Origin of the sequence: Streptomyces sp. NPDC057900 (assembly GCF_042887885.1) — a bacterium.
GTDB lineage: Bacteria > Actinomycetota > Actinomycetes > Streptomycetales > Streptomycetaceae > Streptomyces.
The window spans coordinates 1,000,765-1,046,131 of sequence record NZ_JBHVOI010000002.1 but is presented as its reverse complement, the minus strand read 5'-3'; the positions used below and the strand labels follow the sequence as shown (position 1 = coordinate 1,046,131).

The 45,367-nt window shown below is 69.8% G+C and carries 37 protein-coding genes and 1 pseudogene (1 of these 38 cut by a window edge); 15 read left to right on the top strand and 23 right to left on the bottom strand.

The window, feature by feature from the left end; genetic code table 11:
* The 3 genes and pseudogenes from ACFVQ0_RS12045 to thrS all read left to right on the top strand — a co-directional run.
* Window positions 1-254: pseudogene (locus ACFVQ0_RS12045) on the top strand (hypothetical protein); the annotation flags it as partial.
* Window positions 255-398: 144 nt separating this feature from the next.
* Entirely contained in the window at window positions 399-1,106 is a 708-nt protein-coding gene (locus ACFVQ0_RS12040; RefSeq protein WP_390086997.1) for a class F sortase, read from the top strand.
* A gap of 174 nt (window positions 1,107-1,280) precedes the next feature.
* Window positions 1,281-2,549 carry a threonine--tRNA ligase gene (gene thrS / locus ACFVQ0_RS12035; protein WP_390086996.1) on the top strand — a complete coding sequence of 423 codons (1,269 nt, stop codon included), beginning with the start codon at window positions 1,281-1,283 and terminating at the stop codon, window positions 2,547-2,549.
* Here thrS and ACFVQ0_RS12030 read toward each other — a convergent pair.
* Complete coding sequence (locus tag ACFVQ0_RS12030) at window positions 2,539-3,744, bottom strand: MFS transporter (protein ID WP_390086994.1); 1,206 nt, start codon at window positions 3,742-3,744, stop codon at window positions 2,539-2,541. The genes thrS and ACFVQ0_RS12030 overlap by 11 nt on opposite strands.
* Window positions 3,745-3,835: 91 nt before the next feature.
* Between ACFVQ0_RS12030 and ACFVQ0_RS12025 the strand changes: the two genes are divergently transcribed.
* From ACFVQ0_RS12025 to ACFVQ0_RS12015, 3 genes are all read left to right on the top strand, one after another.
* Window positions 3,836-4,414 carry a sugar O-acetyltransferase gene (locus ACFVQ0_RS12025; RefSeq protein ID WP_390086992.1) on the top strand — a complete coding sequence of 193 codons (579 nt, stop codon included), beginning with the start codon at window positions 3,836-3,838 and terminating at the stop codon, window positions 4,412-4,414.
* A gap of 31 nt (window positions 4,415-4,445) precedes the next feature.
* Entirely contained in the window at window positions 4,446-5,003 is a 558-nt protein-coding gene (locus ACFVQ0_RS12020) for a TetR/AcrR family transcriptional regulator (protein WP_390086990.1), read from the top strand.
* A gap of 334 nt (window positions 5,004-5,337) precedes the next feature.
* Window positions 5,338-7,137 carry a coagulation factor 5/8 type domain-containing protein gene (locus tag ACFVQ0_RS12015; protein WP_390086988.1) on the top strand — a complete coding sequence of 600 codons (1,800 nt, stop codon included), beginning with the start codon at window positions 5,338-5,340 and terminating at the stop codon, window positions 7,135-7,137.
* A 135-nt stretch (window positions 7,138-7,272) separates the two neighbouring features.
* On the opposite strand, the gene rph is transcribed toward ACFVQ0_RS12015, so the two are convergent.
* A complete protein-coding gene (gene rph, locus ACFVQ0_RS12010; RefSeq protein WP_390086986.1) occupies window positions 7,273-9,888 on the bottom strand; it encodes a rifamycin-inactivating phosphotransferase in 2,616 nt (871 codons plus the stop codon).
* Between the two features lie 406 nt (window positions 9,889-10,294).
* Here rph and ACFVQ0_RS12005 point away from each other — a divergent pair, with 406 nt between their 5' ends.
* Entirely contained in the window at window positions 10,295-11,293 is a 999-nt protein-coding gene (locus ACFVQ0_RS12005; protein WP_390087787.1) for an Ig-like domain-containing protein, read from the top strand.
* Between the two features lie 94 nt (window positions 11,294-11,387).
* Here the strand turns inward: ACFVQ0_RS12005 and ACFVQ0_RS12000 are convergent, their stop codons facing one another.
* The 3 genes from ACFVQ0_RS12000 to ACFVQ0_RS11990 form a co-directional block, all read right to left on the bottom strand.
* Window positions 11,388-12,764, bottom strand: a complete 1,377-nt coding sequence (locus ACFVQ0_RS12000; protein WP_390086984.1) for an alpha-amylase family protein — start codon at window positions 12,762-12,764, stop codon at window positions 11,388-11,390.
* A gap of 239 nt (window positions 12,765-13,003) precedes the next feature.
* On the bottom strand, window positions 13,004-13,858 hold the full coding sequence (locus tag ACFVQ0_RS11995) for an ABC transporter permease (protein WP_390086983.1): 855 nt from the start codon (window positions 13,856-13,858) through the stop codon (window positions 13,004-13,006).
* Window positions 13,855-14,763, bottom strand: a complete 909-nt coding sequence (locus ACFVQ0_RS11990) for an ABC transporter ATP-binding protein (RefSeq protein WP_390086981.1) — start codon at window positions 14,761-14,763, stop codon at window positions 13,855-13,857. The genes ACFVQ0_RS11995 and ACFVQ0_RS11990 overlap by 4 nt, the downstream gene beginning before the upstream one ends.
* Before the next feature lie 134 nt (window positions 14,764-14,897).
* On the opposite strand from ACFVQ0_RS11990, the gene ACFVQ0_RS11985 reads away from it, so the two are divergent.
* Window positions 14,898-16,115 carry a sensor histidine kinase gene (locus ACFVQ0_RS11985; protein ID WP_390086979.1) on the top strand — a complete coding sequence of 406 codons (1,218 nt, stop codon included), beginning with the start codon at window positions 14,898-14,900 and terminating at the stop codon, window positions 16,113-16,115.
* Window positions 16,112-16,873 carry a response regulator gene (locus tag ACFVQ0_RS11980; protein ID WP_390086977.1) on the top strand — a complete coding sequence of 254 codons (762 nt, stop codon included), beginning with the start codon at window positions 16,112-16,114 and terminating at the stop codon, window positions 16,871-16,873. Before ACFVQ0_RS11985 ends, ACFVQ0_RS11980 begins: the two co-directional genes overlap by 4 nt.
* 117 nt (window positions 16,874-16,990) lie before the next feature.
* Here ACFVQ0_RS11980 and ACFVQ0_RS11975 read toward each other — a convergent pair whose 3' ends face one another.
* From ACFVQ0_RS11975 to ACFVQ0_RS11940, 8 genes are all read right to left on the bottom strand, one after another.
* Window positions 16,991-17,602, bottom strand: coding sequence for a response regulator (locus ACFVQ0_RS11975; RefSeq protein WP_390086975.1), 612 nt, complete (start codon window positions 17,600-17,602; stop codon window positions 16,991-16,993).
* Complete coding sequence (locus tag ACFVQ0_RS11970) at window positions 17,599-18,762, bottom strand: sensor histidine kinase (RefSeq protein WP_390087786.1); 1,164 nt, start codon at window positions 18,760-18,762, stop codon at window positions 17,599-17,601. The genes ACFVQ0_RS11975 and ACFVQ0_RS11970 overlap by 4 nt, the downstream gene beginning before the upstream one ends.
* Before the next feature lie 14 nt (window positions 18,763-18,776).
* On the bottom strand, window positions 18,777-19,517 hold the full coding sequence (locus ACFVQ0_RS11965; protein ID WP_390086973.1) for an ABC transporter permease: 741 nt from the start codon (window positions 19,515-19,517) through the stop codon (window positions 18,777-18,779).
* Window positions 19,514-20,449 carry an ABC transporter ATP-binding protein gene (locus ACFVQ0_RS11960; RefSeq protein ID WP_390086971.1) on the bottom strand — a complete coding sequence of 312 codons (936 nt, stop codon included), beginning with the start codon at window positions 20,447-20,449 and terminating at the stop codon, window positions 19,514-19,516. Before ACFVQ0_RS11960 ends, ACFVQ0_RS11965 begins: the two co-directional genes overlap by 4 nt.
* A gap of 184 nt (window positions 20,450-20,633) precedes the next feature.
* Complete coding sequence (locus ACFVQ0_RS11955; RefSeq protein ID WP_390086969.1) at window positions 20,634-22,664, bottom strand: hypothetical protein; 2,031 nt, start codon at window positions 22,662-22,664, stop codon at window positions 20,634-20,636.
* A 476-nt stretch (window positions 22,665-23,140) separates the two neighbouring features.
* A complete protein-coding gene (locus ACFVQ0_RS11950; protein ID WP_390086967.1) occupies window positions 23,141-23,587 on the bottom strand; it encodes a DUF6113 family protein in 447 nt (148 codons plus the stop codon).
* Window positions 23,584-24,483: an N-acetyl-1-D-myo-inositol-2-amino-2-deoxy-alpha-D-glucopyranoside deacetylase gene (mshB, locus tag ACFVQ0_RS11945; protein WP_390086965.1), complete on the bottom strand. Its 900-nt coding sequence runs from the start codon at window positions 24,481-24,483 to the stop codon at window positions 23,584-23,586. Before mshB ends, ACFVQ0_RS11950 begins: the two co-directional genes overlap by 4 nt.
* A 123-nt stretch (window positions 24,484-24,606) precedes the next feature.
* On the bottom strand, window positions 24,607-24,801 hold the full coding sequence (locus ACFVQ0_RS11940) for a hypothetical protein (protein ID WP_073736631.1): 195 nt from the start codon (window positions 24,799-24,801) through the stop codon (window positions 24,607-24,609).
* A gap of 209 nt (window positions 24,802-25,010) precedes the next feature.
* Here ACFVQ0_RS11940 and ACFVQ0_RS11935 point away from each other — a divergent pair, with 209 nt between their 5' ends.
* Window positions 25,011-27,098: a prolyl oligopeptidase family serine peptidase gene (locus tag ACFVQ0_RS11935; RefSeq protein WP_390087784.1), complete on the top strand. Its 2,088-nt coding sequence runs from the start codon at window positions 25,011-25,013 to the stop codon at window positions 27,096-27,098.
* A 10-nt stretch (window positions 27,099-27,108) separates the two neighbouring features.
* Here ACFVQ0_RS11935 and ACFVQ0_RS11930 read toward each other — a convergent pair whose 3' ends face one another.
* The 6 genes from ACFVQ0_RS11930 to ACFVQ0_RS11905 form a co-directional block, all read right to left on the bottom strand.
* Complete coding sequence (locus ACFVQ0_RS11930; protein WP_390086963.1) at window positions 27,109-28,242, bottom strand: hypothetical protein; 1,134 nt, start codon at window positions 28,240-28,242, stop codon at window positions 27,109-27,111.
* Window positions 28,243-28,439: 197 nt separating this feature from the next.
* Window positions 28,440-29,786, bottom strand: a complete 1,347-nt coding sequence (locus ACFVQ0_RS11925) for an ABC transporter ATP-binding protein (protein WP_390086961.1) — start codon at window positions 29,784-29,786, stop codon at window positions 28,440-28,442.
* Complete coding sequence (locus tag ACFVQ0_RS11920) at window positions 29,776-30,753, bottom strand: ABC transporter ATP-binding protein (protein WP_390086959.1); 978 nt, start codon at window positions 30,751-30,753, stop codon at window positions 29,776-29,778. The genes ACFVQ0_RS11925 and ACFVQ0_RS11920 overlap by 11 nt, the downstream gene beginning before the upstream one ends.
* A 13-nt stretch (window positions 30,754-30,766) precedes the next feature.
* The gene (locus tag ACFVQ0_RS11915) at window positions 30,767-31,747 is read right to left on the bottom strand and encodes an ABC transporter permease (protein WP_390086957.1); all 981 of its coding nucleotides are present in this window, start codon (window positions 31,745-31,747) and stop codon (window positions 30,767-30,769) included.
* Window positions 31,740-32,663: an ABC transporter permease gene (locus ACFVQ0_RS11910; protein WP_390086955.1), complete on the bottom strand. Its 924-nt coding sequence runs from the start codon at window positions 32,661-32,663 to the stop codon at window positions 31,740-31,742. The genes ACFVQ0_RS11915 and ACFVQ0_RS11910 overlap by 8 nt, the downstream gene beginning before the upstream one ends.
* A 272-nt stretch (window positions 32,664-32,935) precedes the next feature.
* Window positions 32,936-34,570 (bottom strand): ABC transporter substrate-binding protein, encoded by a 1,635-nt coding sequence (locus ACFVQ0_RS11905; RefSeq protein ID WP_390086953.1) that lies wholly within the window; start codon window positions 34,568-34,570, stop codon window positions 32,936-32,938.
* Window positions 34,571-35,074: 504 nt separating this feature from the next.
* Between ACFVQ0_RS11905 and ACFVQ0_RS11900 the strand changes: the two genes are divergently transcribed.
* The 5 genes from ACFVQ0_RS11900 to ACFVQ0_RS11880 all read left to right on the top strand — a co-directional run bounded on the left by ACFVQ0_RS11900 (window position 35,075) and on the right by ACFVQ0_RS11880 (window position 41,216).
* Window positions 35,075-36,103, top strand: coding sequence for an ABC transporter permease (locus tag ACFVQ0_RS11900; RefSeq protein WP_390086951.1), 1,029 nt, complete (start codon window positions 35,075-35,077; stop codon window positions 36,101-36,103).
* Window positions 36,104-36,186: 83 nt separating this feature from the next.
* Window positions 36,187-37,974: an ABC transporter substrate-binding protein gene (locus ACFVQ0_RS11895; protein ID WP_390086949.1), complete on the top strand. Its 1,788-nt coding sequence runs from the start codon at window positions 36,187-36,189 to the stop codon at window positions 37,972-37,974.
* Window positions 37,975-38,065: 91 nt separating this feature from the next.
* The gene (locus ACFVQ0_RS11890) at window positions 38,066-39,046 is read left to right on the top strand and encodes an ABC transporter permease (protein WP_311303443.1); all 981 of its coding nucleotides are present in this window, start codon (window positions 38,066-38,068) and stop codon (window positions 39,044-39,046) included.
* Window positions 39,047-39,117: 71 nt separating this feature from the next.
* Window positions 39,118-40,083, top strand: a complete 966-nt coding sequence (locus ACFVQ0_RS11885) for an ABC transporter ATP-binding protein (RefSeq protein ID WP_390087782.1) — start codon at window positions 39,118-39,120, stop codon at window positions 40,081-40,083.
* Between the two features lie 26 nt (window positions 40,084-40,109).
* Window positions 40,110-41,216: an ABC transporter ATP-binding protein gene (locus ACFVQ0_RS11880; RefSeq protein ID WP_390086947.1), complete on the top strand. Its 1,107-nt coding sequence runs from the start codon at window positions 40,110-40,112 to the stop codon at window positions 41,214-41,216.
* Between the two features lie 209 nt (window positions 41,217-41,425).
* On the opposite strand, the gene ACFVQ0_RS11875 is transcribed toward ACFVQ0_RS11880, so the two are convergent.
* The 4 genes in view from ACFVQ0_RS11875 to ACFVQ0_RS11860 are tightly spaced (at most 11 nt apart) and all read right to left on the bottom strand, a layout consistent with a single transcriptional unit that may run on beyond the window.
* A complete protein-coding gene (locus tag ACFVQ0_RS11875; RefSeq protein ID WP_390086945.1) occupies window positions 41,426-42,574 on the bottom strand; it encodes an ABC transporter ATP-binding protein in 1,149 nt (382 codons plus the stop codon).
* The gene (locus ACFVQ0_RS11870) at window positions 42,567-43,625 is read right to left on the bottom strand and encodes an ABC transporter ATP-binding protein (RefSeq protein WP_311303446.1); all 1,059 of its coding nucleotides are present in this window, start codon (window positions 43,623-43,625) and stop codon (window positions 42,567-42,569) included. Before ACFVQ0_RS11870 ends, ACFVQ0_RS11875 begins: the two co-directional genes overlap by 8 nt.
* 11 nt (window positions 43,626-43,636) lie before the next feature.
* On the bottom strand, window positions 43,637-44,587 hold the full coding sequence (locus tag ACFVQ0_RS11865; RefSeq protein ID WP_390086942.1) for an ABC transporter permease: 951 nt from the start codon (window positions 44,585-44,587) through the stop codon (window positions 43,637-43,639).
* A protein-coding gene (locus ACFVQ0_RS11860; protein WP_390087780.1) for an ABC transporter permease crosses the window boundary here: on the bottom strand, window positions 44,580-45,367 show its 3' portion. Its footprint extends 145 nt past the window's final position; only the last 788 of its 933 coding nucleotides appear in the window; the start codon falls outside the window, past its right edge; its stop codon occupies window positions 44,580-44,582. The genes ACFVQ0_RS11865 and ACFVQ0_RS11860 overlap by 8 nt, the downstream gene beginning before the upstream one ends.

Below are 45,367 nucleotides of genomic sequence, written 5' to 3'. Positions count from 1 at the left end.
GCGCCCTGTCGATGACGGTCGCCAAGGAGTGGCAGCCGGGCAACGACGAGGGCGGCAAGTCCGACGAGCGCGGCAAGTCGGACGACGAGGGCTGGAAGAAGGACAAGCCCAGCGGCGGCATGCACACCGGTGGTGGCGCGATGGCGATGACCGGCAGTGGTCTCGCGGCCGGTTCGCTGCTGCTGCTCGGTGGCGTCGGCGTCGGCGCCTACAAGCTGCGTCGCCGCCAGGCGACGGGCGGTGCGATGGCCTGACCCGACCGCACTGCCGGCCGGTAGCTCCACTGTCGCGGCCGTCGTCCCTCAGGGCGGCGGCCGCGGCGCCTTCGTTTCCCGCTCCCCCCGCGCCTCGCCTCCTCCCCCATCACCCTTGTCCCGCGCAGACGAAAGGCTCGTTCCATGGCCGCCCCGCAGTCGCCCGGTTCACCCTCCTCCCGGACTGCCTCCGACACCACCACCCTCGGCCGCGCCCTGCTCTGGCCCGCCGCGGCGGCCGGTCTCGGCATGCTGCTCATCTACAACTCGGTCGGCTCCGCGGCCGACGACAAACCGCCCGCCCCACCCGCGGCCGCCGCGCCCGCCGCCCCCGCGCCCGCGTCGGCCTCCGCCGCCCCGAAGACGGCCGCCCCAGGACCGTCCCTGCCCCGCTCAGTACCGACGCGGCTGCGGATCCCGGCCATCGCGGTGGACGCCCCGTTCACCCCCCTGTCGATCGGCTCCTCCGGCCGGCTCGACGCGCCTCCCCCGAACGACAAGAACCTGGCCGGCTGGTTCAAGGACGGCGTGACGCCGGGCGAGCGCGGGGCCGCGATCGTGGCGGGTCACGTGGACACGACGACCGGGCCCGCGATCTTCCTGCAGCTGCGGTTCCTGCAGGCCGGCTCCACGGTCGACATCACGCGCGCGGACGGCACGGTGGCCACGTTCAAGGTCGACACCGTCGAGACGTTCAGCAAGGCGAAGTTCCCCGACAAGCGGGTGTACGCCGACACCCCGGACGCCCAGCTGCGCCTGATCACCTGCGGCGGCAACTACAACAGGACCGTCAAGGACTACGAGGACAACGTGGTCGTGTTCGCCCACCTCGACTCGTCCAAGAAGGGCTGACCGCCGTGCTCGCGCGCCCCGCGCGGAAAACCCCGCGCGGGGCGCCCGGGGTCCCTGCTAGCGTCCCCCGCATGAAGCGTGCCGCTGTGACGACGACGCCGGAGAGTGTCCCGGCGCGCTGACTGCTGACCAGTCCGAAGCCCCGGGGCGAGTGCCCCGGGGCTTCTGCTTGCGGTGACTCGCCCCTCCGTACGCGAGGAGACCGCCATGCACGACCACCGCAGGCTCGGCCGCGAGCTGGAGCTGTTCGACACCGACCCGCTGATCGGCGCGGGACTCCCGTACTGGCTGCCCGACGGCGCGGCGCTGCGGCACACCCTGGAGGAGTACATCCGCGCCGAGGAACGGCTGGCGGGCTACCGGCACGTGTACTCGCCGGTGCTCGGCAAGCGGGAGCTGTACGAGATCTCGGGGCACTGGTCGCACTACAGCGACGACATGTTCCCGCCGATGGACCTGGGCGGCGAGCAGGTGGTGCTGCGGCCGAGCCTGTGCCCGCACCACGCGGTGATCTACCGCTCCCGCTCGCACAGTTACCGGGAACTTCCGCTGCGGATGGCCGAGCTGGGCGGCATGTACCGTTCCGAGCTCTCCGGAGTGCTGGGCGGGCTGACCCGGGTGCGGTCCATCCAGCTGAACGACGCGCACATCTTCTGCACCCTGGACCAGGTCGCGGAGGAGGCACGGTCCGCGCTCGGCATGATCCGCCGGGCGTACGAGGCGCTCTCCATCCGGCCGGCCCGCTTCCGGCTCTCGCTGCCGGGGCCGGGCGGGAAGTACGTCGCCGCGCCCGAGATGTGGCGGCGCTCCACCGCCCTGCTGACCGAGGTCCTCGACTCGTCCGGACTGCCCTACGAGTCGGCCGAGGGCGAGGCCGCGTTCTACGGGCCCAAGATCGACGTCCAGGTCGCCGATCCGGCGGGCCGCGAGTCGACCCTGTCCACCGTCCAGATCGACTTCCACCAGCCGGAGCGGTTCGATCTGCACTACATCGGGGCCGACGGGGCGAAACACCGGCCGGTCATGGTGCACCGCAGCATCATCGGCAGTGTCGAACGGGCCGTCGCCCACCTCATCGAGCAGCACGGCGGCGCGTTCCCCGGCTGGCTCTCCCCCACCCAGATCGTGATCCTGCCGGTCTCCGACGCCGAGCTCCCGAACGCCGAGGCGCTCGCCGCCCGTTGCACCGCGCTCGGGCTGCGCGCCGAGGTCAGCGGCCGGGAGCGCGGCAGCCTGGGCGCCCGCGTCCGGGAGGCCCGCCTCGTCCCGTACCAGGCGGTCATCGGCGCGGCGGAGGCCGCGGACGACCGCGTCGCGCTGCGCCTGCGCGACGGGCGGCGGCTCGGCCCCGGGCCGGCCGGGGAGGCGCTCGCCCGGATCGGCGCGCTGGTCGCGGCGCACAGCACCGCGCTGTGGGACGAGGAGCCGGGCCCTATGGGGTGACCGGGGCCGGTTCCCCGGCGGCGCGCCGGTCGGAGCCGAGCGCACCGGCCAGCGTAGCGGCGACGATCAGGAAGGCGAGGACGACGGTCATGGCGAGCCGGAGTCCGATGTGATCGGCGAGGAAACCGAGTCCGGGCGGGCCGACGAGGAAGGCGAGATAGCCCGCGGTGGACACGGCGCCGACCCGTGCCGCCGCGTCGTGCGGGTGGTCGCCCGCCACGGACACGGTGACCGGAAACCCGAGCGAGGCGCCCAGCCCCCACAGCACCGTGGCGGCGCCCGCCATCGCCGGGCTCGGCGAGACGATCACCACCGCCAGGCCCAGCGCGGCGACGACCGCGCTGATCCGGACGGTCTGTGCCCGGCCGAAGCGCTCCAGGAGGGGGCCGCCCGCGAAGCGGCCGAGGGTCATCGAGGAGGCGAAGACCAGGAAGGTCAGGGAGCCGGCGGTGGCGCTCACCTCGTAGCCGTCCACCATCAGCAGCGGCAGCCAGTCGTTCGCGGCGCCCTCCGCGAAGGCCATGGCCAGCACGATCACCCCGATCAGGACGAGGCGCCGGTCCCGCCACACCGCCAGCTGGCCGCGCAGCCCGCCCGGTCCCGCGGTCTCGGCCGCCTCCTCCTTGCCCGTGCCGGGCGGGATCGCGAGGACGGCCCGGACCGCGGCGGCCGCTATCAGCACCGCGACGACGGTGAGGTGCCAGCCGACGGGGAACGCGGCCGCGGTCAGCCCCATGCCGAGCAGCGCCCCGACCACGGTGCCGAGGCTGAAGCAGCCGTGCAGCACGGGCAGTACGGCCCGGCCGATGACGCCCTCGACGGCCGCGCCCTCGATGTTGAACGCGACCTCGGCCAGCCCCATCCCGCCGCCGAACAGGGCGAGCCCGCCGAAGACCCCGGCCGCCAGCGACAGACCCGTGCCCGCCGCGACGACCAGGAGCCCGGTGACGATCAGCGACGCCCCGACACTGATCGCCGCCCGGCCGCCGTACCGGCGTACCAGCGGGCCGGAGGAGGTGACACCGGCCATCGAGCCGACGGACAGCCCGAACAGCACCAGGCCCATCGAGCCGGTGGAGACATCGAGCCCGTCCCGGACGGCCGGGGTGCGGGCCACCCAGGACGCCATTCCGACACCCGCGGCGAGCATGAAGAGGAACAGGGCGGTACGCCAGCGGCGCGTAGCGGCATCCATGGCAGTGGGGCCTCAGCAGACGGATCGAGGAAGCAGAAAAGGGCGACAGCAGGAGCGTACGATCGTACGCCTTGAGTGTACGATCGTACGCATGAAGGATCACTTCGCGGGAGACCCCCGTACCAACCATGAGCGGATGCTGGCCGGAGACCTCTACATCTCCGATGATCCGGACATCGCGAAGGCCCAGCAGCGAGCCGTGCGCCTCGCCGCCCGGTACCTCGCGGCGTACACGGAGGACGCCGACGCCGCGCAGCCCGTCCTCGCCGAACTCCTCGGCGGTGTCGGCGCGGGTGCGCACATCCGGCCGCCGCTGTACGTCGACTACGGCACGTACATCACGGTCGGCGAGGACACGTTCATCAACTACAACCTCACCGCCCTGGACGTGGCCCCGATCACCATCGGCCGGGACTGCCAGATCGGGCCGAACGTACAGTTGCTCACCCCGACCCACCCGGTGGAGCCCGAGCCGCGCCGCGACAAGCTGGAAGCGGCCAAGCCGATCACGATCGGGGACAATGTCTGGCTCGGCGGCGGAGCGATCGTGCTCGCCGGGGTGACCATCGGGGACAACAGCGTCATCGGCGCCGGAGCCGTCGTGACGAAGGACGTCCCGGCCAACGTGGTCGCCGTGGGCAACCCGGCCCGGGTGATCCGTTCGATCTAGCCCAGAAATCCAGCCCAGCAGAGGAAGCACCGTGGCGACCGGCAGGAACGACCCCGAGCGGCGGGAGCGCATCATCACCGCCGCGCTCGACCTGATCGCGGAAGAGGGGGTCGCCGGGACGTCGCACCGCAAGGTCGCCGCCCGTGCCGGGGTGCCGCTCGGGTCGATGACGTACCACTTCGGCGGCATGGACGAGCTGCTGCGGGAGGCGTTCATCCGCTTCTCCAGCAGCATCATCGCCGTGTTCGAGGAGCGGCTCGGCGCCGCGGAGACGCCCGACGAGGCCCGGGAGGCGGTGGCCGGTCTCGTTCACCACTTGTCGAGCGGGAATCAGCGCGAACTGGTCCTCACCCACGAGCTCTACACGCTCGCGGCCCGGAAACCCGCCTACCGCGAACTGACCAGGGAGTGGATGCGCAGGAGCCGGCGCGCGCTGGAGTGGCACTTCGATCCGGCGACGGCCCGGCAGCTGGACGCGCTGATCGAGGGCCTGTCCATCCACCGCGCCCTGGAGACCGAACCGCACGACCGCGCCCTGACCGTCGAGGCCATCGCCCGCATCACGCGGGGCACGGGCGGGAGTTCCTGACCCCGCACCCCCAGATCCCCTGGCCGGCACCCCACCTGACCAAGGTGCCGGCCAGGTCCGCGTCCGGAACCCGGATCACGGCCGCCCCGATCCACGCCGACCAACATCAACTCCTAAAGTCAACCGCACCCGGAACTGATCCCAGAACGGGTCAATTGCCTTTCTGCCGCCGTTAATTGTTGCGCACAGGCGGTTCGGCTGAGGCTCTTGATGCACACCTCTTGACGTTTCCCAGGTGACAGCGGAAGCATCAACTCCCGTCGGAGAGCGCTCTCACGGGCTCTCCGGGAAGCTCGTCGTGTCACCCGTACCACGACTCAGGAGACGTACGTCTATGCATGCTCCCCCCACGGAGACGCCCATCGCTCCCCCCACCGCACCCCGCCGCAGGCGACGTACCCGCACGTTCGGGTTCGCCGCGTTCGCCGTCTCGCTCCTCATGGCCGTCCCCACCGCGCAGAACGCCTTCGGGGCGGACGCGAAGGCCATCGAGGGCGGCGGCGACCTCGGTCCCAACGTGATGGTGTTCGACCCGTCGACGCCTGACATCCAGGCCAAGGTCGACGAGGTGTTCAAGAAGCAGGAGTCGGCGCAGTTCGGTGACGGCCGCTACGCGCTGATGTTCAAGCCGGGCACGTACAACAACCTCAACGCGCAGATCGGTTTCTACACCTCGATCGCGGGTCTCGGGCTGAACCCCGACGACACCACCTTCAACGGTGACGTGACCGTGGACGCGGGCTGGTTCAACGGCAACGCCACCCAGAACTTCTGGCGTTCGGCGGAGAACCTGGCGCTCAACCCGGTCAGCGGCACCGACCGCTGGGCCGTCTCGCAGGCCGCCCCGTTCCGCCGGATGCACGTCAAGGGCGGGCTGAACCTGGCACCCGACGGCTACGGCTGGGCCAGTGGCGGGTACATCGCCGACAGCAAGATCGACGGCCAGGTCGGCCCGTACTCGCAGCAGCAGTGGTACACCCGCGACAGCTCGATCGGCGGCTGGGGCAACGGCGTCTGGAACATGACGTTCTCCGGTGTCGAGGGCGCCCCCGCCCAGAGCTTCCCGGAGCCGCCGTACACCACGCTGGAGAACACCCCGGTCTCCCGCGAGAAGCCGTTCCTGTACCTGGACGGCGACGACTACAAGGTGTTCGTCCCCGAGAAGCGCACCAACGCGCGCGGTGTCTCGTGGGCGAACGGCGCGCCCAAGGGCGAGTCGATACCGCTGGACCAGTTCTACGTGGTGAAGCCCGGCGCGACCGCCGAGACGATCAACGCGGCCGTCGAGCAGGGTCTGCACCTGCTGTTCACGCCCGGTGTCTACCACGTCGACCAGACCATCAACATCGACCGCGCCAACACCGTGGCGCTCGGTCTGGGTATGGCCACGATCGTCCCGGACAACGGGGTCACCGCCATCAAGGTCGGTGACGTGGACGGGGTGAAGCTCGCCGGTCTGCTCATCGACGCCGGTACCACCAACTCGAAGTCGCTGATCGAGGTCGGTACCGAGGGTTCGACCACGAGCCACGCGGACAACCCGACGTCCCTCCAGGACGTGTTCGCCCGGGTCGGCGGCGCGGGGGCGGGCAAGGCCACCACCGCCATGGTGATCAACAGCAACGACACGATCATCGACCACACCTGGCTGTGGCGCGCCGACCACGGCGAGGGCGTCGGCTGGGAGACCAACCGCTCCGACTACGGCCTCCAGGTCAACGGTGACAACGTGCTGGCCACCGGACTGTTCGTCGAGCACTTCAACAAGTACGACGTGCGCTGGTCCGGTGAGAACGGCAAGACGATCTTCTTCCAGAACGAGAAGTCGTACGACGCCCCCAACCAGGCGGCCGTCCAGAACGGTGACACCAAGGGATTCGCGGCCTACAAGGTCGACGACTCCGTCACCACCCACGAAGGGTGGGGCCTGGGCAGCTACTGCTACTACAACGTGGACCCGACGATCATCCAGGGCCACGGCTTCGAGGCCCCGGTGAAGCCCGGGGTCAAGTTCCACGACCTGCTCGTCGTCTCGCTCGGCGGCCAGGGCCAGTACGACCACGTCATCAACGACACGGGTTCGCCCACGTCGGGCACGGACACCGTCCCGTCGCAGGTGGTGTCCTTCCCGTAGGAAGGCACCCGACACAGCCCTGACAGCGGTGTGCCCCGTCGTGTGTATCGGCGGGGCACACCGCTGTCGGGCGTCCGGGCTGCTGGGGGTGCCGGGGCGGGCGGGGCTGTCGGGGCGGGCGGGGCTGTCGGGCGGTCAGGGCAGGAGTTCGACGTATCCGTCGGCTCCGTGCACACGGATCCGCTGGCCGTCCCTGATCAGCCGGGTGGCCCCCGACACGCCTACGACGGCGGGCAGACCGTACTCCCGGGCGATCACCGCGCCGTGCGTCATCAGTCCGCCGACCTCCGTCACCAGGCCCGCGATGCCGACGAACAGCGTCGACCAGCTGGGGTCCGTGAAGGCCGTGACCAGGATGTCGCCCGCTTCGAGATCGGCCCGCGCCATGTCGAGGACGACGCGGGCCCGGCCCTCGACGGTCCCGGCGGACACCGGCAGACCCGCCAGGGCACCGTCCGGCACGTCGTCGCGCCGGTACGCCCCGCTGACCGCCTCGCCGTCCGACGTGAGCACCCGGGGCGGGGTGAGCGCCAGATACGAGCGGTACGCGTCCTCGCGCTCCCCGATGAGCCGGTGATCGGCCTCGTCGGAGCGCACGACGTCGCGGAGTTCCTGGAACGTGAGGTAGAAGACGTCCTCCCTCTCGGCGAGCACACCGGCCCGCACGAGGCGCTCGGCCTCCGCCATCAGGGCCTGCTTGTAGACGAAATAGCGGCTGACGATGTCGTACTTCGGGTACTCCCGGTACCCGATGAAGGCCCTGACCCGGTCGATCATCCGCTTGGTCTCGTCGGCCTTCCGGTCCCCGTCGGGCAGGGCCCGCAGCCGGGTCAGCACGTCCCGCTCCTTGTGCAGCGCCTTCTGCCGCCCCTGCTCGAAGCGCTGTTCGGCGGCGCCCGGCGCGAAGTTCCGGACGTTGTCGAGGATCGCCGGTGCGAGGGTGGTGGGGCACTCGCTCCACCTCGGCCGCGTGATGTCGATCTCGCCGGCGCAGCGCATCCCGTACCGGCCGAGGTAACCCTCGATGGCCTCGCGCGCCTCGGGGCCACCGGGGACCTTCGCGAGCTCGTCCAGGAAGACCGCGTCGTCGACGGACTCCGCGTCCCGCAGGAACGCCACGACCTCCGGCCGGGGGCGGACCACGTCCGCGACGTCGAGCAGCGCCAGACCCATCTCCGAGGTGATGTTGCCGGGAGCGGACAGGGTCAGGGTGTCCGCCGCGTTCTTCTCGCCCAGCCACTCCAGCAGCTGGTCGTTGAGCCACCAGGTGGCCTCCATCCCCGCCATGATCGCCCGGAAGTTCAACCGGTCCCCAAGGACTCGTCGGTGCTCCTCGAAGGCCTCCAGCAGGAAGTCGAACAGAGCCGGTCCGCTCTTCGTCCGGATGTCGCGCTCCAGGGCGGCGATGGATTCCCGGCTGCGCTCGATCAGCTCGGGAACGATGTCCGGCTCCGGGCCGTCCGGGACGGCGTCCCCGCGCGCCGACGGGCCGGCGGGGGCGGCGGGGCCGGCGTCCGGGGTCGGCGGGAGCAGGCCGTCGCGGGCGAGGAGGGTCTCCAGCGCGTCCCTGACCAGCGGGTCGCCCTTTCCCATGACGTCCAGCAGGGCGGCGCGGCTCGCGGGTGCGGCGAGGCGCTGGGTGACGTCGACGAACAGCCTCCCGCCCGCCTCGTACATCGCCACCATGGCCGTCAGCTGCCACATGGAGTACCCGAGGGGCTTCATCGGGTCGGTCATCATCTGCTGATGGCCGACGGAGACGTAGACGTGGTCCTCCTGGTCACCGGCCTCGGGGATGGGGAACAGCGTCGTGATCGGCCGGCTCTGGACGATCTGGAAGCCGTCGTCGGCCAGGCACCATTCGATGTCCTGCGGGCGGCCGAAGTGCGCTTCGATCCGGCGTCCGAGGTCCACGAGCCGCACGGCCTGCTCGTCCGTCAGCGCGGGCCGCTCCTGCTGCCGGGGGTCGATCTCCACTTCTCGCGTACCGCCACCGGGCAGGGCGTGGACGGCGCGGTGTTTGGCGGCGATCGTCCTGGCGACGACCTCGCCGTGCCGGACCGTGAAGACGTCCGGGTTCACCAGGCCGGAGACCAGGGCCTCACCGAGGCCGAAGCCGGCGTCCACGGTGGCCGTCTTCCGGTTGCCGGTGACCGGGTCGGCCGTGAACAGGATGCCGGACGCCTCCGGGAGGACCATCCGCTGCACGACCACGGCCATCTGGACCGTGCGGTGGTCGATGCCGTTGCGCCGGCGGTAGATGACGGCCCGCTCGGTGAACAGCGAGGCCCAGCACCGGCTGACGTGCCGGATGACCTCCGCCGCGCCCACGACGTTCAGATACGTGTCCTGCTGGCCGGCGAACGAGGCCGTCGGGAGGTCCTCCGCCGTGGCGCTGGACCGGACGGCACAGGCGGCCCCCGCGCCGAGCCTGCCGAGCGCGCGGGTGATCTCCGCGGCGAGAGCGTCCGGGACGGGGGTCTCCTCGATGGTGCGGCGGATCTCCGCGCTGAGGGTGCGGACCGCCTCCCGGTCGTCCGGGTCCAGCCGCGACAGCTGGTCGAGCCGGGCGTCGACCGACGGTGCCGCCGTGATGATGCGCCGGAAGGCGTCCGTCGTCACGCAGAAACCGTCCGGCACCCGGATGCCCTCGATCCGCGACAGCGCGCCCAGATGGGCGCCCTTGCCGCCGACGGCCTCGGCCCGCGTCTCATCGACGTCTTGAAGATCCAGCACACAACTATCGGTCATCGCCACCATTCCTGCCTGTATTTCCCTCCGACGAGCCGGGCGCCGCGCACTCCTGCGACCGCGCTGCCGGTCCCACCCATGATTCGACGTCACCGTGTCCCGCCCACGTCGGCAGCAACACACGCACGCCCGCCGATTTCCGCAGGTTGCGGCAACGAGGGACGATTCTGCGCCCTGGACCGGGCCTTGCCGCAAGCCCCCCTGTGCGCTATAAGTTGAGAGTGGCAAGGAGAGTCTCTTCTCCTTGCCTTTGTCGTTTCGCGCCGCCGCCCGGTGGCGGACTCGGTACGTCCGCCCGGTGGCGGACTTGGTACGCGCTTTACACACCACCCGCAACCGCGCCGGTCCACTTCCATGTCTCTATAAATGTTGAATCCTTGAAGTAGTGACGCGAGCGGAGCAGGACATGCGGCGGGGCAAGGGCGTTATAGGGATCGCGTTGCTGGTGAGCGCGGTACTGGCGGGGACGAGCGCTTGCGGTGGCAAGGGATCGGCCTCGGCCGACTCCCAGAACGGGAAGGGCGGCTCCTCCGGCGGGGCGTCCGCGAGCGCGCACCCGTCGCCGTCGCACACGCATCCCTCGGGTCCGCCGATGCTCCTGGAGACGATCGCACCGCTGGACAAGGCGACGGTCGGTGTCGCTATGCCGGTCTCGGTGGTCTTCACCAACCCGGTGGTGAAATCGGCCCGTTCGAACATCGAGAAGCACCTCAAGATCTCCGCGTCCGTCCCCACGACCGGTGCCTGGCACTGGATGGGCGACAAGCGGGTCGACTGGCGTCCGAAGGACTACTGGAAGTCCGGCACCAAGGTGCGCATCGACGCCGACCTGAAGGACGTCTCCAACGGCAGCGGCCGCTACGGCACGCACGGCTACACCCACTCCTTCACCATCGGCGACGACGTCCGGGCCGACGCCTCCGTCACCGGTCACACCATGAAGGTCACCCGCAACGGCGCCACGGTGCGCACGCTCTCCATCAACGCGGGCAGCGCCCAGTACCCCACCTGGAACGGCACGATGGCGGTGATCGACAAGCAGGAGAAGGTCCACATGACGTCCTGCAGCGTCGGCATCAGCTGCAACAAGGGCGACGCGAACTACTACGACCTGACCCTCCCCTGGGACATCCACCTCACCCAGTCGGGCACCTACGTCCACTTCTCCACCGGTGACACCAACCCGGGCAGCGGCAGCGCCCTCGGCTCGCACGGCTGCGTGCACCTCTCGCTGGCCGATGCGAAGTGGTTCTACGGCCAGGTGAAGCAGGGCGACCCCGTCACGGTCACCGGCTCCCCGCGCGCCAAGGCGTCCGCCGACAACGGCTACGCCTCCTTCAACCTCTCGTGGCCGCAGTGGCTGGACGGAAGCGCGAGCGGCGCGAAGACCACGGCCGCGCTGTAGCGAGACCCGGTCTGTCCGGCTGAACGACCCGCCCGGTGGCTGGGGTTCCTGGACCCCACCCGCCGGGCGGCCGCATGTGTGCCGCGGGAGCGTCTCAGGCGTGCAGAGCCAGCGCGCCCTTCGCCGGGACGGACGCGGTCACGGTGCCGTCGTCACCGACCTCCACGGTGTTGCCGTCGCAGGCGTCCGGGGAGGCCTGCGCCACGTCGCAGTAGGTGCCGGCCGGAAGCGACGTGCTGAACGACTGCTCAAGGGCGTCGTCACCGTTGTTGATGGCCACGAAGCCCTTGTCGCCGCGGCCGAAGGCGATGGCCGACGAGCCGTTGTCCCACCAGTCGGTCAGCTGGGCGCCCTCGGTGGCGTTGTGGAAGCCGACCATTCCGGTGATGGCGGTCCGGGCGTGCGTACAGGTCCAGCCGTCGCCACCGCAGGCCGCCGCGCCACCGTTGGGCGGGCCGGCGTCCTTGTCCGACCACTCGTAGCCGGAGAAGACGTTCGGGGAACCGTAGGGCGAGGCGAGCATGAAGACGTTGGCCAGGGTGTAGGCCGCGCCGTCCTTGTACGTCAGCGTGGAGCCGTTGCGCTCGGTGTCCCAGTTGTCGACGAACGTACGGGCGTTCGCGCTCGGCAGCTTGCCGTCGGCTATGTCCTTCAGGCCGGTGATGCCACCGCCCTGGAAGGCGCTCTTGAGGTGCCCGCCGTAGCGGAACTCGTCGACGTCGCCCACGCCCGTGTACTCGTCGGGCTGCACGGCCTCGCCGCCGCCGTAGATGACCTCGGTGACCCAGAAGCCGGGGTCGGCCATCTTGCCCTTGATGGCGTCGATGTCATCGGCCGCCATGTGCTTGGCGGCGTCGATACGGAAGCCGTCGACGCCCATGCCGCGCAGGTCGGAGAGGTAGCCGGCGATCGTCGTACGGACGGCGTCGCTGCCGGTGTCGAGGTCGGCCAGACCGACCAGTTCGCAGTTCTGGACGTCGTCGCGGTCTCCGTAGTTGCTGATGTCCTTGCGGCAGGCGTGGAAATCCTGGTCCTGGAAGTACCCGGGGTATTCGTACTTCGTGTACGCCGTCCCGCCGGTCCCGGTACCGGAGCCGGACGACATGTGGTTGATGACGGCGTCCGCGACGACCTTCACCCCGGCCGAATGGCAGCTCTCCACCATCGACGCGAAGGCGTCGCGATCACCGAGGCGACCGGCGATCCGGTAACTGACCGGCTGGTACGAGGTCCACCACTGGTCACCCTGGATGTGCTCGGAAGCGGGCGAGACCTCGACGTAGCCGTAACCGGCCGGACCGAGCGAGTCGGTACAGGCACGGGCCACCGCGTCGTACTTCCACTCGAACAGGGTGGCGGTGACGGTCTTTTCGCCCGGTGGGGTCGCCTGGGAGGTCCAGGGGGCGAGGGCGGTGATACCGGCGGCTGCGAGCAGTCCGGCCAGTGTCGCGCGAGCGGCGCGGGAACTCATCTGCGGCTCCTTCGGTCACGGGTACGGGCAGAGCCCGCACCCGGCGTGGGCAGCCACGCGCCTGGCCACCGTGGGGGGAGTTCGGAGCCTGCCGTTCCAGTGATGGACACGTCAAGAGGTGACGCAAGAGTTTCCAGCATGTTTCTGAAATAGCTTGCAGGGACGGTGGATTGAGGCAGCCGGAGGGAGTGGGGGTGGGCCTCCCCGGCGGTCTCCGCATCTTTGGTCATCACTCGGCATCACTGGTCCCGGCGGTTTACCGCGACCACCGTCAGCACGCCTGCCTCCAGTGCCCAGAGAGCGTAGACGGTCCAGGCTCCGCCGGTCCCCCACGGGAAGAGTTCGTTGGAGCGCTGCATCCGCGTGCTCGTCAAACGCTCCCACGCGCTGAAGGGCAGGGTGTGCTGGAGCACCGCTGTCAGGTGGCGGCGGGAACTCAGGACCATCGGCAGGAGGAGCAGCACCACCACACCGCCGACGACGGCGCCCCCGGTGTGCCGGATCAGCGAGCCGATCGCCAGTCCGGTGAGCGCGGCCACCGGCGCGAGCAACGCGGAGGCCACGATGACGCGCAGCGCGTCAGGATGACCGAGGGACACCGAGGCGTCGCGGCCGGAGAGGATCGCCTGGGTCGAGGCGAACGAGGCGGCGGCGACGAGCGCGCCGAAGACAGTGGTGACCGCGGCGAGGACGAGCACCTTGGCGGCCATCACCGAACGCCGGGCGGGGACGGCGGTGAACGTGGTGCGGATCAGTCCGGTGCCGTACTCGCCGGTGACCGACACGGCACCGATCGCGGTCAGGGCCAGGACCAGCACCATGGCGGAGTTAGCGGTGAAGGCGTCGACGAGCGGTATGCCGTTGGCGACGAACGAGGTACGGCTCTGTCCGTCGTACTGGTACCAGTACTTGTAGTGGTCGTACGCCGTACCGGCGTTGAACGCGATGACGGCCAGTGCGGTGACCACGTACAGCCAGGGGGTCGAGCGCAGCGACCACATCTTGAGCCACTCGGCGGCCAGCAGATCGGTGAAGCGGGCACGGGGCTCGTCGCGTGCCAGGCAGCCGGCGGGTGCGGTCGTCACCGTGGTCATCGGGGGGCTCCTGCGAGGTAGTCGACGCGGTGGGCGGTGAGCTCCATGAATGCCTCCTCCAACGAAGCTCCGGACGTGGTGAGTTCGTGCAGCATCACGCGGTGCCGGAAGGCCAGCTCACCTATCCGGGCAGCGGTCAGGCCGGTCACCGTGAGCCGGTCGCCGTCCCGTTCCACCGAGGCGCCCTCGGCGGTGAGCAGCGGGGTGAGGGCGGCTATGTCGGGCGTGCCCACGGTCACGCTCAGCCGGGTGCCCCGGGCGGCGAACGCGGAGAGACTCTCGGCAGCGATGAGTTCGCCGCGTCCGATGACGACGAGCCGGTCGGCGGTGTGCTCCATCTCGGTCATCAGGTGGCTGGAGACGAACACCGTACGGCCCTCTGCGGCCAGCCGCCGGAAGAGCCCGCGCACCCAGAGAACACCTTCCGGGTCGAGGCCGTTGAGCGGTTCGTCGAAGAGCAGCACCGGCGGGTCGCCGAGCAGCGCGGTGGCGATGCCGAGCCGCTGGCGCATCCCGAGCGAGAAGCCGCTTATGCGTCGGCGGGCGGCCCCGGCGAGGCCCACTTCCTGGAGCAGCCCGTCCACCCGGGCTCGCGGGATGGCGTTGCTCCGGGCCAGCATGGCGAGATGGGCGTGGGCGGTACGGCCGCCGTGGACGTCGCCCGCGTCGAGCAGGGCGCCGACGTGGCGCAGGCCGCGTAAGTGGTCGCGGAACGGCCGGCCCCGGAGGGTGGCCGTTCCGGCGGTGGGCTCGACGAGGCCCAGGAGCATGCGCAGGGTGGTGGTCTTGCCGGCCCCGTTCGGTCCGAGGAAGCCGGTGACCTCGCCCGGCCGTACGGTGAAGGTGAGGTCCTTGACGGCGGTTGCCTTGCCGTATCGCTTGGTCAGTCCGTTGACTTCGATCACGGTCCCAACGGTGCCGCCCGCCACCCACGTTCGTCATCGGACCGCCGGTGACACCTGCCGGGGCGGGGTGTCAGCCAGGGGTGTACAACCGTGGTCCGATGCCGGGCCGGGACGACGCTGGTTACGATCGGCGCATGTCGCCCTCACTCTCCGTTCCCATCCTCAAGCGCGTACCGCCGGGCTGGTGGGTGGGCATGGCCTGGTACGCGGGTGTGCTGCTCACGTTCCTCGTGCGGGTGCAACTGCCCGGGGAGCTAGAACCTTCGGTCCGGCCCGGGATGCTGCTCTACCGGTGGGACGGGCTGCTGACCCAGCTGCTCGCCACGGCCCTGGCCGCGGCCGGCTGCCTGGTGATGGAGCGGCGCCCGCTGACGGGCCTGGCGCTGGTGCTGGGTGGCGCCACGACCGCCACGTTCTCGCTGAGCGTGGGAGAGATACCGCTCGCCCAGTTCCTCGCCGCCGATGTGGCGCTGTACTTCATCACCGCTTCCCGGTCGCGCCGGACCGGGCTCGTCGCCCTGCTGATGGCGCTCGGCGTCCTCGTCGGGTTCCTGGCCTTCCGGCTGCTCGCCGGGTGGCACGTCGGTACGTCGGCGGAGCTGGTCGTCGCGCTCACCACAGTCGTCGCCTGGCTGGTGGGCGGCTCGGCGTACGAGACCCGGCGGCACGGCGAGAAGCTGGCCGCGCGGGCCGCCGACCAGGCGGTCATAGCGGAACGGCTGCGCATCGCCCGCGAGATGCACGACATGGTCGCGCACAGCGTCGGCATCATCGCCCTCCAGGCGGGAGCGGCGGCCCGGGTCGTGCACACCCAGCCGGACGCCGCCCGCGAGGCGATGCACGCGGTGGAGACAGCCGGCCGGGAGACGCTGTCGGGGCTGCGCCGGATGCTCGGTGCGCTGCGGCAGGACGTGTCGGCGCCCGAGGAGCCGGGGCGTGAGGCGGCGCCGCTGCACCCCACGGAGGGGCTCGCGGACGTCGACCGGCTGGCGAGGGCCACCACCGCGGCCGGGGTCCGGGTCGATGTCCGGTGGCAGGGCGCGCGGCGGCCGTTGCCCCCGGACATCGACCTGTCGGCGTTCCGCATCATCCAGGAATCGGTGACCAACGTCGTCCGGCACGCGGCCACCGGCTCCTGCCGGGTGTCCGTCGAGTACGGCCGCGAGGAGCTCGCCATCGAGGTCGCGGACGGCGGCCGGGGCCCCGGCAAGGTGACGGACGGCGGGTTCGGGCTGATCGGCATGCGGGAGCGGGTCGCCCTGCTGCAGGGGGAGTTCACCGCCGCCCCGCGTCCGGAGGGCGGCTTCCGGGTGACGGCCCGGCTGCCGGTGCCCGAGGAGTACGCGGCGTGAACGACCAGGACGCGATGACCCCGGCCCCGACACCCACCCCGGCCCCGGCCCCGGCTCCGGTCCCGGCCCCGGCCCCGGTCCTTGTCCCGGCTCCGACCCCGGCTCCGGTCCGGGTGCTGCTCGCCGACGATCAGCCACTGGTCCGGGCCGCCCTGCGCATGGTGATCGCCGACCTCCCGGACATCGAGGTGGCGGGCGAGGCGGGCACCGGCGACGAGGCGGTGCTGCTGACCGAACAGCTGGCCCCGGACGTCGTCGTGATGGACATCCGCATGCCGGGGCTCAACGGCATTGAGGCCACGGAGCGGATCACGGCGGGATCCGGCGGCACGCATGTGCTGGTCCTGACGACGTTCGACGACGACGACTACGTCTATGGGGCGCTGCGCGCCGGGGCGGCGGGGTTCCTGGTCAAGGACATGGCGCTGGACGACATCCTGGCGGCGGTCCGGGTGGTGGCGGCCGGCGATGCCCTGATCGCGCCGAGCGTGACCCGGCGGCTGATCAAGGAGTTCGTGGGCCGTCCCGCCTCCGCGTCGCCGCCGCGGCCGCTCACCGCGATCACCGACCGGGAGCGCGAGGTGCTGGTGCTGGTCGGCAGCGGGCTGTCGAACGCGGAGATCGCGGAGCGGCTGTTCATCAGTGTCGCCACCGCCAAGACCTATCTGACCCGGCTGCTCGCCAAGCTCGACGCGCGGGACCGGGTGCAGTTGGTCATCATCGCGTACGAGGCGGGGCTGGTGTCACCGGGCCGGTGAGGTCGCGGGCCGAGGCTGTGACCGCGACTGCGCCTGCGCCTGCGCCTGCGCCTGCGCCTGCGACCGAGGCTGCGACTGCTTCTGCTTCTGCTTCTGCTTCTGACACCAGTCTCCCGGTCAGAGCCAGCCCTTCTCCTGTGCCAGCCGGACCGCCTCCGCACGGTTGCGCGCCGCCAGCTTCTGGATCGCTGTCGAGAGGTAGTTGCGGACCGTGCCCTGGGACAGGTGCAGCACCGCGGCGATCTCCCCGTTGGTGGAGCCGTCCGCCGCCGTGCGCAGCACCTCGCGCTCCCGCTCGGTCAGCGGGCTGGCCCCGTCCGCGAGGGCGGCGGCCGCGAGGGTCGGGTCGATGACGCGCTCGCCGGCGAGCACCTTGCGTACCGCTTCCGCGAGCTGGGACGCCGGGGCGTCCTTCACCAGGAACGCGTCGGCGCCCGACTCCATCGCGCGGCGGAGGTAGCCGGGGCGGCCGAAGGTGGTGACGACGACGACCTTCACACCGGGGAGTTCGCGGTGCAGCTGGGCCGCCGCCTCGATGCCCGTCATTCCGGGCATCTCGATGTCCAGGAGGGCCACTTCGACCCGGTGTTCGCGGGCCGCGGCCAGTACCTCGTCACCGCGGGCGACCTGCGCGACGACCTCGATGTCGGGTTCCAGGCCGAGGAGCGCGGCCAAGGCTTCGCGCACCATTGACTGGTCCTCGGCGAGGAGGAGTCTGATCATGCTCATTCCGGGAATCCTAGGTGGGATTCGACCGGCACGCTGAGGGTGATGGTGAAGCCCTTCCCCGAACGGGGGTTGGTGACCCGGGTGGCCAGCGTTCCGTCGACGGTGGCGAGGCGCTCCGCTATGCCGGTGAGGCCGTTGCCGGGTGCCGTACCGGAGGCACCGCGACCGTCGTCGGAGACGGTGAGTTCGAGAACCCGCCCGTCCAGGGTCTGGCGTGGAGCGAGGGTCACCTCACAGCTGTGGGCACCGCTGTGGCGTACCACGTTGGTGACGGCCTCCCGCAGGGCCCAGGCAAGCACCTCCTCCGATTTCTCGGGGAGGTCCTCGGGTGGCTCGGCCGGAATGGCGGCGGTGATCCCGGCGGCGGCGAGCGCGGTCCGGGCACCGGCCAGTTCTCCGGGGAGGGTCGGGCGGCGGTAGCCGGTGACCGCGCTGCGCACGTCCACCAGGGCCTGCCGGCTGACCTGTTCGATGTCCGCGACCTGAGCGGCCGCCTGTTCCGGGTGGCCGGGGAGCATCCGCCCGGCCAGCTCGCTCTTGAGGGTGATCAGCGAGAGGGAGTGGCCGAGCAGGTCGTGCAGATCCCTGGCGAGCCGCAGCCGTTCCTCGTTCGCGGCGAGCTGGGCGACGGTGGCGCGGGCCTCGCGCAGCTGGATCGTGGTGCGGATCATCTGCCGGACGCCCGACATCGCGAAGCCGCCGAGAAGGGCGGGGAAGGCCAGGGCCGTGACGATCTCGCGGGAGTTCTCCTGGGTGGCGCCGATGGCCACCAGCACGGCGGTGACGGCGGGGATCAGCCAACGCGCCGCCCGCAGCGGCAGGGTGGCGCCGACGGAGACGGAGACGTACACGAACAGGACCAGCCAGGGCACCCCGAGCGTCAGGGACAGCAGGACCGCGAGGGCCCAGAGGAAGGCGAGAGCCGCACGGACCCGGAACGGGTCGAGCGCCTTCGAGGTGTGGCGGAAGACGAGGACCAGATAGGCGCCGACGAAGACCACCAGCCCGAGGGCACCGAGCCCGGTCGCCCACGAGGTGTGCTCGCCGTCCACCAGGTCCTTGACCGGAGCGCTCATGAACGCGAGCCAGATCCCGATCCAGAGGAACTTGGTCCCGGCCTGCCTCGCGTTCGTGGGCGGGCGCCCCATGCCCACGGACATCTCGTCGTCCTCGTTCACGCCTTCAGGGTGTCCTTCCGGTAGAGCCAGGCCGCTCCGCCCGCGAAGAGCAGGAAGTAGACGCAGAGGATGGCGATGTCCTTGGCATGCGGCGCGCCGCCCATCTCGACGGACTGGCCGAGTGCAGCGTACGCGTGCGTGGGCAGCCACTCGGAGATGTTCTGGACCCAGTGCGGGAAGGTCGAGGAAGGCATCCACAGGCCGCCGAGGATCGACAGCACAAAGTAGATGATCATGGTGATCGGGCGGACCGCGTCACCGCTGGCGATGTAGCCGATGGCCACTCCGAGAGCGGCGAAGACGAGCGAACCGGCCCAGATGAGCCCGGTCAGGGCCAGCCACTGCCAGAGGTCGAACCGTACGTGCTTGGCGGAGGCGGCGACCAGGAAGACGACCACGATGCAGGGCAGGGTGACCATCGCGGCGCTGGCGATCTTGGCCAGGACGTACCCCCGGCTGGGCAGCGCGGTCAGTCGGAGCTGACGGACCCAGCCCTTCTCGCGCTCCTTGGCGATGCGCTCGCTGTTGCCCATCAGCACGGCGGTCAGCGCGCCGAAGGAGGCCATCGAGACCATGAAGAAGGACTGCAGGGTCAGATCGGTGTGCGGCACCTTGTCGGTGGTGTTCTGGGTGCTGGAGATCAGCACGTAGAGCACCGACGGGTAGATGATCGAGAAGAACATGAACTTCTTGTTCCGCAGGGTGCGGGTCACTTCGAGCTTGATCAGCGTGTTCATCGGGTCCTGGCCTCCTCGGCCTCTGTGATGGCGACGAAGGCCTGCTCCAGTCCGAGACCCGCGACTTCGAGCTCGCGCGGGTAGAGGCCGAGGCCGTAGACGGCATGCACGGTCGCGTCGGCGTTGTGCGACTGGATACGGACCCGGCGGCCGGTGACGTCGAGTGCGGAGAGGAACGGCAGGGCGCGCAGGGCCTCTTCGTCGACCGGGCCCTCCAGCTCGAAGGAGATCCGGCGGGCACCGGCCCTGGCCTTGATCTCGGCGGCGGTGCCGTCGGCGAGGATCCGGCCCTTGTGCAGGACCAGCACGCGGTCCGCGATGGCGTCGGCCTCTTCGAGGTAGTGGGTGGCGAACAGGACGGTCCGGCCCTGGTCGGCCTGCTCGCGCATGGTGGCCCAGAAGGCGCCCCGGGAGGTGACATCCATCCCGGTGGTCGGCTCGTCGAGCACGATCAGGTCGTTGGCCCCGGCGGTGGCGAGCGCGAACCGTACGCGCTGCTCCTGGCCGCCGGAGAGCTTGTTGACCATGCGGCCGGCGATCGAGGCGATACCGGCCCGCGCCAGCACCTCTGCCACCGGGTAGGGCCTGGGGTGCAGATCGCAGACGAGTCCGACCAGCTCCCCGACCGTGACCTCCTCCATCAGGCCGCCGGACTGGAGCATCGCGCCGACCCGGCCGGCCGCGATGGCCGCCTGCGGGGTCGTGCCGAAGAGCCGGACCGTACCGGAGTCGGCGGTGCGCAGGCCGAGGAGGAGGTCGAGCGCGGAGGACTTGCCCGCGCCGTTCGGCCCGAGGAGCGCCACCGTCTCGCCGGGGTGCAGGTCGAGCGTGAGCCCGTCCACGGCACGTACGTCGCCGTACGCCTTGCTGACCTGGTCGAAGCTGACCACGGCGGTCTTCGCCTCGGTGGCTTCGGGAGCTTTCGTTGTCATGGGTCCAGCCTGGCCGAGCGGGGTACGCGCGCGGCAGGGTCACGGGTCGTGAATCCGGGATGACAGATGTCATGCCGTCCGTGTGACGGGGCCCGCGCGGTGCCGGGCGCCGTGCGGGCAGACGGCGCCGCCCCCGGCCGGGGTCCGGTCGGGGGCGGCGCCTGTGATGTGGTGCGGGCCCGGGTCAGCCGTTGCCGTTCAGGTCGATCGTGACGGTGCGCTCGGCGAGGGTCTTGCCGACCAGCGCGCCCTTCATGGCGAGGGCCACGTCGTCCGCGCTGAGCTGATGCTTCGAACCGTCGCTCTTGGTGATCATGATGCCGTCGAAGACGCCTTCACAGAGGGTGTCGATGGCCTTCTTGTCGTAGTGGTCGACGAGCTTGCCGTCGACCGGAACCATCGAAAGGATCTTCGGCAGCGACCTGTCCGGGCCGAACTGGATCACCTTGGGACCGGCCTTGATGGTGATCAGGCCGGACATCGCGGGCTCCGCGAACTCCTTCATGGCCCGGTCCAGCTCGGCCTGGCTGATGGTGGGCTGGCGGGTGGTGACGGGCAGCTCGACGGTGGCGGAGCGGCCCGTCTCGACCTGGGCGCGGTAGGCGTCGCGGACCGAGCCCATCGACTGGTTGGCGTCGAGCGCCTTGCCCGCCTTGCCGGGTACGGGGACGGCCTTGCCCGGAACGAACTTGATCGTGCCGTTGCTGGCCGAACCGGAGGCACCGGCCAGGTCGGTCAGCGCGACGCCCAGCTTCTCCTGGTCGACCGGGATCACCGGGTCGATGTCACGCTTGCCGCCGAAGAGCGAGCCGATGACCGAGACCGGGTTGTAGTCGCTGCCCGCCGCGGCGCGCACGGTCGCCTGGCTGTCCAGGGAGAGCCCGGCCTTGTCCGGTGCGAGCTGCGCCTTCTTGCCGTCCACGCTCAGCTGGAGCGGGGCCTTGGCCCGTTCGCCGAGGGCGGCGTCCAGCTTCTCGACACCGTCCTCCTTGGTGCCGCCGCCGATGTCGACGCCGAGGACGGTGGTGCCCTTGGGGACGTCGGAGTGGTTCATCAGCAGCCCGGCGCCGTACGCGACACCGAGCAGGCAGACGGCGGCCACGCAGAGCAGGACCAGCTTCGAACGGCCCTTCTTCGCCCGGGCCTTCGCCGCGGCGGGCTCCGGAGCGGTACGGGCGGCGGGCTCGGGCGCCTGCGCGGCGAACCCTCCCGGCCCGGCCGGTCCGGTGCCCATCGGGTTGTCCGGGATCCGCGGGGTGAGATCGGGGCCCTGGAACGGCGACTGCGGCCCCGCCGTACGGCGCTCCGCCGGGACGACGGGGATGCCGCTGGTCAGCGTGTCACCCGAGACGTTGTCACCCGAACCGGCACCGGGACCGGCGGCCGGGAACTGCGGGGTGAGCACCGCGGTGTCGTCGGACATCCGCGGCGGAACACCACCGGCACCACCGGGACCACCCGCACCACCGGGTGCCTGCGGTCCGGCAGGTCCGGCAGGTCCGGCAGGTCCGGCAGATCCAGCAGGTCCGGTCGGTCCGGAGGCCGGCGGCGCGAAGGCCCCGGCGAAGGGGCCGGGTCCGTCGAGGTTCGGGGTGAGCGGGGAGGTGCCGCCGGCCGGTCCCGTGGTGGGCCCGGACGGGCCCGGCGTACGGATCCCGAGGTTCGGCGTGGAGCGCGGCCCGCCGGGGCCGTCCGCCCCGAACTCGCCGGAACCGGGTGCGCCCGGCTCGCCCGCGCGCTGCGGGCCGTCCGAGAAGTACGGCAGATCGGCGCGCGGGGTACCGGCGGGCGGGGTGCCCCGGTCGCCGCCCGGACCGTCCGCCCGGTCCCCGGAACCGTTCGCGGAGAAGCCCGCGCCATTCGTACCGCCACCGGAACCGTTCGCGGAGAAACCCGCGCCGTTCGTGCCGCCACCGGAACCCGACGCGGAGAAACCCGCGCCGTTCGTGCCGCTGCCGGGGGACGGCTTGCCCGGCGAGCCGTTCGCGGACGTGTCCGCCGGGGCGGCCGTCGGGGGCTTGCGCGGTGCGAACCAGTCGCTGCCGCTCTTCTCCCGGGCCGGCTTCTCCGCGGCGGGCTCCGCCGGGGCGGATCCGTCACCGGGCTCGGACCCGGCTGCCGCGGGGGTGCCCTGCGCGCCGTTGGACGCGGCCTGGGCCGGGCGCGGGATGCTGCCGGTGCGCTCGTTGCCGGGGCCGCCGTCCGCGTCGCTCATCGGCGTACGCATGACAACCGGCGGGATCGGACGCGAGCCGGGGATGTTGATCCGGATACGCGTCGTCAGCGTCGTCTCCGTCCTCGGCTCTTCCGGCTGGGACGGGTCCGCAGGCTCCGGGGTCTCCTCCGGGGCATCCTGAGAAGGGTGCAGCGACGGATACTGGCGGGATCCGTACGGCGGCGTACCCGAGGGGTACGCGGCTCCCCCGCGGCCCTGGGGCCCGGAGGACGAACTGTCAGTTTCACGACTCAAAGCAGGTTCTCCCGATTGGCTCCGCCGCCCGTACTTCCCCGTGCCGCAGGCCGGGGGACGGGCCAGGGCCTGTCCGGCGGATCATGGCCGGGCAGGCCCTACGAGGTGCTGGGCGCGCGAACCACCTTACTGGCCACGGCCGACAGACATCCCGCCACCGGGGGAAACGACTGCGTACCCCCCGGACGGACAGGGGGCATTACGGGATCGGACGTGGCACATTACTTGCCAGGTCGACCGCTGTCGGCACCCGGTTGGGGTGACCGCGACATGGTGGCACAGATCACAGCGACGGCCATTCCGCCCAGCATGAAGAGCGCGAGGCCCAGTTCGTCACCGAATACGTAGTCGCCCTCCGGGCGGCCACCCAGCAGAACGACGACCGAAATCAGCCACCCCGCGGCGGGTGCCAGAGCGCCCGGCTGCGTACCCATGAGACACCGGCCACCGTAGAAGAGTCCGCCGGTCGCCAGCAGCGCCAGCAGCAATCCGCCCGGGAACCAGGCGGGTTGGACCAGGGCCCCGGCGATGCCCACGAACGCGCCGAGGACCGCGAGGCCCAGCAGGGCGGCGATCCGGCGCGGGTTGGGAGGAGCGGCCAGGCCAGTGGCCTGAATGTCCCTCGGAGGCGCGTTGGTCCGCGCGGCCCGCGACCTGCTGCTGCTCACTGGTCCGCTCCCGTCACGCCGGCGAAGAGATCGCGTTCCCGCGTCCCCGGAGCGGCGCCGGGGGTGCCGCTCACCAACTCGTAGTACTCGGTGGTGAGAACAGGCTGGCCAAGGTCGTTCGAAAGGGCGAAGAAGGAGCCGCTCAGCGCGATCTGGGTGGCGTGCGCCCGCATCGCCGCGGCCTTGGCGGCCGCGTGGGCGCTGCCGTCGATCTCGGTGGTGATCAGGGTGTCGTTCACCACACCCGGCACGTCGTCGATCGCGGCGATGCCGGGGAAGGTGTCGGGGGCGGTGGCCCGGAGGTTGGCGAAGGCGTCCTCCGCGGTGGTGCGCGGCACCCGGTTCCAGTAGATCTTGGCGATGGTGTGCGGGGCGCCGGAGTCCGCGCGGTAGCCGGGGTCCGCGGCCAGTTCGGCGGCGCGGGTCGCGACCCGGTGCGCCTGGATGTGGTCGGGGTGCCCGTAGCCCCCGTCGGGGTCGTAGGTGACCAGGACCTGGGGGCGGACCGAGCGGATCACCTCCACGAGGTACCCCGCGGCCTCGTCCACGTCGGCGGACCAGAAGGCGCCCGGACGTTCGTTCTGCTCCGCGCCCATCATCCCGGAGTCACGGAACCGGCCGGGGCCGCCGAGGAAGCGGTGGTCGGTGACGCCCAGCTCCTTCATCGCCGCCGCGAGTTCGCGCTGTCGCCAGGGGCCCAGGGCGTCGTCCCGGTCGGCCGCCAGGTGCGCGAGCGCGGGCGGGATGACCTCGCCCTCCTCGCCGAGCGTGCAGGTCACCAGCGTGACCAGGGCGCCGTCGGCGGCGTACCTGGCCATGGTCGCGCCGTTGTTGATCGACTCGTCGTCGGGGTGCGCGTGCACCAGGAGCAGACGCCGGGCGGGAAGGTCCGTCATGGGGACCACCCTACGAGCCGACGGCCCCGATGACCGACGGCGCCCACGCTCCGGGCGCCGACGAACCACGAACGCTCGGCGCCGCCACAGCTCGGCACCTTCTCAGACGGACGGCTGCCGCTGTCAGAACTTCAGCCCTCCGATCATGCCCGCCACGTTCGTCGTCACCTCGGAGATCGTGGGCGCGATGGACGAGCTGGCGAGATAGAAACCGAGGAGCATGCAGACCACCGCATGTCCGCCCTTCAGTCCGGATTTCCGGACCAGCAGGAAGACGACGATCGCCAGCAGCACCACCGCCGAAATCGAGAGTGCCACGGCGGTTCACCTCCATCAGTACGGTCGGGACGGGCAGCACGCATGGAGCCAGCAGGTTCATACCCACCGAGCGCTACGGATCATAACTATCCGTGGCAAGGCATTGATCGGGGCACAGCAGCACGAGGGGCGCACGGCCCGAGCCCGGCCGATAGGTTCGGCTCATGACTTCGTCAGAGATCACCTTTCCGCTCCAGCAGGCCCGGACGATGCGATTCACCCTCGGCGCACCCCGCGCCTTCACGGTGTCACCCGATGGTGAGCGGGTGATCTTCCTGCGCTCCGGCTCCGGAACCGACGGCGCGAGCCGGCTCTGGACCCTGGACCTGACCGGCGACGGCGCACCGAGGGAGCGCGTGGTGGCCGATCCCGCGGTGCTGCTGGGCGGTTCGGCGGAGCGGCTCTCGGTGCAGGAGCGGGCCCGGCGCGAGCGGAGCCGCGAGGGGTCGTCGGGGATCGTGGGCTACGCGCTGGACGCGGCAGCCGAGTTGGCGGCGTTCGCGCTCTCCGGGAAGGTGTACGTCGCCCAGCTGCGGGCGGGCACGGCGCGTGCGCTGCCGGTGCCCGGTCCGGTGATCGACCCGCGCCCCTCCCCGGACGGACGACACATCGCATACGTGTCCAAGGGCGCGCTGCGCGTCGTGGGGTCCGGGGGCGAGGAGGACAGGGCGCTCGCGGAGCCGGAGGACGCGCAGGTCTCCTACGGCCTCGCGGAGTTCATCGCGGCCGAGGAGATGCAGCGCTCGCGGGGCTTCTGGTGGTCGCCCGAATCGGACCGGCTGCTGGTCGCCCGGGTCGACGACAGCCCGGTGCGGCGGTGGTGGATCTCCGACCCGGCGCATCCGGAGCGCAAGCCCTCCGAGGTCGCGTATCCGGCGGCCGGTACGCCCAACGCGGACGTACGGCTCTTCGTCGTGGACCTGGCGGGCGAACGCACCGAAGTCGTCTGGGACCGGGCCCGGTTCCCCTATCTGGCCCAGGTGCACTGGTCGTCGGCGGGGGCGCCGCTGCTGCTGGTGCAGGCCCGTGACCAGCAGAGCCAGCTGCATCTCGCGGTGGACCCGGAGACCGGCACGACCCGGACCGTGCACGTCGACGAGGACCCGGTCTGGCTGGACCTGTTCCCGGGAGTGCCCGCGTGGGCGCCGGACGGACGGCTGGTGCGGATCGCGGACGAGGGCGGGGCGCGGGTTCTCGCGGTCGGCGACCGGCTGCTGACCGGGGCGCAGTTGCAGATCCAGTCGGTGCTGGACATCGGCGGCTCGGACATCCTGGTGGCGGCCTCCGCAGGGGAGACGGCGGCCGCTCCGGAGATCGGCGAGACCCATGTCTACCGGGTCAACGAACTGGGCGTGGAGCGGGTATCCGAGGGGGTGGGCGTGCATACCGCGGTCCGGTCCGGCGGGGTGACGGTGCTGGTGTCCACCTCCCCGGACCGGCCGGGAGCGACCGCCCGGGTGCTCCGGGACGGCAAGCCGATCACCACCGTGGCGAACCACGCGGAGCAGCCGGTGCTGTCCGTCCGGGCGCGGTTCACCGAAGGGGGCGCACGGCGGATTCCGTGCGCCGTGCTGCTCCCCACCGGGTACAAGGAATCGGACGGTCCGCTTCCGGTTCTGATGGATCCGTACGGCGGGCCGCACGGCCGCCGGGTGGTCGCCACCCACAACACGCATCTCACCTCACAGTGGTTCGCGGACCAGGGTTTCGCCGTGGTCGTCGCGGACGGCCGCGGCACCCCGGGCCGCTCCCCCGGCTGGGAGAAGGCGGTCAAGAACAACATCGCCCTCACCGTCGACGACCAGGTGGAGGCGGTGCACGCCCTCGCGGAGCGGTTCCCGCTGGATCTGAACCGGGTGGCCATCCGGGGCTGGTCGTTCGGCGGGTTCCTGGCCGGCATGGCGGCGCTGCGGCGGCCGGACGTCTTCCACGCCGCGATCGTCGGCGCCCCGGTGACCGACCAGCGGCTCTACGACACCCACTACACCGAGCGCTATCTCGGGGACCCGGCGAAGCAGCCGCAGGTGTACGCGGACAACTCGCTGGTCACCGACGAGGGGCTGTCGCACGCCGCCGAGCAGGCACGGCCGATGATGATCATCCACGGGCTGGTGGACGACAACGTGGTGGTCGCGCACACGCTGCGGCTGTCCTCCGCGCTGCTGGCCGCGGGGCGGCCGCACGAGGTGCTGCCGCTGAGCGGGGTGACCCATCTGCCCCGGCAGGAGAAGGTGGCCGAAAACCTACTGCTGCTCCAGGTGGACTTCCTGAAGCGGTCCCTGCCGGGCCCGGCCTAGGGCCTCCCCGCTACCAGCCCGGCGGCGGCTGGGAGGGCGGCGGGGGCGGTCCGAAGCCGCCGCCCTGCGGGTAGCCGTATCCCGGTCCCGGGGCGGGCGGCCGCTGCCCCGGGTTCGGGCCGTCGTCGTCCGGTCCGGAGTGCGCCTCGGAGCCGTACCCAGGTGTTCCGTATCCGCCGTATCCGGGGGTGCCGTACCCCGGCTGCCCGTATCCGGAGCCGTACCCCGGTTTCAGCGGGCCGGGGACGTCCGCGAAGCCCCTGGGGGCCAGCGCGATGAGCACCAGGACGGCGACGAACGCCTCGAAGAACCAGCTGGCCAGCGTGAGCTGGGTCTCGGTCGACAGCGAACCGAAGTGGTCGAACAGTTCGTAGTGCACGGTCATGGCCACGCCCGACACCCCGCCGGGCAGCAGCAGCGCGGCCGCCACCAGGCCGAACGGTCTTGAGTGCACGGCGTGGGAGAGCGCGCTCACCCCCGCGAACAGGCAGAACAGGGCCGTCAGCACGCTCGCCCAGCCCAGGGGCGGGTCGACCAGCGCGTGCGTGAGCCGGTCGCCGCCCAGGTACCAGTCGGGGAAGATCTCCGGGTACTTCACGACCTGGCGGATCTGCCAGGCGACCAGCACCGCCCCGGCCGCGCACAGCAGCAGGAACGCCGTGACCGAGGCGCCCGGTCCCGGCCGGGTGGGCAGTCGCTCGTAGGAGCCGTCCGGCGGACGCCGCCCGGCCCCCGCCGTGATGAGGAGCGCGATGCCCGCCGCGAGGGCGGCGAAGGCGCTGATCAGCGCCCGGCCGCGCAGGTCGTCCGAGTACGACGACTCCATCGCGCGGCTGCCGATGCTCCAGAGGCCGGGCAGCCGTACGGCCACCGTGACCACTCCGGTGGCGACGAGCACCGTGGCGGCGACGGCGGAGCGGAGCGCGGCGACGGCGGCGACCACGTAGACCACGAGCAGCACGGCGTCCGTGGCCGTGGTCGCGGCCAGCGCGCGGGGGTGGGCATCGGGGAAACCGGCCCAGTAACGCAGCAGTTCGCCGAACTCCACTGCCCTGATGTCCCGTACGAGCCAGCTCGCGACGATCACCGCCAGCACGCCGCAGAGGACGGAACCCGTGGCTCTTGCTCCCCGCGTGAGTATCACACCGGCGATACTCCACCGCGCCCCGGCCTTCCGACAAGAGGGCCGTGATGGCGCGGTCCTGTCGGGCGGCCGGCCGGGGGACTTGACGTTCCCCGGCCGGCCCACGGCACCCGCACGGCCGTACGTCGTCCATGGTGACGGGTCCGTATATCGGACGTGCGACAGGCGAGTTGCCCGTGCGTTAACGCGTGCGGGGGTCAGCCGGCCCGGGTGCTGCCGGCCGGCGGCGGCTCCTCACCGGGCTCCGGGGGCCCGGCATCCGCGTCGCCCCCACCGGAGCCACCGTCCCCGCCGTCGCCACTGTCCGCGCCGGGCTGGTCCTGCGGCGCCGGGGGCGAGGCCGGCGGTCTGCGGGCCTCCTTGTCCACCTGTTCGACGTCCGGACCGGGGCCGCCCTCCCCCGGTGCCGCCTCCAGCGTGCCCTCCGGCGGCACCACGCGCTTCTCCTCCGCGAAGTGACAGGCCGAATCGTGCCGGGCCGGGGTGTCCGTCAGCCGGAAGACCGCCGGGACGGCCAGCAGCGGTACCTCCAGCTCGCACCGCTCCTGCGCCTTCCAGCAGCGGGTGCGGAAGCGGCAGCCGGACGGCGGGTTGGCGGGCGAGGGCACGTCTCCGTGCAGGATGATCCGCTCGCGGTACTCCCGCGCCATCGGGTCCGGCACCGGCACGGCGGAGAGCAGCGCCTGGGTGTACGGGTGCGTGGGGTGCTCGTAGATCTCCTCGTCGGTGCCGATCTCCGCGAACCGGCCCAGGTACATCACCCCGACCCGGTCGGAGATGTGCCGCACGATCGACAGGTCGTGCGCGATGAACACGTAGCTCAGGTCGAACTCCGACTGGAGCCGGTCCAGCAGGTTGACGACCTGCGCCTGGACGGAGACGTCGAGGGCCGAGACCGGTTCGTCCGCGACGATGATCTCGGGGTTGAGCGCGAGGCCGCGGGCGATGCCGATGCGCTGGCGCTGGCCGCCGGAGAACTGGTGCGGATAGCGGTTGATGTACTCCGGGTTGAGACCGACGACGTCGAGCAGGTCCTGGACCTTGCGCCGGCGGTCGCCCTTGGGAGCCACCTCGGGGTGGATCTCGTACGGCTCCCCGATGATGTCGCCCACCGTCATACGCGGGTTGAGCGAGGTGTACGGGTCCTGGAACACCATCTGGATGTTGCGGCGCACGGCCTTCAGCGCACGGCCGGACAGCTTGGTGATGTCCTCGCCCTTGTACCGGATCATTCCGGCCGTCGGGTCCTCCAGGTGCACGAGCAGCCGGGCGACGGTCGACTTCCCGCAGCCGGACTCGCCCACGATGCCGAGCGTCTCGCCGGCCGCCAGGTCGAAGGAGACCCCGTCGACCGCCTTGACGGCCCCGATCTGCTTCTTGATCACGATGCCCCGGGTGAGCGGGTAGTGCTTGACGAGGTCGCGCACCTCCAGGATCGGTTCCTTGCCCGCCTGGGCGCTCGTCTCGCGTGACTTGGCCAGCAGGGCGCGTGCCACCTCGCCCTCCTGGCGCGCTTCCCTGCGCCCCGAGTGATCAGCGTGCATCGAGCGTCTCCTTCCAGAAGTAGCAGGCGCTCTGACGGTTCGCGGCCACGTCGAACAGCGGCGGTACGTCGGTGCGGCAGACGTCCTGGGCCATCGGGCAGCGCGGGTTGAAGGCGCAGCCGGGCGGGATGTGCAGCAGGTTGGGTGGCAGCCCCTTGATCGCGTAGAGCTCCTGGCCCTTCTGGTCCAGGCGCGGGATCGAGCGGAGCAGGCCCTGGGTGTAGGGGTGCGCGGGTGCCTGGTAGATGTCGTGGACGGGTGAGGTCTCGACGATCCGGCCCGCGTACATCACGGCGATCTTGTCCGCGACGTCCGCGACGACGCCGAGGTCGTGGGTGATCAGGATCAGGCCCATGTTCAGTTCGCGCTGGAGTTCCGCGAGCAGGTCCATCACCTGGGCCTGGACGGTGACGTCGAGTGCGGTGGTGGGCTCGTCCGCGATGATCAGCGAGGGTTCCAGGGCCAGCGCCATCGCGATCATGATGCGCTGGCGCATACCGCCGGAGAACTGGTGCGGGTAGTTGCCGACGCGTTCCTTGGCGGCCGGGATGCGGACCCGGTCCATCAGCTCGACGGCCTTGGCCTTCGCCTCCTTGCGGGATGCCCCCCGGTGCACCACGAACATCTCGCCGAGCTGCTCCCCCACCGTCAGCACGGGGTTGAGGGAGGAGAGCGCGTCCTGGAAGATCATGGCCATCTCCTGGCCGCGGATCTTCCGGCGCTCCTCCTTCTTCAGCTTGAGCAGGTCACGGTCCTTGAAGAGGATCTCGCCGCCGCTGATCTTTCCCGGCGGCATGTCGAGGATGCCCATGATCGCCTGTGCGGTGACCGACTTCCCGGAGCCGGACTCCCCGAGCACGGCGAGCGTCTCACCCTCGGACACCGAGTAGTTGACCCCGTTGACGGCCTTGGCGACCCCGTCCCGGGTGTGGAACTCCACGTGCAGATCGCGCACTTCGAGCAACATGGCAGCGGACTCCTCAGCGCAGCTTGGGATCGAGGGCGTCGCGCACCGCGTCGCCGAGCATGATGAACGCGAGCACGGTGATCGCCAGCGCGCCGGCCGGCCAGAGGAGCATGTGCGGGGCGTTGCGGATGTTCTGCGAGGCGGACGAGATGTCGATGCCCCAGCTGACCGTGGGGGGCTTCAGTCCGACGCCGAGGTAGGAGAGCGTCGCCTCCAGCGCGATGTACGTGCCCAGCGCGATGGTGGCGACGACGATGACGGGCGCGACCGCGTTGGGGGCGACGTGCCGCAGCAGCATGCGGGAGTTGGACGCTCCGAGGGCGCGCGCCGCCTGCACGTAGTCGTGCTGTTTCGCGGTGATGACCGCGCCTCGGGCGATCCTGGAGATCTGCGGCCAGCCGAGCAGGACCATGAAGCCGATGACCGGCCAGACGGTGTTGCTGGTGACCACGGAGAGCAGGACCAGACCGCCGAGCACCACGGGGATGGCGAAGAAGATGTCGGTGACGCGCGAGAGGATGGCGTCCGATGCCCCGCCGAAGAAGCCCGCGAGTCCGCCGAGCAGCCCGCCGAGCAGCGCCACCCCGAGCGTGGCGCAGACGCCGACGGTGACGGAGGCCCGCGCCCCGTAGACGACCCGGGTGTAGACGTCGCAGCCCTGCGCGTTGAACCCCATGGGGTGGCCTGGCTGGGAGCCCTGCTGGGCCTTGGCGAGGTCGCATTTGAGGGGGTTGCCGGACGCGATGAGCGAGGGCCAGATCGAGATGATGACCAGGAAGACGATGATCAGGGCCGAGGCGATGAAGACGGGGTTGCGGCGCAGGTCGCGCCAGGCGTCGGCCCACAGGCTCCCGGCCCGTTCCCTGGGCGCGCCGCCCTCCGGGCCCTCCGGTGTGTCCTCCAGGGTGGTGCCCTCGCTCATGGCCAGGTCCGCCGCTCCGCCGGCACCGGTCCCGGCGATCGCGTTCTGGGGCTCGGGCTGAGGTTCAGGCATAACGGATCCTCGGGTCGAGTACGGAGTACAGGAGGTCGACGACCAGATTCGCGATGAGGAAGACCAGCACCAGGATGGTCGCGAAGCCGACCACGGTCTGGGTGTTCTGCCGCAGGATGCCCTGGTAGATCTGGTATCCGACGCCATGGATGTTGAAGATGCGCTCGGTGACGATCGCGCCGCCCATCAGCGCGCCGATGTCCGTACCGATGAAGGTGACGACCGGGATCAGCGAGTTGCGCAGCAGGTGGCGGACGATGACGCGGCGTCTGGGCAGTCCTTTCGCCACGGCCGTGCGGAGGTAGTCGGCGCGGGAGTTCTCGGCGATCGATGTCCGGGTGAGGCGGGTGACGTAGGCCAGGGAGACCGAGGCGAGCACCAGACCGGGCAGGATGAGTTCGTCGAACGGCGCTTCGGAGGAGACCGTCGGGGAGATGACGGACCATCTCACCCCGAGCAGGTACTGGAGTACGTAGCCGGTGACGAAGGTGGGGATCGCGATCACGACGAGCGTGGCGACCAGGACCGAGTTGTCGACGACGCGGCCCCGCCTCAGGCCGCTGATGACGCCGAGTGTGACGCCCACGATGATCTCGAAGAGGATCGCGACGATGGTCAGCCGCAGGGTGACCGGATAGGCGGACGCCATCAGCTCGGTGACCTTCTGCCCGTTGAAGGCGGTACCGAAGTCGCCGGTGAACACGTTGCCCATGTAGGTCAGGTATTGCTGCCAGACGGGCTTGTCCAGCCCGAATTCCTTCTGCAGCTGGGCGGCCGTCGTCGGGTCGCACTGCCGGTCGCCGCAGAGGCCCGCGATCGGGTCGCCCATCACGTTGACCATCAGGAAGAGCAGCAGCGTCGCTCCGATGAAGACCGGAATCATCTGGAGCAGACGACGGATCACATAACGCCCCATGTCACCCTCCGCGCTTCGATCGGGCAGTGGACTCCGGCCGGCGCTCGCTCCGCGGTGGATCGGGACCTGATGGACGGTCGCATCGCGCGGTCACCTCCCTGTTGCCGTGAACCAAATAACATCCCATTTCACACGAAATAGCACCTTCTGTGCACCCTCACGGGAGCGCGGAGGCACCGGAAGGGGCCAACCGTGTGACGGGCGCCGGGACCGGCGGAACGCACCGCGGCCCGGCACACCCTCGCGGGGCGCCGGGCCGGGGCACTAACGGGTCACTTGACCTTGATCTCGCTGTAGACCGGCACGCTGAACGGGTTCAGCGCGACGTTCGAGACGTTCGTGGAGTAGCCGGCGCTGCCGTTCTGGTACCAGAGGGGAATGGCCGCCATGTTGTCCCGGACCACGGCCTCGGCGTCCTTGAAGGTCTTGACCGCCTGGGCCTTGTCGGACTCGGCGTTGGCCTTGTTGACCAGGTCGTCGAACTTCTTGTCCGACCACTTCCCGTCGTTGGACGAGGCGTTGGTGTAGTAGAGCGGCTGCAGGAAGTTCTGGATGAGCGGGTAGTCCATCTGCCAGCCCGCGCGGAAGGGGCCGGTCATCTTCTTCTGGGTGATCTTGTTGCGGAAGTCCGCGAAGGTACCCGTCGGGCTGCCCACGCAGGCCTTGTCGTTGCCGAGCGCGTTGTTGATGCTGTTGCAGACCGCGTCCACCCAGTCCTTGTGGCTGCCCGTGTCGGCGTTGTAGCCGATCTTGACCTGGCCGCCGGGGATGCCGCCGCCCTGGGAGATGAGCTTCTTGGCCTCCGCGGGGTTGTAGTCGCACAGGCTGCCGCAGAAGCCGGACTGGTATCCGCCCGAGTCCCCCAGCACCGGCGAGGTCCAGTCGGTGGCGGGCGTCCGGGTGTTGTTGAAGATCGTCTCGGTGATCTGCTTGCGGTTGATGGCCATGGAGAGGCCCTTGCGGACCTTGTCGCTGTCCGCCTTGTCCCACGCCTTGTCGTAGAAGGGGAAGGCCAGGGTCTGGATGATGCCCGCGGGGGTGTTGATGTAGCGGTCGCCGAGGTCCGCCTTGACGTTCTTGAGCTGCGCGGCGGGAACGTCGTCCACCAGGTCGAGGTTGCCGGCCACCAGGTCGGTGTAGGCGGTGTTGTTGTCGGTGTAGACCTTGAGGTCGATGCCGCCGTTCTGCGCCTTGTCCGACCCCGGGTACTTGTCCCACTTGCGCAGGGACATCTGCGAGCCCTTGGTGTACGACTTGATGGTGTAGGGCCCGTTGCCGATCGGCTTCTTCAGGTAGGCGGCATGGTCGTCGAAGAAGGCCGTGGGCAGCGGGGCGAACGCCGCGTAGCCCAGCGTCTCTGGCCACAGGGAGAACTTCTGGCTGAGCTTGACGGTGAACGTCCTGGCGCCGGTGACCTTCAGCCCGGACATCGTCCCGGCGGCCTGGGCACCGGAATCCGGGTGCACCTTGTCGTAGCCCTCGATCTGACCGAAGAAGTAGGCGTTCTTCTGGTTGTTCTTGAGGCTCGCACCGTAGTTCCACGCGTCCACGAAGGACTTGGCGGTGACCTTCTCGCCGTTGGAGAACGTCCAGCCGTCCTTGACGGTGATGTCGAAGGTCTTCGAGTCGGACGTGGCGATCTTCTCCGCCAGCATGTCCTCGGCGGCGCCGGTCTTGGGGTTGTACCGCTTGAGGCCCCGGAAGACCATGTCGAGGACCTTGCCGCCCTGCACCTCGTTGGTGTTCGCCGGCTCCAGCGGGTTCTGCGGGTCACCCCACGAGGAACTCACCACCCCATTGGCACCACCACCGCCGCCACCGCTGTCGCCCCCGCCGCCGCAGGCGGTCGCCGCCAGGGCGACGGCGACCGCGCATGCTGCCCACTTCGCCTGTGTGGCTCCGCGCATGGAGTGCCTCCTCGTAGTGCTCGTCTTACGTCAGGTCAAATATCACCGCATACCGGCGCCTACGCATATTTACCCCCGCCATCCGGGCACTCCAGGAGTCACCCGGACGGCGGGAGCGCGCGCCGAGCGGACACTTTTGGCGCGCGCATGCCACTCACCACGAGAGCCGCGACCCGCCTGACGAGCGGCGAAGCGGTAACGGCAACACAACGAACGCGCATCGGCCCGGGCCCCGCCGGAGCGGATGCACGGATTCCGAGACACGGCCGCCCGTATATCGGACTCATTGACGGATTCCCGCTGGTTCATCCAGAAATTACCCCTGGAAAAGGTAAAGGGAAAGCAATGACATGCCCTATGACTGGTCATGTATAAGTCAAGCTTCCAAAGAGCAGCTCAAGGCGGTCCGACATTCATTGACCCTGCATGAATTGCGTTGAAAAAGTCCGGGTAGCCCGTAGGTGTGCCCTGCGGAGTCCTTCGACCCTCCGGGCCAGGAGCACCATGACGATTCCAACCTCGAACGCGGCAGCCTCTCTTGAGCCGGCCAACGCGGATCCGCACCAGACGCCGGAGCCCTCGGCACTGAAGGGCGGTGACGGGCGTTCTCCGGGCAAGCTGGCCTGGCGGCGCTTCAAACGTGACCGGTCCGGGGTCATTTCGGCCTATGTGGTCATCTTCTTCTTCCTGGTGGCCATCTGCGCGCCGCTGATCTCCAAGGCCTACGGCAAGGACCCGTACACGACCTACGGGCAGAACCAGGACGGCCTGCTCAACGACTTCGGCTTTCCGATCAAGCCCAACGGCGGTATCAGCGGCGACTTCTGGTTCGGCATCGAGCCGCAGCTGGGCCGTGACCTCTTCACCTTCCTCACCTACGGCATCCGCAACTCGCTGTTCATCGCGGGCGTGACGACGCTCCTGGTAACCGTCCTCGGCATCGTGATCGGCGTGACCGCCGGCTACCTGGGCGGGAAGACCGACTACTTCATCGGCCGGGTCATCGACATCCTGCTGGCCTTCCCCTCGACGCTGTTCTTCATCGCGTTCTGGCCCGTGCTCATCTCGGTCCTGGTCTCCCCCGAGGACGCCACCCCGGTCTGGCTCACCGTCACGAGCCTCATCCTGGTCATGACGGCCTTCGGCTGGGCGTCCATCGCCCGGCTCCTGCGCGGCGAGGTACTCGCCCTGCGCGAAAGGGAGTTCGTCGAGGCCGCCAAGGTGACCGGGGCCTCACCCGCACGGATCATCTTCAAGGAACTGCTGCCCAACCTGTGGACGCCGATCCTGATCCAGGCGACCCTCGCTCTCCCCATGTTCGTGAGCGCCGAGGCCGGACTCGCGTTCCTCGGGGTCGGACTGACGGCGAAGACACCCGACTGGGGCGTCATGCTCCAGCGCGGCGCCGACGTCTACCAGGACGACATCACCTTCATGCTCTTCCCCGGAGTCTCGATGGTGGTGTTCGTCCTCGCGTTCAACCTCCTCGGCGACTCGGTCCGGGACGCACTCGACCCGAAGACCAAGCGCTGACAGTTCCGCCCCCGGACCGGAGCGACGGGGCTCCGCCGGATCATTCGACCCTCTTCCCTCTTCACCGACCAGGGCAGGTTGCCATGTCTCTCTCCCGCAGAAACTTCGTCATCGCCACATCCGTCGCGGCGGGTGGCTCGCTCGTCCTCTCCGCGTGCAGCAGTGGCGACTCGGGCGGCGGCGGTGGCAAGGGCTCGCCGGACGCCGGCGCGACCGAGTACACCGGCGCGACCGTCAAGATCGGTACCGCGGAGGACTCGAAGGGTCCCGCCGCCGAGATCGCCGGCGCCAAGAAGGGCGGGACGATCTACGGCATCTCCGAGGACGACTTCTCGCACCTCGACCCGCAGCGCATCTACTTCGCGTTCAACTCCAGCGGCGCCGCGATGTTCGCGCGTGCTCTCACCGGCTACAAGGTCGACGACAAGGGCGGGATGACCCTCGTCGGTGACCTGGCCACCGACGTCGGCACGGCGTCCGACGACAACAAGACCTGGACCTTCACGCTGAAGGACGGGCTCAAGTGGCAGGACGGCAGCGAGCTGACCGTCGAGGACGTCCGCCACGGCATCGAGCGGGCCTGGGCGCCGTTCATCACCGAGGGCGCCGCCTACGTGCAGCAGGCGCTCACCGGCAAGGGTGACTGGCGCAAGGGCTACGAGGGTCCGTACAAGGGCAAGCACCTGGACTCGCTCGTCCTGGACAAGGCCAAGAAGACCATCACCTTCAAGCTGGCCGAGCCCCGTCCGGACTTCAACTTCACCCTGGCCATGAGCTGCTACTCGGCGACGCCGGTGAAGCTGGACACCAAGGAGAAGTACGACAAGCAGCCCGTTTCCTGCGGCCCGTACATCGTCAAGCACCGCACCATCGACAAATCGATGACGCTGACGCGCAACAAGCACTGGGACCCGGCGACGGACCCGATCCGCAACGCCTACCCGGACACCTTCGAGTTCGAGTTCGGCCCCACCTCGCTGGAGTCCGCGGACCGCTTCATCGCGGACCAGGGCAAGGACCAGCAGATGATCTCCATCTACAAGTCCGTGCCGGCCGAGCGCATGCAGAAGGTGCTCTCCGACCCGGAGCTCAAGAAGCGGACCTTCAACGGCCTGCTCACCGGCACGTACTACTACGCGATCAACTGCAAGCGCATCACGGACGTCGAGGTGCGCAAGGCGCTCAACACCGCCTGGCCGCTGGAGCAGATCCGCAAGATCTACGGCGGACCGTCCGCGGGCGACTACGCGACCACGATCCTCAGCCCCGACATCCTGGGCCGCAAGGAGTTCGACTTCTACGGCAAGCTGAAGACGCCCAAGGGTGACGCCGCGGCGGCCAAGGAGATCCTCAAGAAGGCCGGCAAGCTCGGCCAGAAGATCGTCTACACCTACCCGCAGAGCCCCACCTACGACAAGACGGCCGTCGTCGTCGAGAACGCGCTCAAGGCCGCGGGCTTCAAGCCGGTCATCAAGCCCGTCGACTCGACCTCGTACTACGACCAGATCCAGCAGGTCGACAACAGCTTCGACGTCATGTGGTTCGGCTGGTCCCCGGACTGGCCGACCGCCTACACGATGATCCAGCCGCTGTTCGACAGCGCCAACATCGGCAACGGCCAGAACAACGTCTCCCAGGTCAAGGTCGACTGGATCGACGCGGCCATCAAGAAGAACGTCGTCATCGCCGACCAGAAGGCGGCCGGTGCCGCCTGGACGGCGCTGGACAAGCGGATCATGGACGAGGTCGTCCCGGTCATCCCGGAGACCTTCCAGCGCCGCTTCTACCTGTACGGCTCCAAGGTCGGCGGCGCCATGATGGACCCGCAGTTCTCCGCGACGATCATCTACAAGACGTACGTCAAGGCCTGACGAACGGCCCCCGGGGGGCGGGCGGCTCTCGGTCCGGGAGCCGCCCGCCTCCCCTCCTCCCCCTCGGCATCCGTCAGGAAAACCCACTGCCATGCTGCGCTTTCTTCTCCGCCGTGTCGTCGGCGCCGCGGTCATTCTGCTGATCATCAGCGCCCTAGTCTTCGTCCTCTTCTACGCCGCCCCCCGTGACCCCGCCCGGGTCGCCTGCGGCAAGGTCTGCACGCCAGAGACGCTCGCGCTGGTGCGGCACAACCTGGGGATCGCCGATTCGATACCGGTGCAGTACTGGCACTGGCTGCAAGGGATCTTCGTAGGACGCGAGTACACGTCGTACGGGAACTGCCCCGCGCCCTGCCTGGGGTACTCCTTCATCAACCGCGAGCCCGTCTTCGGCACCATCGTGGACCGCTTCCCGACCACGCTCTCGCTCTCCGTCGGCAGCGCCTTCGTCTTCGTCATCTTCGGTGTCGGCGCCGGCATGCTCGCGGCCGTCAAGCAGGGCAAGCCGCTCGACAAGGTCGCGTCCTCCGCCTCGCTGATCGCCTCCTCGATGCAGATCTACATCGTCGGTGTGCTCGCCATGTACTTCCTCACCGACCAGTGGCACCTGCTGGACCGCCCCAGCTACACGCCGCTGACCGACAACCCGGGCGCGTGGTTCTCCGGACTCCTGCTGCCCTGGCTGGTGCTCTCCGTCATCTTCACGGCCAACTACACACGTATGGCCCGCTCCCAGCTGGTGGAGTCGATGAGCGAGGACTACGTGCGCACGGCTCGCGCCAAGGGCCTCTCGCGGCGGACGGTGTTCTTCAGATTCGCCTGGCGCGGGGCCATGGGGCCCATCGTCACCATCTTCGGCCTCGACCTCGGCGTGCTCCTCGGCGGCGCGATCATCACCGAGAAGACCTTCAGCCTCCAGGGCATCGGGGCGCTCTCGGTCAAGGCGGTGTCCACCAACGACCTGCCGACGCTCCTCGGCGTGATGATGGTGGCCGCGGTCGCGATCGTGCTCCTCAACATCGTCGTGGACGCCGTCTACGCCCTCATCGACCCACGCGTCCGCCTCGCCTAGGGAGAGATCCAGTGAGCACCCCCTTCCTCTCCGTACGCGATCTGCGCGTGCACTTCTCCACCGAAGACGGCATGGTCAAGGCCGTCGACGGGCTGTCCTTCGACGTCGAGCACGGCAAGACCCTCGGCATCGTCGGTGAGTCCGGTTCCGGCAAGTCCGTCACCAACCTCTCGATCCTCGGTCTGCACCACCCGGAGCACACCGAGATCGAGGGCGAGATCCTGCTCGACGGGCAGGACCTGCTGGCCGCCTCCGAGCGGGAGCTGGAACGCCTGCGCGGCAACAAGATGGCCATGATCTTCCAGGACGCGCTGGCCTCGCTCTCGCCGTACCACACCATCGGCAAGCAGATCGGTGAGACGTACCGCAAGCACACCGGGGCGTCCAAGCGCGAGGCGCGGGCACGGGCCGTGGAGATGCTCACCAAGGTCGGCATCCCGCAGCCGAACCTGCGCGTCGACGACTACCCGCACCAGTTCTCCGGCGGTATGCGCCAGCGCGCGATGATCGCCATGGCGCTGGTCTGCAACCCCGCGCTGCTGGTGGCCGACGAGCCGACGACAGCGCTGGACGTCACCGTGCAGGCCCAGATCATGGACCTGCTCAAGGACCTCCAGCAGGAGACCGGCACCTCGATCATCTTCATCACCCACGACCTCGGCGTCATCGCCGACATCGCGGACGACGTGCTGGTGATGTACGGCGGCCGGTGCGTGGAGCGCGGTACGAAGAAGGAGGTGCTGCGGGCGCCCCAGCACCCGTACACCTGGGGCCTGCTGGGCTCCATGCCGAGCCTGGAGGGGCCGGTGGACGTACCGCTGTCGCCGATCCCCGGTTCGCCGCCCAGCCTCCTCAACCCGCCGACCGGCTGCCGCTTCCACCCCCGGTGCGCGTTCACCGAGCGGGTCGGCGGCAACCGCTGCTCGACCGAGCAGCCTCCGCTGGAGCTGACCGCCGGTCGCGGGGCCGCCTGCCACCTGACGCCCGAACAGCGCGTGGAGTTCTTCGCGGACTTCGCCGGCGCGCGGACCAACTGACGTACAAGAGACGGGACTTCCCTCCTATGAGCAGCACCGATCCCCTCCTTGACGTCTCCGGACTCACCAAGTACTTCCCGATCAAGGGCGGCTTTCCGATCCGGCGGACGGTCGGCGCGGTCCAGGCCGTGGACGGACTGGACTTCTCGGTGGCCCCGGGCGAGAGCCTGGGCCTGGTCGGTGAGTCCGGCTGCGGCAAGTCGACGACGGGCCGGCTGATCACCCGGCTGCTGGAGCCGACCGGCGGCCGGATCACCTACCGCGGGCAGGACATCAGCCACGCCTCCCGCAAGGAGCTGGCCCCGATCCGGTCCGAGATCCAGATGATCTTCCAGGACCCCTACGCCTCGCTGAACCCGCGCCAGACGGTCGGCAAGATCATCACGGCGCCGATGGAGATCAACGACGTCAACCCGGCCGGCGGCCGCGAGGCCCGGGTCCGGGAGCTCCTGGAGATCGTCGGGCTCAACCCGGAGCACTACAACCGGTTCCCGCACGAGTTCTCCGGCGGCCAGCGCCAGCGCATCGGGGTGGCCCGCGCACTGGCCCTGGAGCCGAAGCTGATCGTGGCCGACGAGCCGGTCTCCGCGCTGGACGTGTCGATCCAGGCCCAGGTGGTGAACCTGCTGCAGAAGCTGCAGAAGGAACTGGGCATCGCGTTCCTCTTCATCGCCCACGACCTGGCGATCGTGCGCCACTTCTCGCAGCGCGTCGCCGTCATGTACCTGGGCCGGATCGTGGAGATCGCCGACCGCGAGGACCTGTACGGCAACCCGCGCCACCCGTACACCAGGGCGCTGCTCTCCGCCGTCCCCGAGGCCACCGCAGACGACGTGCCGGCCCGCGACCGCATCCGGCTGACCGGCGACGTGCCGTCCCCGGTCAACCCGCCGTCGGGCTGCCGCTTCCGCACTCGCTGCTGGAAGGCCACGGACAAGTGCGCGAGCGAGACGCCGCCGCTGGTCCGGGTCGAGGGCAGCCGGGAGGGCCACCTGACGGCCTGCCACTACCCCGAGGAGTCGGGTACGGTCTCCGCCGTCCCGAAGGCGCGTACGGAGTCCGCGGCGCCGGGCAACGACGAGAAGCCGAGCCTCGGCAAGAAGACCGGAGAAGACCCCAAGGCCCGCGGCTGACACCCCTCGCCGCGGCCCCGGGGAAGCCCCGTGGACGACGTACCTGACCGGTCCGTCCGTCCGCGGGGCTTCCCCGGCCCAGGGAACCGAGCACGTCGGCCCATTGACCCGAGCCACCTGCGCGCCCGGTTTCCGGGAATACGGGAAAGGCGCCCGGAACCGATCGGTTCCGGGCGCCTTCTGCTGCCCTGGGTGCGGTGGGCGGACGGTTACGAGGCCGCCGCGCCGACCACGTCCTTCTCCTCCGCGAAGTGGCAGGCCGACTCGTGCGCGGCCGGCGTCGTGGAGGTCTTGAAGCGCTCGGGGATGGCCAGCAGCGGCATCTCCTCGGCGCACTTGGCCTCTGCCTTCCAGCAGCGGGTGCGGAAGCGGCAGCCGGACGGCGGGTTGGCCGGCGAGGGGACGTCCCCGGAGAGGATGATCCGCTCGCGGCCCTCACGGGCCTCCGGGTCCGGGACCGGGACCGCCGACAGCAGCGCCTGGGTGTAGGGGTGCGTCGGGTGGTCGTAGATCTGCGTGTCCGTACCGATCTCGGCCATCTTGCCGAGGTACATGACGCCGACCCGGTCCGAGATGTGCCGGACGATCGACAGGTCGTGCGCGATGAAGAGGTAGGAGAGGTTGAACTCGTCCTGGAGCTTCTCCATCAGGTTGATGACCTGGGCCTGCACCGACACGTCGAGCGCGGAGACCGGCTCGTCGCAGATGATGATCTCGGGGTTGAGCGCGAGGCCGCGGGCGATGCCGATGCGCTGGCGCTGACCGCCCGAGAACTGGTGCGGATAGCGGTTGATGTACTCCGGGTTGAGACCGACGACGTCCAGGAGCTCCTGGACCTTGCGCCGGCGGTCGCCCTTGGGAGCCACCTCGGGGTGGATCTCGTACGGCTCCCCGATGATGTCGCCCACCGTCATACGCGGGTTGAGCGAGGTGTACGGATCCTGGAACACCATCTGGATGTTGCGGCGCACGGCCTTCAGCGCGCGGCCGGACAGCTTGGTGATGTCCTGGCCCTTGAAGAAGACCTCGCCGGCGGTGGCCTGTTCCAGCGTCATCAGGAGCTTGGCGACGGTGGACTTGCCACAGCCGGACTCGCCCACGATGCCGAGCGTCTCGCCCGCGTAGAGGTCGAACGAGATCCCGTCCACGGCCTTGACGGCCCCGACCTGCTTCTTGAACAGGATGCCCTGGGTCAGCGGGAAGTGCTTGACCAGGTTGCGGACCTGGAGGATCGGCTCGCCCTGCGACACGGGGGCGTCGATGGCGGCTACGGCCTCCGCCTCTGTGCCCGCGTCGACCGTCTCCACTTCGGTGACGTTCGGGGTGGCGTCCACGGGCTCCTTCTTCATGTCAGCCATGGATCGTCTCCTTCCAGAAGTGGCAGGCGCTGCCGCGTCCGACCAGCTCGGCGCCGTCCTGCTCGGTCACCGGGGCCAGGGCCGGGATGTCCGTACGGCAGATGTCCTGCGCCATGGTGCAGCGCGGGTTGAAGGCACAGCCCGACGGCACGTGGAGCAGGTTGGGCGGCAGGCCCTTGATCGCGAAGAGCTCCTGGCCCTTCTGGTCAAGGCGCGGGATCGATTCCAGCAGCCCCTTGGTGTAGGGGTGCGCCGGCCGCTTGTAGATCTCGTGGACCGGGGCGGTCTCGACGATCCGGCCCGCGTACATCACGGCGATCTTGTCCGCGACGTCCGCGACGACACCCAGGTCGTGGGTGATCAGGATCAGGCCCATGTTGTACTCGCGCTGGAGCTCCGCGAGCAGGTCCATGACCTGGGCCTGCACCGTCACGTCGAGCGCGGTGGTCGGCTCGTCCGCGATGATCAGGTCCGGTTCCAGGGCGAGCGCCATCGCGATCATGATGCGCTGGCGCATACCGCCGGAGAACTGGTGCGGATAGTCCGAGATCCGGGCCGCCGCGGCGGGGATCTTCACCTGGTCCATCAGCTCGATGGCCTTGGCCTTGGCTTCCTTCTTGGACAGGCCCTGGTGGACCCGGAACATCTCGCCGAGCTGGTAGCCGACGGAGAGGACCGGGTTCAGCGAGGAGAGCGCGTCCTGGAAGATCATCGCGATCTTCTGGCCGCGGATCTTCCGGCGCTCCTCGTAGGACATCTTGAGCATGTCCTGGCCGCGGAAGAGGATCTCGCCCTGCGGGATCCTGCCCGGCGGCATGTCGAGGATGCCCATGATGGCCTGGGCCGTCACGGACTTGCCGGAGCCCGACTCACCGAGCACGGCGAGGGTCTCGCCGGCGTTCACGGTGTAGTTGACACCGTTGACCGCCTTGGCCACACCGTCACGGGTGTGGAACTCCACGTGCAGATCACGGACGTCGAGCAGCGGGCCGACGTGGCCGTCACCCGAGCGCGGGGACGGGACTTCGGCGGTCTTGTCGATGGTGGTCACGTTCACCCTCCTTATCGCGACTTGGGATCGAGGGCGTTACGGACGGCTTCGCCGAGCATGATGAACGCCAGAACGGTGATGCTGAGCATGATCGACGGGTACAGCAGGATGTGCTGCGCGGTACGGATCTGGGCGGCGCCACCGGAGATGTCCATGCCCCACGAGATCGTCGGGTCGGCGAGACCCAGACCGAGGTAGGACAGGGTCGCCTCGGCGGAGATGTAGACGCCGAGCGAGATGGTGGCGACCACGATCACCGGGGCCATGGCGTTGGGCAGGATGTGCCGGAAGAGGATCCGGTTGGTACCCGCGCCCAGCGCTCTGGCGGCCTGCACGTAGTCCGACTGTTTGATCACGATCACCGCACCGCGCATGACACGCGCGATCTGGGTCCAGCCGAGGAACGCCAGGGCGAAGATGACCACCCACACCGTCCGGTCGGAGAACGCCTGCAGCACCACCATGGCACCCAGCAGGAAGGGGATGCCGAGGAAGACGTTGGTGAAGAACCCGGAGAGCAGGGCGTCGACCCAGCCGCCGAAGTAGCCGGCGAGCATGCCGATCAGCCCGCCGAACAGCGTCACCAGGAGCGTCACACAGATACCGACGGTCACCGAGGCGCGGGTGCCGTAGATGACACGTGCGTAGACACTGTGGCCCTGGCCGTCGTAACCGAGCCAGCCCTCGGAGCCGATCTTGCCCAGCTCCGGCTTGCCCAGGTAGTGGTGCACCAGGTCGGCGGAGGTCGGCGAGGCACTGGTGAACAGGCCGGGGAAGACGGCGATCACCAGCAGGATGACGATCAGCACCGACGAGATGATGAAGTACCAGTTGGTACGCAGGTCCCGCCAGGCGTCGCCCCAGAGACTGCGGGCCTTCTCGGTCTTGACGACCGCCGAGGGGTCCGCGAGGGGCGCCTTGGCGTCCTCGGGCGCGGGAGCGGTCTTGGTCACGTCAGGCATAACGGATCCTCGGGTCCAGGACCGCGTACAGCAGGTCGACGATGAGGCTCATGAGGAGGTAGACGAGCACCAGAATGGTGACGAGACCGACGAGCGTCGTGCCCTCGCGCTTCTGGATCGACTCGTAGATCGTGCCGCCGATGCCCTTCACGTTGAACAGGCCCTCGGTGACGACCGCGCCGCCCATCAGGGCACCGAGGTCGGTGCCGAGGAAGGTGATCACGGGGATCAGCGAGTTGCGCATCAGGTGCACGCCGACGATGCGCCGCTTGGGAAGACCCTTGGCGATGGCGGTGCGCATGTAGTCGGAGCGCAGGTTCTCGGCCATCGTCGTACGCGTGAGCCGCGCGACGTAGGCGAGCGAGAGTGATCCCAGCACGATGGCTGGCGCCAGTAGTTCGCTCCATTTGGCCTCACCGGACACGTTCGGCGAGATCCAGTCCAGCTGGAAGGCGAACACCGCCTTGATGATGAAGCCGAGGACGAACACCGGGATCGAGATGATCAGCAGGGTGAAGACCAGGATCACGTTGTCGGTGAGCCGGCCGGCCCGCAGGCCGGCGATCGTCCCGAGGCTGATGCCCACGACGATCTCGATGACGAACGCCATGCCGGCCAGCCGGAGGGTGACGGGGAACGCGTCGCCGAGGACGTCCGTGACGGGACGTCCGCTGGCTATCTGATCGCCGAAATCGAAATGCAGGACGATGCCTGTCATGTAATTCCAGTACTGCTGCAGAATCGGCAGATCAAGGCCCTTTTCATGGCGAAGTCTCGCCA

Excerpts from the sequence above, each read along its gene's own strand:
- ACFVQ0_RS12030 (WP_390086994.1), bottom strand. The coding sequence starts at position 3,744 with ATGGATGCCGCTACGCGCCGCTGGCGTACCGCCCTGTTCCTCTTCATG.
- ACFVQ0_RS11925 (WP_390086961.1), bottom strand. The coding sequence starts at position 29,786 with ATGCACGCTGATCACTCGGGGCGCAGGGAAGCGCGCCAGGAGGGCGAG.
- ACFVQ0_RS11875 (WP_390086945.1), bottom strand. The coding sequence starts at position 42,574 with ATGGCTGACATGAAGAAGGAGCCCGTGGACGCCACCCCGAACGTCACC.
- ACFVQ0_RS11885 (WP_390087782.1), top strand. The coding sequence starts at position 39,118 with ATGGTCAAGGCCGTCGACGGGCTGTCCTTCGACGTCGAGCACGGCAAG.
- ACFVQ0_RS11995 (WP_390086983.1), bottom strand. The coding sequence starts at position 13,858 with ATGACCACGGTGACGACCGCACCCGCCGGCTGCCTGGCACGCGACGAG.
- ACFVQ0_RS11985 (WP_390086979.1), top strand. The coding sequence starts at position 14,898 with ATGTCGCCCTCACTCTCCGTTCCCATCCTCAAGCGCGTACCGCCGGGC.
- ACFVQ0_RS12005 (WP_390087787.1), top strand. The coding sequence starts at position 10,295 with ATGCGGCGGGGCAAGGGCGTTATAGGGATCGCGTTGCTGGTGAGCGCG.
- ACFVQ0_RS12000 (WP_390086984.1), bottom strand. The coding sequence starts at position 12,764 with ATGAGTTCCCGCGCCGCTCGCGCGACACTGGCCGGACTGCTCGCAGCC.
- ACFVQ0_RS11910 (WP_390086955.1), bottom strand. The coding sequence starts at position 32,663 with ATGGGGCGTTATGTGATCCGTCGTCTGCTCCAGATGATTCCGGTCTTC.
- ACFVQ0_RS11890 (WP_311303443.1), top strand. The coding sequence starts at position 38,066 with ATGCTGCGCTTTCTTCTCCGCCGTGTCGTCGGCGCCGCGGTCATTCTG.
- ACFVQ0_RS11965 (WP_390086973.1), bottom strand. The coding sequence starts at position 19,517 with ATGAACACGCTGATCAAGCTCGAAGTGACCCGCACCCTGCGGAACAAG.
- ACFVQ0_RS11935 (WP_390087784.1), top strand. The coding sequence starts at position 25,011 with ATGCGATTCACCCTCGGCGCACCCCGCGCCTTCACGGTGTCACCCGAT.
- ACFVQ0_RS11975 (WP_390086975.1), bottom strand. The coding sequence starts at position 17,602 with ATGAGCATGATCAGACTCCTCCTCGCCGAGGACCAGTCAATGGTGCGC.
- ACFVQ0_RS11900 (WP_390086951.1), top strand. The coding sequence starts at position 35,075 with ATGACGATTCCAACCTCGAACGCGGCAGCCTCTCTTGAGCCGGCCAAC.
- ACFVQ0_RS11865 (WP_390086942.1), bottom strand. The coding sequence starts at position 44,587 with ATGCCTGACGTGACCAAGACCGCTCCCGCGCCCGAGGACGCCAAGGCG.
- rph (WP_390086986.1), bottom strand. The coding sequence starts at position 9,888 with ATGACCGATAGTTGTGTGCTGGATCTTCAAGACGTCGATGAGACGCGG.
- ACFVQ0_RS12015 (WP_390086988.1), top strand. The coding sequence starts at position 5,338 with ATGCATGCTCCCCCCACGGAGACGCCCATCGCTCCCCCCACCGCACCC.
- mshB (WP_390086965.1), bottom strand. The coding sequence starts at position 24,483 with ATGACGGACCTTCCCGCCCGGCGTCTGCTCCTGGTGCACGCGCACCCC.
- ACFVQ0_RS11960 (WP_390086971.1), bottom strand. The coding sequence starts at position 20,449 with ATGACAACGAAAGCTCCCGAAGCCACCGAGGCGAAGACCGCCGTGGTC.
- ACFVQ0_RS11895 (WP_390086949.1), top strand. The coding sequence starts at position 36,187 with ATGTCTCTCTCCCGCAGAAACTTCGTCATCGCCACATCCGTCGCGGCG.
- ACFVQ0_RS11915 (WP_390086957.1), bottom strand. The coding sequence starts at position 31,747 with ATGCCTGAACCTCAGCCCGAGCCCCAGAACGCGATCGCCGGGACCGGT.
- ACFVQ0_RS11970 (WP_390087786.1), bottom strand. The coding sequence starts at position 18,762 with ATGTCCGTGGGCATGGGGCGCCCGCCCACGAACGCGAGGCAGGCCGGG.
- ACFVQ0_RS12025 (WP_390086992.1), top strand. The coding sequence starts at position 3,836 with ATGAAGGATCACTTCGCGGGAGACCCCCGTACCAACCATGAGCGGATG.
- ACFVQ0_RS12040 (WP_390086997.1), top strand. The coding sequence starts at position 399 with ATGGCCGCCCCGCAGTCGCCCGGTTCACCCTCCTCCCGGACTGCCTCC.
- ACFVQ0_RS11920 (WP_390086959.1), bottom strand. The coding sequence starts at position 30,753 with ATGTTGCTCGAAGTGCGCGATCTGCACGTGGAGTTCCACACCCGGGAC.
- ACFVQ0_RS11905 (WP_390086953.1), bottom strand. The coding sequence starts at position 34,570 with ATGCGCGGAGCCACACAGGCGAAGTGGGCAGCATGCGCGGTCGCCGTC.
- ACFVQ0_RS11955 (WP_390086969.1), bottom strand. The coding sequence starts at position 22,664 with ATGAGCGACGCGGACGGCGGCCCCGGCAACGAGCGCACCGGCAGCATC.
- ACFVQ0_RS11880 (WP_390086947.1), top strand. The coding sequence starts at position 40,110 with ATGAGCAGCACCGATCCCCTCCTTGACGTCTCCGGACTCACCAAGTAC.